Annotated in this window: 34 protein-coding genes (1 of these 34 cut by a window edge); 4 read left to right on the forward strand and 30 right to left on the reverse strand. The window is 45.1% G+C overall.

Features of this window, described 5'->3' with window-relative positions; translation table 11 throughout:
• The first annotated feature begins 76 nt into the window (after positions 1–76).
• Positions 77–1,507, forward strand: coding sequence for a PAS domain-containing sensor histidine kinase (locus tag GON05_RS08415; protein ID WP_181646221.1), 1,431 nt, complete (start codon positions 77–79; stop codon positions 1,505–1,507).
• Between the two features lie 64 nt (positions 1,508–1,571).
• On the opposite strand, the gene GON05_RS08420 is transcribed toward GON05_RS08415, so the two are convergent.
• The 3 genes from GON05_RS08420 to GON05_RS08430 are packed head-to-tail and all read right to left on the reverse strand — an operon-like array spanning position 1,572 to position 3,713.
• Positions 1,572–2,045 (reverse strand): hypothetical protein, encoded by a 474-nt coding sequence (locus GON05_RS08420; RefSeq protein WP_157318707.1) that lies wholly within the window; start codon positions 2,043–2,045, stop codon positions 1,572–1,574.
• Positions 2,046–2,068: 23 nt separating this feature from the next.
• A complete protein-coding gene (locus tag GON05_RS08425; protein ID WP_157318708.1) occupies positions 2,069–3,076 on the reverse strand; it encodes a DUF3231 family protein in 1,008 nt (335 codons plus the stop codon).
• 43 nt (positions 3,077–3,119) lie between these two features.
• The gene (locus GON05_RS08430) at positions 3,120–3,713 is read right to left on the reverse strand and encodes a CBO0543 family protein (protein WP_157318710.1); all 594 of its coding nucleotides are present in this window, start codon (positions 3,711–3,713) and stop codon (positions 3,120–3,122) included.
• Positions 3,714–3,779: 66 nt separating this feature from the next.
• Here GON05_RS08430 and GON05_RS08435 point away from each other — a divergent pair, with 66 nt between their 5' ends.
• Together GON05_RS08435 and GON05_RS08440 are read left to right on the forward strand one after the other, a co-directional pair.
• Positions 3,780–4,472: a hypothetical protein gene (locus tag GON05_RS08435; protein WP_157318711.1), complete on the forward strand. Its 693-nt coding sequence runs from the start codon at positions 3,780–3,782 to the stop codon at positions 4,470–4,472.
• On the forward strand, positions 4,469–5,014 hold the full coding sequence (locus GON05_RS08440; protein ID WP_157318713.1) for a hypothetical protein: 546 nt from the start codon (positions 4,469–4,471) through the stop codon (positions 5,012–5,014). Before GON05_RS08435 ends, GON05_RS08440 begins: the two co-directional genes overlap by 4 nt.
• Before the next feature lie 25 nt (positions 5,015–5,039).
• Here the strand turns inward: GON05_RS08440 and GON05_RS08445 are convergent, their stop codons facing one another.
• From GON05_RS08445 to GON05_RS08525, 17 genes are all read right to left on the reverse strand, one after another.
• Entirely contained in the window at positions 5,040–5,522 is a 483-nt protein-coding gene (locus GON05_RS08445) for a hypothetical protein (RefSeq protein WP_157318714.1), read from the reverse strand.
• Between the two features lie 89 nt (positions 5,523–5,611).
• The gene (locus tag GON05_RS08450) at positions 5,612–6,937 is read right to left on the reverse strand and encodes a Gfo/Idh/MocA family protein (protein ID WP_157318715.1); all 1,326 of its coding nucleotides are present in this window, start codon (positions 6,935–6,937) and stop codon (positions 5,612–5,614) included.
• 30 nt (positions 6,938–6,967) lie between these two features.
• Positions 6,968–8,524, reverse strand: a complete 1,557-nt coding sequence (locus tag GON05_RS08455; protein ID WP_157318716.1) for an extracellular solute-binding protein — start codon at positions 8,522–8,524, stop codon at positions 6,968–6,970.
• Between the two features lie 30 nt (positions 8,525–8,554).
• On the reverse strand, positions 8,555–9,379 hold the full coding sequence (locus GON05_RS08460) for a carbohydrate ABC transporter permease (RefSeq protein ID WP_246238929.1): 825 nt from the start codon (positions 9,377–9,379) through the stop codon (positions 8,555–8,557).
• A gap of 41 nt (positions 9,380–9,420) precedes the next feature.
• The gene (locus tag GON05_RS08465; RefSeq protein ID WP_246238930.1) at positions 9,421–10,374 is read right to left on the reverse strand and encodes an ABC transporter permease; all 954 of its coding nucleotides are present in this window, start codon (positions 10,372–10,374) and stop codon (positions 9,421–9,423) included.
• A 108-nt stretch (positions 10,375–10,482) separates the two neighbouring features.
• Positions 10,483–11,532: a response regulator transcription factor gene (locus GON05_RS08470; RefSeq protein ID WP_157318718.1), complete on the reverse strand. Its 1,050-nt coding sequence runs from the start codon at positions 11,530–11,532 to the stop codon at positions 10,483–10,485.
• Entirely contained in the window at positions 11,529–13,310 is a 1,782-nt protein-coding gene (locus GON05_RS08475) for a sensor histidine kinase (RefSeq protein WP_157318720.1), read from the reverse strand. Before GON05_RS08475 ends, GON05_RS08470 begins: the two co-directional genes overlap by 4 nt.
• 128 nt (positions 13,311–13,438) lie before the next feature.
• A complete protein-coding gene (locus tag GON05_RS08480; RefSeq protein WP_157318722.1) occupies positions 13,439–14,635 on the reverse strand; it encodes a GNAT family N-acetyltransferase in 1,197 nt (398 codons plus the stop codon).
• Between the two features lie 20 nt (positions 14,636–14,655).
• A complete protein-coding gene (locus tag GON05_RS08485; RefSeq protein ID WP_157318723.1) occupies positions 14,656–16,101 on the reverse strand; it encodes a sulfatase family protein in 1,446 nt (481 codons plus the stop codon).
• 45 nt (positions 16,102–16,146) lie between these two features.
• A complete protein-coding gene (locus GON05_RS08490; protein ID WP_157318725.1) occupies positions 16,147–17,412 on the reverse strand; it encodes a TolB family protein in 1,266 nt (421 codons plus the stop codon).
• Between the two features lie 13 nt (positions 17,413–17,425).
• On the reverse strand, positions 17,426–18,859 hold the full coding sequence (locus GON05_RS08495; RefSeq protein WP_157318726.1) for a sulfatase family protein: 1,434 nt from the start codon (positions 18,857–18,859) through the stop codon (positions 17,426–17,428).
• 5 nt (positions 18,860–18,864) lie between these two features.
• Entirely contained in the window at positions 18,865–20,391 is a 1,527-nt protein-coding gene (locus GON05_RS08500; RefSeq protein WP_157318727.1) for an extracellular solute-binding protein, read from the reverse strand.
• 37 nt (positions 20,392–20,428) lie between these two features.
• Positions 20,429–21,307, reverse strand: a complete 879-nt coding sequence (locus GON05_RS08505; RefSeq protein ID WP_157318729.1) for a carbohydrate ABC transporter permease — start codon at positions 21,305–21,307, stop codon at positions 20,429–20,431.
• A complete protein-coding gene (locus GON05_RS08510) occupies positions 21,307–22,224 on the reverse strand; it encodes an ABC transporter permease (RefSeq protein ID WP_246238931.1) in 918 nt (305 codons plus the stop codon). The genes GON05_RS08505 and GON05_RS08510 overlap by 1 nt, the downstream gene beginning before the upstream one ends.
• A 112-nt stretch (positions 22,225–22,336) precedes the next feature.
• Positions 22,337–23,854 carry a response regulator gene (locus GON05_RS08515; RefSeq protein ID WP_157318731.1) on the reverse strand — a complete coding sequence of 506 codons (1,518 nt, stop codon included), beginning with the start codon at positions 23,852–23,854 and terminating at the stop codon, positions 22,337–22,339.
• A gap of 17 nt (positions 23,855–23,871) precedes the next feature.
• Complete coding sequence (locus GON05_RS08520; protein ID WP_157318733.1) at positions 23,872–26,505, reverse strand: sensor histidine kinase; 2,634 nt, start codon at positions 26,503–26,505, stop codon at positions 23,872–23,874.
• Between the two features lie 20 nt (positions 26,506–26,525).
• A complete protein-coding gene (locus tag GON05_RS08525; RefSeq protein WP_157318735.1) occupies positions 26,526–27,686 on the reverse strand; it encodes a glycoside hydrolase family 88 protein in 1,161 nt (386 codons plus the stop codon).
• Positions 27,687–27,858: 172 nt separating this feature from the next.
• Between GON05_RS08525 and GON05_RS08530 the strand changes: the two genes are divergently transcribed.
• A complete protein-coding gene (locus GON05_RS08530) occupies positions 27,859–28,695 on the forward strand; it encodes an AraC family transcriptional regulator (RefSeq protein ID WP_181646222.1) in 837 nt (278 codons plus the stop codon).
• A gap of 66 nt (positions 28,696–28,761) precedes the next feature.
• Here GON05_RS08530 and GON05_RS08535 read toward each other — a convergent pair whose 3' ends face one another.
• From GON05_RS08535 to GON05_RS08580, 10 genes are all read right to left on the reverse strand, one after another.
• Positions 28,762–30,474 (reverse strand): S-layer homology domain-containing protein, encoded by a 1,713-nt coding sequence (locus GON05_RS08535; RefSeq protein WP_157318738.1) that lies wholly within the window; start codon positions 30,472–30,474, stop codon positions 28,762–28,764.
• Positions 30,461–35,296, reverse strand: coding sequence for a CBM96 family carbohydrate-binding protein (locus tag GON05_RS08540; RefSeq protein WP_181646224.1), 4,836 nt, complete (start codon positions 35,294–35,296; stop codon positions 30,461–30,463). Before GON05_RS08540 ends, GON05_RS08535 begins: the two co-directional genes overlap by 14 nt.
• A 262-nt stretch (positions 35,297–35,558) precedes the next feature.
• Complete coding sequence (locus GON05_RS08545) at positions 35,559–37,511, reverse strand: heparinase II/III family protein (protein ID WP_157318741.1); 1,953 nt, start codon at positions 37,509–37,511, stop codon at positions 35,559–35,561.
• A gap of 23 nt (positions 37,512–37,534) precedes the next feature.
• Entirely contained in the window at positions 37,535–38,413 is an 879-nt protein-coding gene (locus GON05_RS08550) for a carbohydrate ABC transporter permease (RefSeq protein ID WP_157318743.1), read from the reverse strand.
• A 15-nt stretch (positions 38,414–38,428) separates the two neighbouring features.
• Positions 38,429–39,343: an ABC transporter permease gene (locus GON05_RS08555; protein WP_157318745.1), complete on the reverse strand. Its 915-nt coding sequence runs from the start codon at positions 39,341–39,343 to the stop codon at positions 38,429–38,431.
• Between the two features lie 69 nt (positions 39,344–39,412).
• Positions 39,413–41,035 carry a type 2 periplasmic-binding domain-containing protein gene (locus GON05_RS08560; RefSeq protein WP_157318747.1) on the reverse strand — a complete coding sequence of 541 codons (1,623 nt, stop codon included), beginning with the start codon at positions 41,033–41,035 and terminating at the stop codon, positions 39,413–39,415.
• A gap of 413 nt (positions 41,036–41,448) precedes the next feature.
• The gene (locus GON05_RS39885) at positions 41,449–43,815 is read right to left on the reverse strand and encodes an AraC family transcriptional regulator (RefSeq protein WP_181646225.1); all 2,367 of its coding nucleotides are present in this window, start codon (positions 43,813–43,815) and stop codon (positions 41,449–41,451) included.
• 149 nt (positions 43,816–43,964) lie between these two features.
• Positions 43,965–50,366 carry an S-layer homology domain-containing protein gene (locus GON05_RS08570; RefSeq protein ID WP_157318750.1) on the reverse strand — a complete coding sequence of 2,134 codons (6,402 nt, stop codon included), beginning with the start codon at positions 50,364–50,366 and terminating at the stop codon, positions 43,965–43,967.
• An 11-nt stretch (positions 50,367–50,377) separates the two neighbouring features.
• Entirely contained in the window at positions 50,378–55,471 is a 5,094-nt protein-coding gene (locus GON05_RS08575; protein WP_157318752.1) for an immunoglobulin-like domain-containing protein, read from the reverse strand.
• Positions 55,472–55,674: 203 nt separating this feature from the next.
• Positions 55,675–57,671, reverse strand: the final stretch of a protein-coding gene (locus GON05_RS08580; protein ID WP_157318754.1) for an AAA family ATPase. Its footprint extends 2,446 nt past the window's final position; the window shows 1,997 of its 4,443 coding nt (coding positions 2,447–4,443); the start codon falls outside the window, past its right edge; its stop codon occupies positions 55,675–55,677.

Below are 57,671 nucleotides of genomic sequence, written 5' to 3' on the forward strand. Positions count from 1 at the left end.
CGCAATGAAAAAGGAAAAAGCTGCTCTTTGTCCAATTCTTTTAATATGCATCTTACGTGGTGGTTTAGGAGGGTATATGGCAAAGGATTTAGATATTTCTCAACCCGAACTGTTCGCTCAAGTATTTGAATATTCTCCAATTGGCATGGCCTTACTATCGACGCAAGGAAGATGGCTGCAAGTGAATGCTTCGTTATGTCGATTCACCGGTTACACGGAATCAGACTTCCTTGCCATGACGATTCAAGACATCATGCATACAGATGATTTAGAGAGGGATCCATTTCTAGATGGCAAAAAGGATAATTTCCAAATGGAGAAACGTTTTATCCACAAAAACGGATTCACCATATGGGTATTATTGGCGATTCATTGCATGAGGGACGAAAACGGGCAGCCCTTATATTTCATAGCCCAAACGAAGGACATTACAGAAAGAAAGTTAGCTGAAGAGGCTCTTAAAGCAAAAACCGAGCAATTGGAGTCGTTTATTGAAAATAATGCGGATGCCATTCTAATTTTTAATAACGAAGGTTTTGTTCAACGAGTAAATGAGGCATTTGTCCATATTTTCGGGTGGTCGAAGGAAGAAGTCATTGGCGTTGAATTACATCTCCTCCCCTTCATTCCTCCTGAATGTTCAGAGGAGTTCAAGCATAGCCGTGAGCAAGTACAGACCGGGCGGTCCGTCAATGGTGTCGAAACGAAACGGTTGCATAAAAATGGGAATCTGGTGAACGTGTTATTAACCGCTTCGCCTATTCTTGACGGGAAAGGGAAACAGATAGGTTGGTCCGTTATCTTCAGGGATATTACAGAGTGGAAAATTGCCCAAGAACACCTTCAAAATTCCGAGAAATTATCCGTAGCCGGACAGTTAGCCGCTGGTATCGCTCATGAAATCAGGAATCCCATTACCTCCATTAAAGGGTTCATTCAATTGATGAAATCAGGGTTTGGAGATAAACCCGTCTATTTCGATATCATGACGTCCGAAATCGAGCGGATTGAATTGATTCTTAGCGAACTGTTAATCCTGGCGAAGCCGCAAACGATTAAATTTGAGAGAAAAGATATTCGGGTGCTGCTGAGCCAGGTTATGACACTTTTGGATTCACAAGCGATCCTGAACAACGTTGAATTTCTGGCTGAATTCAAGCCGGGAGCGACGCATCTTTACTGCGATGAAAATCAGTTGAAGCAAGTTTTTATCAATTTTATCAAAAATTCCATTGAATCCATGCGTGATGGCGGTAAAATAACGCTTGAAGTCAGTAGTGAAAATGATCAAGAGATGATGATTCGTCTAGCTGACCAAGGCTGCGGAATTCCCAAAGAAGCTCTCTCCAAGCTAGGTCAACCTTTTTATACAACCAAAGAAAATGGAACCGGCCTGGGCTTTATGGTAAGCAAAAAAATCATAGAAAATCACGCCGGTAAAATCAAAGTCGATAGTGAAGTCAACAAAGGCACGCTTATTGAAATAATGCTGCCTTTCTCCAGTTAAATGAATCCAGGAAGCAAAAGACCGCCTCATACCCGTGAGCCGGTCTTTTTCAATGGACTATTCCTTATTTCTGATCTTCGGACCGTATAAATCGCTTCGTTACTTTCATCAACATGAACCCGACCCCTAAACCAATTGGCGCACAAATCATAGGAAGCCATATCGGGCCTAGCAGCACATTTTTTATACGGAATGTTGTGGAATACATCACACCGACCGTAACCAAGTAGGCAGAGAAAGCGAACGGTATATACATGAATGGCCTTTTTTCACCAATCGCATCGCGATAAGCGTCCCACATAGCAAAGAAATAGAGACAAGGATAAAACATTAGCCATTGATAATTGGTTAGCTGCGCTGCTTCCTCCATTTTCCCTTGAAAACTTAACATGATAGCTGTATTAAAATTGGATTGGACATTGATTAATATTTCTAATCCAATGAAAAGAACGCCTTTTGCAATCTTGCCATCCAAAAGTTGAGGGAATCCTGGCAGTGCAATGCTCCATAAAATTTTCTCAAGTTCATCTTTTGTCATAGGGGTCTCTTCTTTATTTGTTTTTACTGCCTGATCAGTTGTTTGCGGTCCTCCATTTGCGGCGGTTCCTCCAACCAACCATGTTTAATCATCAGCTTAATGCCATCGTGGGTATAGACATAGATATCCTTGGCGATTAATCCTGCCTTTAAATTCAAATCATTTCGCAGCGTAAAAATAGTGCCAAAACTGCTGCTGACCATGCCGAACGTATTGAGAAGGTGAATGCAAAACATCATCAGTTTCTCCGAAAATGGGGCCATCGTAGAAGTTGTAACGGTACTCCCGGAAGTAGCCGAGAACTGGATATTGCTTTGGAGGAGGATATCTTCAAAGATTGTAATTTGTTTCTTTGCAAGTTCCATGCCCTTCACAAAATATTCCTTTACCTCCGGTGTATTCGCACATTGGGCAAAGCCTGAAATGAGCTGCAACCCTACATTGTTTGTCTCAATCCCATGATGCAGAATGCCGACTTCGATAGTATTTAAAGCCCTTTTATCCCCAAAAAGATTGAATCCGCTTAAATAATCTTTGCTCTCAATAAACTCATTTGCGATAGGCATCGTCACTTTGGGCGGCGTGGTGAGAATCCCTTTTTTCAGCAAATATTCGGTCGATCTTTTGTAGATATTCTGAGTAATGACGGTTAACCCCTCATAAATATCCATCACCTCGCCTTGGTAGGACATATTTAAATTGAGGGTATACATGCCCATGCTTATTTCTTTCAAAATGCGAAGGAACATGATATCAAATCCATTGTCATACAGTTTCGGCGCCTCTAAATTGACATCCCCTTTGGTAAAACCAACAGGTACGACAATGCCTTGATTTTCAAACAATTTGGTAATTTTATTCACATAATGATCGAGATCCTGCCATAAGCCACCCATAATATTTCTTGCTTCATGATCTTCTGTTTTCGCTATGAAGTAATCCAACACTCGAAGAATGAGCGTCTTTTGCTGATAGGTAAGCCAAAGTGTCCCGAGCTCTGATGAGCTTATGGAGTCTGCTTGCTTTATCATAATGTCATCTCCAATTAAAGAGCAGTCCTGTGGAGCTCTCTATTCATCTTATTTTCTTTTTGTTCCTAGTATTAAAATTGATGACCAATTCCCGATCGACGTTAAAATGGAGCACGTTGCTCTGAGTCAGGTCAACGAATCCTTTTACCAGAATTGCAATGGGAACTAATACGATGAACGACTGCCAATAGGACCATCTCATAAGCTGATACATACCGAGGGACACGAAAATGGGCTCACCGATAAACGAAATGACTAGCGAAGCCACTACGCCAGCAATCATAAATGACTTCCAGCTGGAAAACCTCTGATACAAATAGGCAAAAATACAGGGTACCACAAAGAAGTCGACGGCATTTAAGTTCTCAGTAAATGGGATTAGCTGATGCGGGTAGCGCCACAAGTCGAAAAACTTGCCGATTTGGTCGACAGCCCCGACAATAATAAATGCCGTCATGAAGGCTAATACGGTGCTAAGTGTCCTTTTACGATCCATAGCGATCAGCAGCAGCACAAAAACTACCAGATTAACAATGACGATAACCCACCACTGGAATGAAAAAACGTCTTGTTGCAGCCAGTAATCGAACTCCATTCGGCTCTCTTTAACGTTTAATTCCTCTATTTCATTAGGCATATCTTTCTCCCTGTTCGCTACAAACTTAAATTCTTGTTCTTTATTATTAAACAGGAAGTCAAAAATATGTATCGTTGGGAAATGTTATTTTGGCCAAATAAAACTTTTCATGCTCTTATGCGCTTCATGTCTTGTCTAGGCGGAAAGCCAAACATGCGAGCATATTCGCGGCTGAATGTGTATGGTTCATGGCGTGCTATGGAGGAATTGTATCGCGAAGGAAAGGTGTTCCATTTACATAATTTCCCCAGTAATGATCCATGCTATGAACAATCAGATTACTGTGAGGACACTATGATCATTTCCCTGTATGTTTCCCTATGTTGGGTTCTTGTAGCAACTTCGATAGCTTTGAAAAGTAAATTCTCCAACCGGGAGTTTTCAATTATTTATTTACTCGTTGCTTTTATAGATACCAATTTATATTACTTGTTTGGTGAGACATTTCATGTTTTCGAAATTTCCAAAAACCCATGGAACTATGTTTCCTTTTCACTGATTCAAAGCATTATCATTCCGCTTTTTATAGCGATCATGATTAATCTTTGGCGATTGGCTAGCAGTGTCCCTGCTAAAGTTGGTGTACAGGTTGGTGCCATTATTTTTATTGTGGGGATGGAGACTCTCAGTTTTCTTTTGAAAATTGTTATTTACAGTGACCTAACCGTATTATGCTGGCTTATTGCGTACAGACTTGTTTTGTTCTACTTGCAATTCGTGACAATTCGTTTCTTCAGGAGGATGTGCAGTCATTCATGAAAGGTACTATTCCCTTTGTAGAAAAAGCCTTTGATCTTAATGATTGGTTCGTCATTGGCTGCATTGCCCTATCCTATCTGATCATCTATCTCCTGCCAAAACGTTTTACTGGATCTGTAACTTTGTTACTATTTCTATTTAGCTCAACAATGGCCTGTATGCTGGATAACTCGATTGGCGGTCACATTTTTGATTTGTATGACATCATGGATGGACCTGCCTACACGGTGATGGATTTTGCTGTTTATTTTCTTTACGCACCATTCGGGTATTTCTTTATCTATTTCTATGATCGTTTTCAATTTAAAGGGATTACAACTGTAGGTTATATTTTACTGTGTTCGTGTATGTCCATAGGTTTCGAGTGGTTATGCACGCTAGTCGGTGTGTTTCATTACAAGGATTCTTACGGAATTCATTATTCTTTCGTTATTTATTTGCTTTTTCAAAGCGCCACCCTGTCATTTTATCATTTTATTCGAAGGGAGACCCCTGACCCTGATCACGAAAATGATGAAAGGCCAAAAAGCCCGAGGAAATAAAACCCCAGGCTTTTGGCTGCCTATTTTAGATCGAAAAACCTTTCATTAACGGCATAATAAATGAAATGGCACCCATGCCAAGTTTCATAAAGCTGCCTATGTTGCTAAACAAACCGCCAGATCCGCCTGCGCCTTTGGCAGCACCTTGACCAAGCCCTCCCAGTAATCCGCCACCTGTGGAACCTCCTCCAAATAAACCGCCAAGTCCTCCGCCACCAAGAAGCCCTAGTATGTTGCCTAAACCGCCAAAACTGGATATATGTGCTTTAGTTCTAACTTTATTTCGTGGAATCTTCTTGTCGCCTTTAAATCCTTGAAGGATAACTTGACTAACCTGCACTTCTTTCAGAACGCCATAATAGACAGAACCATCTTTGAGTACTACGCATACCGGTGTTCCTAGACTGGCTGCTGCTTGCGCGGCGATCGTTGGCGAAGATGCCGTTCGTCCTTTCTGTCCAGCAATCACGCGGCCGTGCTTTCTTGTGGGGTGATAATGAGTTTTCATGCTGCTCGCACATCCTTTTCATGGTATCCCTATCTTGTCATCATATGTTGAGAAGACAAGATCCGAATGTGCGCTTCACAAAATAAATGTCAAACTCGCTTAATGGCAACGGTTCTTTGTTCCAGTCGGGATTGATCGGCTGCGAATCCGATGAAGTGCCCGTACAGCGACTTCTCCAGAGAGGTGGAGGAGATCGATGGCACGTCCCCCTTCAACACTTTGACGAAGTCGTCGACAAGCAGCAGGTCTCCTCCGCCGTGCATATCCTCTGACACGCCCACCTTGATCTGCTGCTCGGAGTAGATGTGGCCTTTGCGGGCATCGGGATGTCGGATGACATAGGAACCAGCCTCCATGTCCCCTTGAATTTCGCCTTTAGTCCCCACAATGTGGATGGAACGGCCTGGCTTGGAAGTTCCGCCGGTCATCACATGGGTTCCTGTACTGCCATCCTCGAACTCTACAATCACCGTCTGATGGTCGACCACATCGTTATCGCAGCGCCAGACGCAGCGGCCGTACGGGCTGTCTTTTCGCAGAGATTCCGCCAATTCCTCATCGCTCATTGTAACGCCTAAATGGGTATTATAGGTGACATAAGCCGTCCACAAACGCTGCTCAATGTAATGTTTCCGTGCAGAATAAGGACAAGATTCTTCAATAGAGCAATCGACCAGGCACCGCGTGCCCGCTCCTGAAGGCGCCTTCTCAGGCCGGAATTGCAGCAGACTCCCGAAGCTGCTTACTTTCACCGGCTCGACGTCTCCCTTCATCCAGGCCAAGACGTCCAGGTCGTGGCAGCTTTTGGCCATCAGCATGGAGGAACCGCCTTTATCGACACGCCCCCATTTTCCTCTGACATATGCCATGGCCATGTGGTGATAAGTGACGTTCTCGGTCGTCGCCAAACTGACAATATCACCGATTATGCCATCGGCTATCGTTTGACGAATCGATTCGTAGAAGGGTGCATAGCGCAGCACGTGACAAATCATGACTTTCCTGCCAAGGCGCTTTGCTTCTTCATACAGCTCCATAACTTCCTCCCTGCTGACGCCGATCGGCTTCTCCAGCATGATGTCATAACCAGCCCTTAACAACGGGATCGAAGAAGAGACATGCAGATGATCCATGGTTCCGTTAATTACGGCATCCGCTATCTTGGGTTTACCGACGAGCTCCGTTATATCGGCAAAACAGTTGTCCTCGGATAATCCGAAACGCTCCTTGGTTAAATGTCTGCGCTCGCTATCCGGCTCTACCACTCCGACAATTTTGAACCGTTTAGGATATACCTCTGCAAAAGAAGCGTAAATTAAGCTGCGGTGGCCTGCCCCTACGATAATGGCCGTAACAGGAAGCTCATGATGATGGTTATGCTGAAATTCAAAATCCACTGATAATTGGTTATTCATTCTACATTTCCCCCCAAGAATACGAAACGTTTATTTTTTATTTTTTTGATACCATTGGGTTGCCTCTTCAATTGCTTTGCTGCCGCCACGCGCTTGCCAGTCTGCAACGAATTTATCAAAGTAGTCGATACTTTCCTGGCCAACAATGATTTTCGCTGCCGTTTCCATAAACAATCCGTTTTTGGCGAGCTCAGGTTGCGATAACATAATGGAAGGAAGTGGCATATCAAGTCCTTCATTCACCCGGCCTTCACTGTTTGCAACTTTCGCAGCGTTCGTAATCAGATCTCCGTGTGGGCGGCCTTTCATGAAATCTTCGTTCGTGATATAAGGTTCGCCGGTAATTTGTAGAAACATTAAGTGCATATTTTCCTTGTTAATGCCATCCGCCGTTGTCTGATATTTATAGTCGATCTTCCCGTTGTTTACGGTATAGTCATCCCCCTCAATGCCATAAGTCAGGAATGTATTCGCTTCTTTCGAGTAGAACCAATTCAAAAATTTAATAACGTCCTCGGCTTTCTTACTGCTGGCAGGGATCGCATAAGCCGATCTGATCGGGGAAACAATGTCCGCTCCGCCTTTTCCGTCTGGGCCAATGGGCGATGGGATGTTGATAATTTCAGCGGTAGGCTCCCCTTTCTGTACTTCAGCCAACCACTTGTCGGGATAGCCCGGATCATGTATCCACATGCCCACACGTGCAGCACCTTTAATCTTCGCATCCCAATCCTTGCCTTCTTGCACAAACACTTCATTATCAAGAAGCTTTTCTTTGTACATGTATTGATAAATTTTCAAAGCATCTTTCATTTCCGGCAAAATAAATTTAGGAACCAGCTTGTTATCTTTGTACTTCCAAGTGCCCGCAGAGATTCCCTCGCCAGGATTGACATCATAGGCTCCAAAAAAAGCCTCGGCAACTCTTAAATTTTTGCGCCCCGAGAATGGAATTTCATCCTTTTTGCCGTTGCCATTCGGGTCCTTGTCACGAAATGCGGTCAATACATTGATGTATTCATCTATTGTTTTGGGTACCTGTAAGCCAAGTTTATCCAGCCAGTCTTTCCGCATAAAGACAACCTGATTACGCGTCGTGCCCGACATGGCCGGTATCGCATATATTTTTCCGTCCTTGCTTATTGTCGGGGAATCCCATACCTCTTTGGGAATTTTGCTTTTAAGGTTAGGACCAAACTTATCGATCAGCTCGTTCAGTTCCGTGAAAGCTCCGTTATTTACAGCAGGTGAGGACACTTTCGTATTAATGGCTGATATTTCAAGAAGGTCTGGCAGTTTTTCATTGGCAGCAAGTAGTAAATTCAGTTTTTGATCAAAATCCGTTGCAGGAATGATTTCGATATTGACATTTGTTTTGGATAGCTCCTCCAGCTTTTTAACATAGATGTCTTCATTAATATTAGGAGAAGCTTCAACATAAGGAAGTGATCTGGAGTTCATTGTAATCTTTATGGAGGGAGTCCCCTGTCCATCCGGCGAGCTTTTGCCATCCTCGGCATGATTACTACAAGCGGAAATCATGGCAGTAACCAAAAGTGTTCCAACTACTTTTTTGCTTGCTTTCATTCGGTCCCACTCCCTTAGTCACTTTATTTGTTAACCTTTGACAGAACCAATCATCGCACCCTGGATAAAATGCTTCTGGATCAGAGGATAAATCAATAATATTGGCACAGTAGCAACAATAATGGTTGCCATTCGTATTCCTTCAATGGACATCAGCATGCCGGAGCCCATACTGCCGGCATCGTTCTCTACAAGAAGTTGGCGTAATTTCACTTGTAACGTGTAAAGACCAGGATCTCTTAAGTACATAATCGCATTCATATATCCATTCCAATAACCAACGGCATAGAACAGACCAATCGTCGTTAAAGAAGGTAAAGAAAGCGGCATAATGATTCTTCCAAAAGTATGAAATTCATCACATCCATCAATGGTTGCCGCATCTGTAAGACCTTCCGGTATGCCTTTGAAAAAGGTTATCATGATGACCAGATTAAACGCGCTAATTAAGCCGGGAATAATGAGAGCGCTTAATGAATCCAATAGGCCGAATGACTTCACAACAAGGTAGGACGGAATCAGTGGAGCTGGAAAAATCATAGTAATAATAACCATAATCATGATGGAACGGCGGCCTTTTAAGTGGGACTTGGATAATCCATATCCCATCAGCGAAGTGAACAAAAGGCTTAAGCAGGTGCCGGCAACCGTTACCCATACGGTGACACCAAAGGCTTTCCAAATCGCCTTATTATTCAGCACAGCCAAGTAATGATCGAATGTAAAGTTGACAGGAAAGACGGAGACCTTACCTTGCAGAATAGCCTGCCCGCTGCTGAAAGAGCCTGCCAATATGTTGAGATAAGGAACAAGCATGAACAAGCTGATACCAGTCAGTAGGATTGCATTCATCATTGGGAATATAGATCGCCTTTTCCTCATCACTTCACCCCTGTTCAATATAAGGTTTCTCCGGTCGTTCTTTTACTTATCTGGTTAAAACTGAGGATAAGCATCAAACCGACTACGGATTTAAAAATTCCGATTGCCGTTGTATAACTGTATTGCCCGCCTAATAAACCAACGCTATAAATATACGTGTCGATAATCTGCCCTTTATCTGCAACGAGTGGATTGATCAGCATGTAAATTTGTTCGAATCCTAAATCCAGCAGATGTCCAATTCTTAACAGGAACAAAATCATAATCGTTGGCAATAACGATGGCAATGTAATACTTATCATCTTGCGGAATCTGCCGGCACCATCAACATCGGCCGCCTCATACATCTCGGTGTTGATGCTAGCCAGAGCGGCAAGATAAATGATGGCGTTCCAACCGACTTCCTTCCAAATACCTGAAGCCACGACGATAGATCGAAAAAATTCAGGTTGCTGCATAAAAAATGTTCGCTCCATCCCCAAAAATTCCAACATTCCATTGATAATTCCGTAATTTGGCGATAACACATTGATGACTAAGCCGCCTACAATCACCCAAGACAAAAAGTGCGGGAGATAAACAATGGTTTGTACAGAACGTTTGAACCACATTTTCCTGACTTCATTCAAAAGCAAAGCTAATATAATCGGAGCAGGAAAGCCAAACACAAGCTGATATATACTAATGAGCACGGTGTTTTTAAGAATTTTCGCAAATTCAGGATACGTGAACAGCGTTTCGAAGTGCTTTAATCCAACAAACGGGCTTCCCATGATCCCTTTGTAAACATTGTAATCCTGAAAGGCAATCACACTTCCCAGAATCGGGACATACTTAAAGAGAAGGAAAAACACGATCCCAGGCATGATCATGCCGTATAATTGCCAATGTTTTAAATAATAAAGCCTGCTCCTTTTTCTTCTTGTTTCCGTGTTAATCAAATGAATTGGGGGCGCTTTCGTATTCATGGGAACCTCCTGATGTCCTATTTGATAACTCCATACTAGAAGAAATCAGGAGGCACGTACATGGTATTCCTTCTGCTAGTTGTGTTTTTATAAGGTAATGTATGCGCTTTATTTTTGTGCCCGAAACTCACGTGGTGAAATACCGAAGTACTTTTTAAAGCTTTTCGTAAAATGGGGATAATCCGTATAGCCAATATGATCCGGGATTTCATAGGCCTTGCAATCAGGTTCGGATAATAGTTGCTTTGCCTTCTCCATACGCGTTTGAATGAGATATTGAGAAAAGGAGATGCCTGTATTCTGTTTAAATACCTGACTGAGGTAGGGGATGGATAATTTGACTTGGTCGGCGACCATCTGCAGGGAAAGTTCACTATTCTTATAATTATTTTCGATAAATGCGGTAACTTGTTTGATGCTCAGATGCGCGCCATAATTCCGGGTTTCACGCACCGCTTGAAGCCACGTGCTAATAATAAGCTTATTTAAAGCTTGTACTTCCTCTCTACCTTTTTCAAAAAGAATCGTTAGTTTATGATCATAATCAAATCTCTTGGCTCCGAAATCATTGCATAGACAGGAATAGATTCTGCTTAAAAGTTCAATGCTCCGCACTTTATACTGCGAATTCACTCCTTGGCGCTCTATCCATTTCTTATTAAAATTATCAATCGCCTTCATAGCCTCGGTTTCATTCACATTCCATATGAAGTGTGCCATATTCTTCGCTTCCTCCGTACAATAAAGCAGCCACTCGCTATACTCGTTCAAATCAATCTGATGCTTTTCCACTTCGACTTTGACTTTATGTAAGGTTTGCCTGAGTTGTTCCTGCCGTATCGGTTTAAGCAAATAATCGCTGACACCATAATGTATCGCTTCCTGAGCAAAACTAAAATCACTGTAACCGGACAATATGATAAACTCGCAGTGAATTCCTAGTGATTTAATGTTTTTAATTAAGTCTAATCCATTCATCTGCGGCATTTTTATATCTGTAATCAGTAAGTCGGGATGAGCACTTTTAACCAGGTCAAAGCCTTCAACACCATTAGCCCCCTCGCCTATAACGTCAAAGCCAAGAGAAGATTCCGAAACCAATTTACTTAAACTTTTCCGAATTAAAGCTTCGTCCTCAATAATGACAGTACGGATCATGCGGATTCATCCTTTCTTCCATGTTCTAGAGGTATAACAACTTCCACGATGGTTCCGGTAGGATTTGATTTCGCGATGTGTAGACCATACGGATAACCAAACGTCAATCGTAACCTGGAATGAACGTTCATCAAGCCGATATGATTATGTACCCCTTCATTCCTATTTTCATGATCATTGTATGGCTCTTTAAATGCCGAATTGAATCTGACCCGTACGTCATCCGGCATCCCTCCGCCGTGATCGGTAATCCTGATCACATATTTTCCATTCTGAATATCCCCTGTAATCCTAATAAAACCGGGTGGAAGCATTTGATTCTCATAAGCATGAATAAAACAATTCTCAATTAAGGGCTGTATCGAAAGCCGGCAAATGGAAATCGATGATGCAACGGTTATGTCAAAATGAAATTCACACGTTAATTCAGGAAATCTTTCCTTTTGAATTTCGAGATACGTACGAATATGTGCTAATTCCTCTGTCAAGTTGACGACTTGCATCGAATCTTTCATGCAATACCGAAACATATCAGCTAGTGCGGTAGCCATTCTGCTAACAGGCATTATGCCTTGGAGAAGAGCATGAGAATTAATAATCTCCAGCGTATTGTATAAAAAATGAGGATTGATCTGGGACTGAAGCGCTCGTAACACAGACTCTTTTTGCCGCAGCAGCAAATCTTTCTCTCGCAATTGTCCGGCATGCACTTCCAGGATAAGGCGCCGAAGCTCCCCGATCATTTTGTTAAAGCCTACGAACAAACTGCCTATTTCTTTTTCCCAGCGGTACGGAGCTGTAAGGAGCAGATCCCCATCCTGTGCTTTGCGCATAAGCCTTTCCAAGATGCTTAGTGAATTGGTGAGATAGAAAGCATATCCGCCAATAATGATACAGGCTACAAAAGTGATCATTAACAGAATCCATATCGAATGGTCCCTTAGAACAATTAATCCTTTACTAAACTCATGAATTGGGAATTCGGATACGATCGTCCAGCGAGTAGATTCAGAAGTATTGTAATTAACGATATTCGTTACCCCTTTTTCATCATGCAAAAATGGTTCATCCGGTTTCAAGGCTTGCATACCTTGGCTAAACCAATCCGGCATATTAGAGCCTAATTTGTCATAATGGCCGGAGTCGTAAATAACACGATGGTTGGCATCGAGGATCCACAACTTTCCTTTCATACCGGTTTGAATGTTATTCACTTTATTCCATATCTCATTAAGCCTTATATTAAACACTAAAACCCCACTGGTCTGATACAGTGTGGTATCCGTAAACTTCCTCGTAATGGTCAGTAACGGCGTGTTATTCATCCATCGAATCCCCATGACATTGTAATTTCCCAAGTTTGTATTTCTTAGGTAGCTTTCATAATCATCTTGACTTGGCAGCGCGACATGATTGGAGATTTGCAGACCATTAGCAGAGTAGATTGTTAAGGAATAAACTTCAGGTCGGCCAAATACAATTTGCTGGAGCAATTCATTTTGGATATCTCGCGTTAATATAAACTGCTTGTAAGCTTGATCCGGTTGAAGAAGCATAAATTCTTTCACCAGCGGGTGAGCAATTAAAGGCATTGTGGATCGCTCCAAATCTTGAAAATAATCATTGATTTGATTATTGAGCTGCCTGACAAGCTGCTCATTAAATACTTTGGACACGCCCACGATGGTATCGGATGTTCGATCAAACCAGATTTTTGAAAGTATCAGTGATGGCAGCAATAAAAATATAATAAATAAGGCAATCAATTTTTTCCTCACAAAAACTCACCGTCCACCGCCACATCATGGCTGAAATAGAAAGGAAAAATGACGACAATGACCCTTCCGCCTCAATAGTTTGGGCAGAAGGGTCGTCATTTGGTTGTCGCTGCTTCGATGATTAGCAATCAGAAATTGTCAGCGTTCCAAAACACTGATGAAATTTCCGGGAAAAGCACACTTAGATATGGCATGCCCTCGGTAGACTGGTCTTCTAAGGTGCTATATCCGTTCAAAAGCAGCATGATCCATTGAGCCTCGTTGAGCTGCAGCGAAATATTATACGCAGTAGACTCCGAAGCTCTTACAACCTCCACTTCCTCTTTCCGCATGCGAATGATCATTTCCTGATCCCCAAGCCCAACCAGAAGCGCTGCAGGCAAAACGAAGTTTTCTTTTCTCTGGCCTTGCAGCATTCGTCGAGAGAATTCAGGAGCGAGCTTGCTAAGTAAACAGCCAAAATCAACAATTTTCCACATGCTATTTGTTTCTATTTGTAGATTGCCGTGTTGGCGGAAACATGCCTCTAGCGCGTGGCGATCAGGCAAATAAGCGCTTATGCTCGAATCCTCCGGATGCTCTGCCACAGCTCGACATAGCAAAGAGCGCGCAGCCTCTTCATGTCCGGGCAAGCAGCAGCAATCCGCTAACTGCAGCTGATTTCCATTGCTCTTATATCGCAAAAAGGCTACTACAGTTCCCTCGGTTTCAGCCACCAGAAACTGATGGGGTTGGACCGTTTTCCATTGCTGCTGGCCGAGCCAATACGTTTTCGAGCGGATAACGCTTCCGTACACCTCTCTGTTCGCCTCTTCATACAGTACCGTGATCGATTCAAGATCGGTATCTTCATACCTTCTTATCGCGTATAAGGTCGAATGATCAAGCTGCATGATGGTTTCAGCCTTGGCGCTCCATACTTTTTTCGAATAAGGAAACCACCCCACCTGCTCGTAAAAGGATAGAATATTGGTATTCAGAAGTGATAAATCGTAACCATTTTGTTTCATATACTCCGATATCCTGCGTAGAATGCGCTGTGCCAGACCTCGCTTTCTGTATGCAGGCAATGTGGCCACGCTGCCTATGCCGCCAAGCTTTAATTCCAATGATCCGAAGCGTATGCGAAATGTGAACAACTGGATTGCCGCAGCTATTACGCCATCTACAATCGCAACCCACGTTGTATCTGTAGAGTAGGTGGTATCAAACTCCAATCGATCTTGAAAGAAGCTTTTTCCTCGCGGAAAAACCGTATCCCATATCTCGTAGATGTCTTCCAATTCCTTACGTGAATGGACAGTTCGAATATGGATCTGTTCCATATTTCAGTGCCTCCTTTCGTTTATGACATAACCTCCGTGTAGTCCTGTAGAAACCGGTCGTAGATTTGATTCGGCAATTCCAGCAGATCATTCGTAACCTGCATATGCTCACGCAAATGCTGCAGCATCTGTTCAATCCGCTCGCGATAAATTAGCTCCTGAAAGGCAAGATTCTCTCTCTCCTGTGGGTCCTTGGTTACGTTGTACAGCTCTATATAGGTTTCATTTTTAAACATATCAACGATCAGCTTGTAATCGCCTTCGACGATACAACGCCCAAAGTTGCCCCTTCCTCCATTACCATCGTATTGAATGAAAATTCTCTCTCGTCCTGTCATATTGCCAGCAATTAATGGCATGAGTGATTGACCGGACATAGGAGAACTCAGCTGTATTTGTGCATAATCACACAGGGTTGGCAACACATCGATACTGCTGACTAATGAGCGGCACGATGTTACAGCCGGTTTGAAATCGGCCGGAAATTTCATAAACAGCGGTGTACGAACGGATTCTTCATACATGCACATTTTTTGCCACAACCCGTGAGAGCCCAGCATTTCACCGTGGTCACTCGTAAAAATAATCAAACTTTGATCATAAAGATCTTCTCGCTTCAATTCCTCGATAATCTGGCCGACGCATTGATCCAGCAGCGAGACCAAACCCAGATAAACCTTCCATATTTGCTTCCAATCGTCCCTCGTGTATCGAGTTCCTATAGCGCCCGTCAAATTATATAGCTGAAGCGGTGACTGAGTCCGGCACCACTCCCCGACGTTCTCAGGCAGATCCACCGATTTGATCAGATCAAACCAAGGGGCGGGAATTTCTAAAGGAGGATGAGGAGCATGGAACATCGCATTGAGCAGAAACGGTTTGCTGCGATCTCGATTTCGAATCGCTTCCACAGAATCTCTGGCGATAAACTCGTCAATGAAGAACTCCTGGCCTTCTTCGTACAAGCCAACCGCAGGGATTGAATACGATTTTGGACGCGTTACCTTCCCATACACCATTTCCGGCACGATTCCCCGATAATCCGATCCACCAGGCACACGCTTATGATTTTCCTTCAAAAAAGCTTCGTACCTGCCCTCAAGTTTTCTCCAGTTCGTTTGGCTGTCAGGAGATTCATCCACACCAGGTTTCATCCGCAAATGCTGTTTCCCGGTGTGCCAGCTGTCCCACGTATGATCCATAAGGCTATATAGATGGTCGATGTCAGGCCTTACCAAGGCATGCATGTCCTCCCCCCGGTTAATTAAACAACCGTTTTCGTTCGGATACATGCCGGTAAAAAAGGCTCCGCGTGCAGGGACACAAATGGGAGAAGCGCAATACGCTCTTTCAAATACGATGCCGTCTTCCTTTAGCCGATTGATGTTTGGCGCATGGGCGCCGATGGCATCCAGTCTTAATTGATCCGCCATAATCAGGATGACATTCGGTTTTTCATTTCTCATCCGCGTAACCTCCATTTAAGCAAGTTTATGGATTCTATTTCCAACTTAGACCAAGCCCGACAAGTCAGCTATAAATACACGGCGGGTACCATCTACATATCCATTAAAAACAAGATGCTTATTGTCCGGCGCCCAAGCAGGGTGTGGATCAACGCGAAGCACGCCTGATACTTTCGTTCCCGGATTGCCAATAGGGATTCGTACGATTGTCGCTTCACTTTGTTCCTGAAGATCGATAAGGCGCAAAGGAACGGTACCGTCGCCGAAAGCCACTTTCTCGTGCTCATAGGAGTCGGTTACGATATGTCTTCCGTTAGGATGGACCGTCGGGTGCCCGGATCCTGGAATCGAATCGATGATTTTGCCAAGATTCGTGCCATCCTTATTCACTTGAACCAGATACAGTTGTTTGTCGCCATCGAGGCACAAATTCATCGAGAGCCGCTCGCCGTCAGGATACCAATTAATATGATGGCCTCCCTTATCCCATTGTTCCGGGCCTACTGCGACTCGGATATCACTGCCATCCGCCTTCATCGTGATAACCCAGTACTTCAACCCCTGAGTAATCATATTCCAAGGCTGCTCCTGTTCCGTATGAAACCATCTCATCGTAAACAGGATGCGATCGCCTTGCGGATTAAATTTGCAATGAAATCCATAACATTCGCCATGCTCATATAGAGCCTTATCAATAGACGGTTCGGCACGATCGAATACATCCTTTATCGAAACCAGCAGCTTCCTCTCCCCGGTTTCCGTATCGAGGGCATAGAGACCGTCGTCATCTCGAAAACCGTAGTTGCGCGGAACTTGCTCATCAGGAACGATAATGCCGTATCCTAATTGCGTTCGCCGCATCCTCTTCGGACAAGCGGAAATAATCGTTCGGCCATCCGGAGATATTCGGTATATACTTCCCGGCATGAGCCGCTTCTCTCCGGTATGTGGATTTAACCGAACACAAAGTGGCTCCCACGTTGCCGTATTCACATCGTTGTAAAAAAGGGAGTGATCATCCGCTCCCCAGTTGATGTTAGCTCCAAGCTGCGGCTCCCAGCCGCATGTTTGCGAAACAACCCGCTCTTCTGCCGTATGTAGATCGATGAGTACGATGTTGGCCGCTTCTCCTGGCTCAGGAAGACGATGCTCCTGCGGCATCTGCAGCAAGGCGACATAACGCCCGGATGGGCTTACCGGCGATGTATCAAAAAACCGGTGAAAGCAGCCCTCTGTTCGTGGCGTTATACATTTTACAGGGACAAGCGGACTAAACTCGGTGTATGCGGGAAAATGCTCAGAAATTTTCAAAAAAACCACTCCTTTAATTAGCGTTTCGCTTGGCTAAATCGACATCCAGTGCAAGATGATCACCTGTCCGTTCCATATGCTCCTTCAGCATGGCGACAAGCTCGTTCAATTCATGGGCATGCGCGCCGGAAACGGCCAAATTCGTGGTCTCCTGCGGATCGTTCACGACGTCGTATAGTTCCAGAAACGTTTCGTCCTTGAACAGATCGACGATCAGTTTATATCTCCCTTTGACGATACACCGTTGGAAATTTCCTAATGACCCGTTTCCGTCATATTGAATATAAATGGCTTCCCTGTCTTGTTGCCCGCCATGAATCAGCGGCATTAACGACTTGCCTGACAAAGCTTCAGGCTTATCCAAACCGAGAAATTCGCATAATGTCGGTAAAACATCCATCGAGCTGACTGTCTCATTCACTTCACGGACCGCAGGATCAAATGTTTTCGGAAATTTTATCAACAATGGTGTCCGCACCGATTCCTCATACATACAAAATTTTTGCCATAAACGATGCGATCCCAACATTTCCCCATGATCACTGGTGAAGATGATGAGCGAATTGTCGTAGAGGTTCTGCCTCTTCAATTCATTAATCACACGGCCGACGCCATCATCGAGCAAATTGACCAAACCGAGATATTTGGCCCAGATGGATCGCCATTCCTCACGGGAGTAACGGGTCCCCAACACGCCTGTCAAATTGTACATTTGCAAAGGCGATTGGTCCGGATACCAGACTCCGACATTGTCAGGCAGTTCGATTTCTTCCTCCCCGATCATGGAATACCATGGCTCTGGAAGGTGATACGGCGGGTGAGGAGCCAAATACATGGCGCTTAAAAACAATGGTTTCTCCGTGTTTCTAGAAGTAATAGCCTCTAATGAACGATTAGTAATGTATCCGTCAAAAAAATAGTCCAAGCCCTCCGTATAGCGGTCCATTGCGGGAATGGAGTAGCTTTTGACCGTGGTACGCTGACCGCTTACCATTTCAGGAACAAGCCCCTTGAACCTCGGACCTCCTGGAGCTTGTTTGCCATGCTCCCTCAAGTACTCCGTGTAATTGTCTTCGGTATCCCAATGGGTTAACGATTCAGCTTGCTGTTCGGGCTTAACCTGATAAAATAGATGCTGTTTCCCGGTATGCCAGCTGTCCCAATCTTGCTCCATCAGCTGATACAGATGGGGAGTCCCTTCCTTAACCATCCCGCTCATCTGATCCTGCTGCGCCCAAGGGTTAATCAAGCAACCGGTTTCATTGGGATACCTCCCCGTAAAGAATGCGCCCCGGGCGGGGACGCATATCGGAGAAGCGCAATAGGCTCTGTTAAAAACAACGGATTCCTTTTTTAATTCGTTTAAGTTAGGCGTATATGTTCCTATGGCATCATATCTCAATTGATCAGCCATAATGATAATCACGTTAGGCTTTTGCTGCGTCATGGGATCTATTTCCCCCATTTCTTCGTATTTTGTTCGACGGCTGCAGTCAGTTTGCTTAACCCGGCATCGTTCATCTCTTTCACATATTGATCCCAGTTTGCGTTAATATCCTTGGCTCCCGTCACAAAATTGATGATCCATTCATTGTATTTTTTATCAATGGACGGCACCAAATCTTTCGAGGTTCCGTAAGTCAATGCAGTAAACGGCGGTGCAATACCGGATTTCAAGGAGTATTCCACGTTTTCCTTCAATGCGCCTTCCACGTCTTGTGCTGCTAACGAATAATCTGAGGTCATAGCTGTTAAGTGCCCCAATGACGGAATGATATCCCGTTCGTAAAGAGCCGTTCTAACCATCTTGCCGTTTTCCATTTTATAATGGACCCCTTCTATTCCGTAGTTGAGTATCTTTATCCCTTCTTCAGAATGGGTATAGTCAATGATAGCGGCAACTCTTGCCAGAAAATCTTCATCTCTGTCTTTTTTAATGACAACAATAGGTTCCGTATTGCTCGCGTCTACTCTCCCCGTATCTCCTGCCGGCCCTTTAGGCATTGGAATGAGCAGCGACAGTTTGGCATTTTTATTGGATTCTGCCAAATCCTTTTCGATGGCCACGTATCTTTCCGTAGGAGCGACGATGACCCCGGCACTACCGGTGATAAATTTAGACTTGGCTTGAGCCTCATTCGAGGTAAATACTTCCCGATCGATTAAACCCTCCCCATACAATTCACGAGCAAATTGCAGGAATGATTTATACTGCGGCATTACGGTTTCATAGGACCATTTGCCGTCTACTTTTCCCCAGTTGTTAGCTCCGGTAAAGCCGGTCGATAGGCCCAGAAATGCCCCATATCCGAGTGCAAACGTTACGGGCACGGTATTGGCGCCACCCATTTTATTGTCTTTGAAAGCTTTCAGCACCGCTTTGAATTCATCCATCGTCGTCGGCTTCTTCAATCCAAGTTGATCCAACCAATCCTGACGAATCACCATGACATTGGGAACGACTGACGCTTTGCGAGACGGTAGTTGAAAGACCCCGTTCTCCTCACGGAATTCCTCCGTCCCGGGTCGGTCTATATAGGACTTCAATCCTTTTAAGTCATACTTATCGGCGTATTCTGTGAAATTCATCAAGAATCCGTCTTCCTTCAACTGGCTGTAAATGTGCGCTCCAGAGCTAAGGGAATATCGAAACACATCCGGCATATCACCTGCCGCAATTTTTAACTCCAGGTTTTTCTGGTATTCTTTGGCCAAAATCCTTTCTACTTTAATATTTACGTTAAATTTTTCGTTCAAATATTTGATAATGGCATCATCGGGTTGAATATCGCGTGGTCCCCATTGGAACCACTTGATGTCATACTTCTTCGCTAAACTTATTTTGCCGGTTCCTGCAGCGGAATCCGGGTTTTTGGTACCGGTAGAATCCAAGCTGCTCGCGGAGTTGTTCGAACACCCGAACAGAGAAATCGCCAGTACGGGGATTAGCGTTAAAGCGGTCATTTTTCTGACTATCATACATAAACACCCTTTCTTGTCTCTAAGTTTTGGTCAACTAACCTTTCAAAGAACCCATCATGATGCCATTCACGAAAAACTTTTGTAAAAAAGGATAGACCGTGATAATTGGCAACAAAACCATAACAATATTCGCAAAACGTATCGTCTCTGCACTAAAGCCTTCTTCTCCGGATTCAGCCAGCATAATAGATTCCAAATCCTGTGTACTGGTAATCATTTTTTGCAAATATTCCTGAACTGTTTTTAACTCCTTGTCGGTAATAAAAAAGACCGATTGCATGTAGGTGTTCCAGAAGGACACCATGAAAAACAATCCGATTGCCGCCAATATCGGCTTGGACAACGGTAAAACAATCGTAAAGAAGATACGGAAATCATTACAGCCGTCGATACGGGCTGCCTCCTCCAATTCTTTCGGGAACTCCATAAAAGTTGATCTCATAATAATTAAATAGAAAGTATTGATCATATAGGGGAGTATATATACGGCAAAATGATTGATTAGCCCGAGCTCCTTGTAGTTCATATAATCAGGAATTAACCCGGCATTCATGAACATCGTCATGACGATCAGAAACATAACCACTTTGGAACCTTTGAAAGGCTTGGATAATCCGTAAGCGGAATATGCGGTCATAAATAGCGCGACGACCGTACCTATTACCGTAATTAAGAACGTCACCCTGAGATGGATGAAGATTGTACCGTCTTGAAAAACCTGTTTATACGAAGCTAAAGTGGGCATAGTCACGATCATTTTGAAGCGCGAAGTTAAATACTCGGATTCCGACATGAAGGAAGCAACTACGGTCTGCCAGAATGGATAGAGCATGACGGCGCACAACAATAACATGATTATAATGTTCAATGTATCCCCTGTTGAATGTTTACGAACCAGGCTCGTATTAGCCATCAGATAATCCCCCTCTGCCCAATAACTTTGGCTAACCGATCCGCTGAATAAACGAGAATAGCTGCCACCAATGTTTTGAAAAGCCCGGCCGCAGTGGCTAAACTGTGCTTGCCTTCTTGAAGCCCTACCCGAAATACATAGGTATCGATAATATCTGCCACGCTAGTGACCATGGGATTACTCATCACCAGAATCTGCTCAAAACCTACATCAAGTAAATGACCGATATTGATGATGAACAGCACCACGATCGTTGTTGAGATGCCTGGTAGCGTAATATGCCACAGCTGCTGTGAACGAGAGGCGCCGTCAACACGGGCTGCTTCGTACAGCGATATATCGATGCGGGTCAAAGCAGCCAAATACAAGATGGTTCCCCAGCCCATCGTCTTCCATACCTCCGACGCAACCAGAATCGCGCGAAAATATTCCTTGCTTCCCATAAAGTAGATCGCCTCGTGGCCGAACCCTTTCACAATTTCATTGACTAGCCCATCATGGACAGATAATAAACTGTATATGATTCCTCCTAGGACTGACCAAGAAATAAAATGGGGAAGGTACAGGATAGACTGGCTGACTCTTTTGAAAATTGCATTTCTCAATCCGTTCAACATCAACGCTAAAATGATTGGCGCCGGAAAACCAAACAAGATCTTATAGAAACTGATAATCAAAGTGTTGGCCAGCGCTTGTTGAAAATCGGTCGAATGAAATAAGGTCATAAAATGGTCAAATCCGACCCATGGACTTTGCTCCAAAGGACGTGTAATTCGATAGTCCCTGAAGGCAATCTGGATAAAGTACAAAGGTTTGTACCTGAAAACAAGGTAGTACAGGATTGCCGGGATAATAAAAAGAAAGATTTGATACTTAGCATACAGCACCTGAATTTTATCCATTTTGTTTAGCTTCATCTTATCTCCCCTTTGGTTGTAACCGCATACATTTCATGATCCAAGTATACGTTTACCTACCAATGAAAAACAGAAGGTGAAAACCGGATAAAAGGTGGGTTATTTTACAATCCTATTCCCCTCCATTGAGTTTGTTATGCTTACGGTACTCCCTTGGCCCCGTATTTTTTATTTGTGTGAACAGCTTGCTGAAATGCTTCTCATCCGAATATCCTACTTCATTGGCAATCTCATAAACTTTCATTTCCGTTCCAACCAGCAGTGTACATGCTGTCTCGATCCGTTTGGTCATTATATATTTGGAGAATGTCATGCCGGTGTACTCCTTGAACTTCGAGGATAAGTAGCCGGTGCTGAAATAAAACTGCTTGGCGACGTCCTCCAGAATCAAGTTGGTCGTATACATCTCATCCACATATTCTTTTACAGCCGCTATGCTTTCGCTCTTCTGCAGCTGCATTCTGTGACTAGCCGTAACGCATCTCTCTTTTATAAAAAGGATCATGTAAGCTTCCAGCTCCATGAGCGAATCAAATTCATGCAAAGAATTAAATGCCATCTCATGATCTTTCGTCATTTTTTCAAATTGTGCGGCGATTTGGACACATAAGTACTTTATATCCGATAACCTTATTTGTTTGTTTACGCAGGCTTCGCCAAATACCGTCTTCATCCAGCAAATCAGATTGACATCGTCTCCGGAATAGACCCAGTTGACCCAATGCATATCGGGAATCCTGCTAAAATTGAGGCTGATATCCTGTCCACGCCAATCTTCGTAAAACAATAGAGATTGTTCCGAGTTTTCCGGATCTCCGTGTCTCAGATAATCGATCGTCTCCATCGCTTCTCTGTACAATTGAGGAATCTCCGCTACTTGAGGCTTGAAACTGCTAATTCCGACTTTGTAGGCGGTACCCGCATGATCATTCAAAAGCGTTTCTAGTATGCGGATCGATGTAACCAATTTCTCATGAAACAACTGTTTTTCGTCTTCGTCCTTATACAGAATCAGGTGAATATAATCGTTCGCCTGTTTCATCAAAAGCTTTAGTGGGAGCGAGATTCGGCTGATATGATCCGGGAGCACAGATGGAAGCGAAGGAAGCCAGACACTAGCTACACAATAATAAGATTGCTGCGCAGCTTGATTAAGTTCCATCGGTGTATTTCCCTTAATTAATTGCTGAAACAGATAGTCATTTTTAAGCAGCAGAAGCTGATTATATTTCCTCGTCTCCTCCAATCTGAGGGACAGAGCTTGATGCAGCTTCTTTAATGATTCCTCCAACTCCGGAAACATATAAAGTTTAATGATGTAGTCGAACGCGCCTTCCTGAATGCCTTTTTTGGCATAAGCGAATTCGTCGTAGCCGCTAAGAAGGATAACCTCTGTATCGGGATGCTCACACTTAAACTTCTCCAGCACTTCAAGTCCGGAAATGACAGGCATATGGATATCCATAATAACGGCTTGAGGCTTATGCGCTCGGAAAAGCTCGATGGCCTCTTCCCCGTCAGCAGCCGCCGCTACCACTTCGAATCCCAGTCCCTCCCAATTTATGGAGTTTTGCAACCCGTCTCTGATTATTTTCTCATCATCTACGATCATCAGTGTAAACTTGTCCATCGTTCCAGCCTCTCCATTTACAAAATGATTTTCATTCTAACTTGTGTGCCTGCCCCGTATACGCTCTTGATTTCTAATCCGCAGGTATCGCCAAATTCAAGGTTCAACCTTTCGTGGACATTGGATAAACCGCAATGAACGGATTGTTTGTTATTGTGCATCATCTGAATGGTGTTTGCCAGCTGATCCGGATCCATTCCTTTGCCGTCATCTTCGATCATGATCATCAAGTTCCCACTTTCCGTTTCGCTAGAAATCCTAATGGTTAATAATCGATTCTTCTCCATTGCATGATGAATAGCGTTTTCGACAATTGGCTGAAAAATAAACTTTGGAATTAAGACTTTATAGTAAGCTTTATCCACTTCAGCGTAAAAAAGCAGCTGCTGATCGAACCGAATGTTCTGGATTTGCACATAATGATGGACATGCTCGAGCTCCTCCTCCAGGGTTACCAAATCCCTCGAACCGGATAAGCCGGATTTCAAAAACTTGGCCGTTGCAACAAGCATGCTGCTCGCTTCCTCCAACTTCCCTGTTCTGAGCAGCAGCATGATGGATGTGAAAATATTTTGAAGAAAGTGCGGGTTGATTTGCGACTGCAACGCTTTAAACAAGAGCTTGTTGATTCTTTTCTCCATGGCCAGGTTTTCGTTTTCTTTCCTGACTAATTCCGTCGACAATCCTTCCAGCCTGCTTAACATCTTGTTGAACGTGACCGCCAGAACGGCGAATTCAAAATCATGTTCTGTTTCACGCAGCCGAATGGATTGATCATGCGGATAGGTCTCCATCAGATGAATGGCCCTGCGTATAGGCGCAGTCATTCGCTTTCCTGCTAACATCGAGGTGATAATAATGATGGCTAATACACAGCCAATCTCAAACGAGTATAACAGGATAAAAATATAATGCTGCTCTTCCCAGGACACCGGAACAAACAAACCCAAGTTCCATTCCTCCTTGTCGACAATAGGGATCGTAGAGAACAACGTTTTTATACCTTTTACTGTTATATATTTATAATCGATCGGATCGCCTATCATTTCCTTGGCGTGATTGCGAATATATTCCGTATAGGGGTGATCCATGGGTGAACTGATCATTTGGAGATTTTCGCTGCCAGTTTTACGGTTCATGAGAACGACGGCCGATGTACCGCTTGCATGCTGCTGGTTATCCAACACACTGTTAATTCCGAATTCAATATATCCCATATACTTGAACAGGTTCGACTTATCGACCTTACTGCCTAAGTATTTTATTTCCTTTTTCATCATGAATAAAGGTTGCGCAGGAGCGACCGACGGTGTATTTTTCGAATTCGAGAATACAAGCCGGTTATGGGCATCATAGATGGAAATGTAACTTAAGCTCTTATCGATGATACCTTTCCTGATTAAAATATCTGCAAATTCCTTAGTCCTTGGCAACGATTCTCCGTTTACTTTCACCATAAGCTCCTGTATCTCTCCGTTAAGAATTAAATACCTCATATAGGAATGATACGATTGCAGGTTATTCTCGATGTTTTTTGCGGTTTGCTTAAAAAGTTGCATGTGATCCTGCCGGGTGTTCGCTTCAATAATTTGCACAAAATAATGATAGGAAATCAGTATGGTGCAAAGGGTAGGAATCATAATCATCGAGAAAAACAGAAACAGCTTTGTATAGGCACTGGAATGTTTTTTATAGGTCGTAATATAGCGGTGAATCGATTCACGCTCTTCAAATCCTTTGACCTGCTTGAGTTTCGATATGAAATCATAAACAGGTCTCAGAATTACCCCCGAGTTGATATGGGAAATGACAGCAAATAGGATGAAAATCATCAAACCGTAACCGACCAGTCGCCCAATGATTTGATTGATGCTGCGGTCAACTTGACTGATCTCCCTCCATAAAATGTACCTGTCCCCCTGTTTATTCATGATCGAGACAATATGATTTTCATACCGCGATGTATGAATAGCCCCCGAATCCGGGAGCTCCATGAATGGATTGTCAGGAAGCCCTTCCAACTTCGCTTGATCCCCATAAATTACTTGATTTTTCGCGTTAATCTTGATTAATTTCAGATCGCTTTGCTCGAGCAGCTTCTGATAATCCAATATTGCAATGATATAGGCGCCATCTTGTATCGGCGCAATGAGTAAGTTTTCTTCATAAAAATCGCTTTGTCCATATTTCCCATCTTCTTTCAATTGCGTCCATATGTATTCATTGATTGATTGAGAAGCCGCTTTTTCATCCATGTTGTCTGTATAGGAAATCACTTCATCCGCCAAGGAAGTCCCTATCAATACTTGATTCTGGTACAAAAAGAGGCCTTTGAACTCTCTATTCGAATACAAAAACGTCCGCAGCTCGGAATTAAAGTCAAAGGCCTTTTTTATTAACATATTGTCGTCTGTGATAGCGTTATCATAATAAAAATGGAAATCATCCATAAATAATTGGAATTTTTCCTTACTTTTATAAATGGCATTGTCCATCGTTTCTAGATTAATAGACAGTTCGCTTTCGTTCGAAAGCATCATGTTGCTGATAATCAAATGTTTGGAAACCAGGTAACTAATAAAGGAGGAAATTGCCATGAAAGCAAGCATAAATCCTAAAAACAGCACATTTAACTTCTTTCTGAATGACATGAAATCCCTCCTTTACCTGACTACCACAAAAATAAATCATTTCCTTTTAATTTGAAAATAGCTTCCATGAAATAGTAATCTCCGTATATGATTGCCGTATGACGCTCAGGGTGGTGATAGGCGGCCGAGCCGTGAGTCAATATACAATCGGAATCCGTTGTCCAGTCGCAGCGCGAATGGTCCAGCGTTTTCAACAGCTTCAATGCGGCGTTCATATAAAAATCTTTTTCGTGCTGGCCGACGATCTTGGCAAGTTCAATCAATCCGCATGCGGCAATGGCTGCTGCCGTGGAATCTTCATACTCAGGTTCTTTCGGCTGTCTGAAATCAATCGGAATGATGCCATTCTCCGGAATGTTAGCCATAAAATAATGTGCGACGCGTTTGGCAGCATGCAAATATTCTTCCTTCTGCGTATGCATATAGCTCATGATGAAGCCATATAACGCCCATGTCTGTCCCCGCGTCCAAGAGGAACCCTCTTCGTATCCTTGTCCGCCGTAAGTTTTGACGACACCTCCATGAAAAGGGTCAAACTCAACGATATGATTAACCGAACCGTCAGGCCTGATAAATGCGTTCATACAGGTATCGGCGTGCTTCATGGCTATTTGTTTGAATCGCGGATCGCCGGTTTCTTCCGTGGCCCAGTACAAGAGAGGTAGATTCATCATACAATCTACAATCGCCCAGCCGCGGGTATCTCTGCCGCCAGATTCAGATTCATTCCATGCCCGGATGAACCCGCCGGCCAAATTAAAGCGTCCAGCAAGCAGATTGGCAGCATGCATCGCTCTCTTGCGAGATTCCTGATTCCCCGTTACCTTATAATTCGCTACGCTGGTAGGCAGCCACATAAATCCTACATCATGATGCAGCCCATAATATTGACGGAAACACTCGTCCAGCGCGTCTTCCGAGTAATTGGCGATTTCTTTATAGGTTTCATCGCCGGTTTGGTGATACATGAGCCACATCATACCACCCCAAAATCCATTCGTCCACCAGTTAATCCCATTCGAAACGATACCCAAAGGATTGTCCACAATACGATTGTCATGCGTGCCGTTCACCGTGGTATAGGGAATCTTATTTTTTGATTTTTCACTAACCCAGTCCATCTTCGTTGTCATTTTACTAATGACTTGTTCCAACCAAATCTGATCGCTTGTCTGCAGCATCCGATTTCCCTACTTTCTTTGAGTACTTTATTGGTTATTCAGCTTTTGCTATACCCAGTTTACTTTGGAATCGATGCAATTTGTTTGCGATTATTGGGTGATTTATTGCGATTATTGAATTATTAACTTATATTAAATGTATGGCAACTGTGTAACTGGAAAGGAAGCACCTATGACGACGAATTCAAAATATTACCAGTATTTAGAAGCCGATTTATTGGCGCATTACTCGAATTCTACCTACGTCCCCACGAAAGATTTTCATTTTCATGACAGTTACGAGATTTTTTTGTTTTTGAACGGTGAAATCAATTTGTTTATCGATCAATTTTGCTATCCGCTGCAAAGAGGCAATCTTATTGTCATTAATAATCATGAGCTTCATAAAGTTCATAATCTCACATCAAAACCTTATGAGCGCATGACGGTTCATTTTAAACCGCGAATTGTGCTGCCCTTTTGCTCATCCGAAACGAACTTGCTATCTTGCTTCCAGAATCGCCAACCTGGCCTCAACAATATCATCCAGCTAAACGAAACGCAGATCGAAGCGTACCTGTCCATTGCATCGCGTTTATCCGATGTGCTCCATCAAAAGGCATATGGTAGCGACGTGCTTTCCTTTGCTTATCTGACACAACTCCTCGTTTTTACAAACGATGCTTTCCGAAGAACGAACTTTGCTGAACCTGGCATCACCTCGACGTTGATTCAATCCGTCATGCATTATATCGACGATCATCTGCTTCATGAACTCACCTTGGATCAAATCGCCAAAGCATTATCCGTGGACAAATTTCATCTCAGCCGCACCTTCAAGCTTCAAACCGGCGGGACGATTTATCGTTATATTTTGTTAAAACGGGTGGCTCAGGCCAAACAACTGTTATCCACGGGGCATTCGGTCTCCGAAACATGCCATTTGTCTGGCTTTAATGACTATGCCAATTTTATACGTACGTTTAAAAATATTACTGGGATTTCTCCTGGTCACTATGGGAAGCAATAAGCAAAAAAGACGACTTCTATTCCTTTTGGAATACGAAATCGTCTTTTTTGATAGTCGAGTTAACGCCTATATTTGTTTGAACAGCCTGTAGACCATAACTGCAGCTTGCGCTCTGGTCGCATAGGCTTCCGGCGCAAACGTGCCGTCGTTGAAACCGTTGATCATGCCTGTCTGCTGCATCCTGGTAACGGCATCGGCCGCATAAGAGGCGATCGCCTCTTGATCTTTAAATGCAGCAACTGCTTCTTTGCTCGGCAAGACGATCGATCTGGCTTTCACGGCCCGATGCATCATGGCAGCCATTTCTTGTCTGCTGATAGGAGCATCGATGCCGAAGCTGCCGTCTTCCCTGCCGTTAACGATACCGAGGGATTGCGCCGTAGCGATTGCCTTGTAATACCAAGCGCCTGCGCTGACATCGGTGAAAATCGCAACAGCTTTGTCATCTTCGACATCCAAAGCCCCTGTCAGCATTTGAATAAACTGTGCCCGCGTCACTTGGCCGTTGGGGCTAAAGCGTCCTTCCCCGACCCCGTTCACCACTTCTCGGACAGCCAATCCCTCAATGCCAGACTTCGCCCAAGCTACGTCTGAGAGGTCTTGGAATGTGGCGGTTCCTAGGGCAGCCGCGTATTTGCTGAAATGCTTCGGATAAAAGTCAACTGTACCATTCGTCGGATAATATTTGCTGTTCTTAATCGCCTGCAACGTTCCTGAATCGTCCATGTAATAAATGATGACCTTCTCTGCATCTTGCCCCGGCTGCAATTGGTATGGCAAGGAAACCTTGATCGGACGTTCCCCGCTGAAGATACCGATCTTCTCCCCGTCGACATACAAGTTAAAATCATAAACCGGGTTGTCGCCAATTGTCTTCTTCATTTCCTCCGTCATTTCGGATGGATTGACCTCAGAAACGGAGAGATCAACGTGCGAAGCCGACGCGCCAATCTGGCTGATCAACAACTCGGTAGCAACCGAGATGGTTGCTGCTCCCATCTTCACTTCAATCTGCTTCACAGCTCTGGAATTGAATGCAAGAAGCTGCTGTGCCGGAAGGCTGACTGTTACCGCATGCGCTGATTCAGCTGACTTTACCTCGATGGTCAGCGTAGGATCTACCGCCTTCTTCATCGCTTCAACAAGCGCATCGGCATTGAGTTGGACGCTTGCCTTACCGTTAGCGTCAGTTGTTGCCTCTACAACAAGCTTATTGGCTTTTGCCACTGGCGCTGTGTTGGTGTTGGTGTTGCTATTGCTGTTGCTATTACTATTGCTATTGTTATTGCCATTGCCATTGCCATTGCCATTATTGTTGCCATTCCCACTGCTATTTCCATTATTATTGCCATTACCATTGTTATTGCCATTCCCATTATTGCCGTCTACGTCGCTAATCATTGTAAAGCTAGACTGAGCAGGCACAGCAACGCCATCGCCGCCGACTTTTACCACAAAAGTTCCTTTCGTGGTATCCAACGTTTTATACTGAAAACGGAAACTCCCGCTTGCCTCACTTTGTGTTTGATTCATCCAGTCCATGTTTCCTTCGGGATCCGTAACCGTAACGGTGACAAGCCTGCCCTCACCTGTACTAATTTGACCATTTATGGTGACCATCTGAGTCTCTTGATTGATCACAGCAGAAAGTTCGCTAATGCTCGCTTCGCCCGAAGCCGCATAACCTGGGCTCACACCAGATATGCTCAAGACAAACAGCGCTGCTGCTGCTAAAAATTTGTTATACACGGCTCTTCGCCCCTTTTTATTGAATTTCATAAACGTCGGACAACGGTTGCATAAGGCTATCGCTGAAAGACGTTCCATCCCATACAAATGTCCGAACTTTATATCCAGCAAGCTCAGAAGGAAGCTTGAAACCGGAATGAAGCATCTTCATCTCTCCCGGGTCGATCTTTTGCGAGGTAAAAGAAATGTCCTTCATGCTGCCATTCGAATCATACAAAGCCACAATCAGCATGACATCTTGCGATATCGCTAAATGGTTGGTGACACTCGAACTTGCATCGAGCCATTCGTTCGGACGCAAAGCCGTAGCGTTGGCGGTAGAACCGACCGTGAAGCTGGTGTTCACGCCAAACTGCGGCAGAACGGTAACAGTTGCTGTGGCCTGCAAATCCGTTCCCGCCACGGTGCCGTACACCTGGAACGTTCCTGCTATTGCATATTGGGATGCATCCGGACTGTTCCACACAACCGGAACCTGCGTCGTCGTTTGATCGCTATATACAGCGGTTACAACACTTGGCAGCACCGGGGAGACACCGGCAGTCGTTGTAATAGCAATAGGTTCAACACTCACCACTTCCTGTCCTGGAAGCGTGGGTACGATCATGTCGTCGTCCTTTTGATAGGTCTGTTCTGCCGTTTCGATCAACAATTGCGGTCCTAAGCTGCCTTTTTCCCTGGAATAATAATAGTGAGAGACGTTATTTGCAGTAAGCGATGAAATACCCAAACTGAGTTTCTTATCCCCGGCAAGCTCAGCCAATACCTGAGAAGTTACATCTATATCCACAAATTGTTGAGCAGGAGGCATCTCCCATGTACCCAGATCAGCACCTAGGGTTGGTCTGTTCGTATAATTCGTTGTTGCCTCTCCCCAAGTGTCATCGCCTACAAACTGAACTTTGTCTGTGAAAGTCCCACCAACAATGGAGGAGGTCAGGCGAAGCTTGGCCGATGTTACATGGTTGGGTACGCCCGATAAATTGAAGCGAACAAACGTCTGGCGTGGAACAAATTCCGAATTCCTCACCTCCAGATTGGTATTTTTACCATAGTTCGCCGTTGGTACGCTTGCACTCACCATCGTATCTGCCTCTGCGCCAATGGTTCTACCCGCAGCCTTTTTCGTATAAACCACAATCTTCGGTTTACCGCCACCGTTCTCCTTCGAATAATAATAGTGAGAAACGTTGTTGGTCGTTTGTGACGTGATAACCAGACTTAACTGCTTATCACCGGCAAGTTCGGTGTTATAGGCAGAGCTGATATCTACATCCACCGAATTTTCTGCCGATGGCATACTCCATGTTCCTAGTACGGCCCCTCCCGCAGGCTTGTTTGTATAGATGAGAGACGTTTCACCCCAAGAATCATCCTGGACAAACTGCGCTTGATCGGTAAAAGTTCCCGCTGAAGCTGATGTCAGCTCCAGTTTCGCCGCAAAGGCATTTGAATCTGCCGGCACATTGCCTAAATCAAATCGTAAGTACGAATGGCGGTAAACACTTGAACTCGTTGAGTTCCTTACCTCCAATTTTTTACCTGTTCCATAGTTTGTCGTTGGATTCCCTGCCCACACATATGCATCTGAGCTGACATCTAATTCAAAGAAATCAGGACGTCCTAACGTATGGTTGTTAATCCGATACTGATCGTTAATCGGACTATTCATCACTAATTTTCCAATATCCGATAAGCCAGGAGCTCCCGTTTGAAACGCAAAATGGTCCGCAATCTGAACTTCCGGTTTGCCCCGGGGAGCGATATACACGTTATAGGTTTTCGTGTCCAAATCGGCAAGTAATGTGACATGATAAAGCTCATTAGCTTGATAGTTCAGCCTGACATTTTGCCCATATGCATTGCCATTACGGACATCAAAGTAACCATCGGCATTCAATCGGAGAATCATTGGCAAACCAGACTCGCTGTTCACGACGGATGATTGTCCTGTATAGCCGATTATGCCCCCAATTTGGTTAGCTGTCGGAAGCAGATCGAATTCAATGGATTGAACCCCGGAATGTCCTGCTCCCAAATCGATGCTATTCGAATAACCGGTTGAAGATGACCATGACGGTACGCCGACCACATAAATATACCCACCGGAAGCAATAAAGTTCGAAATCGGACTGCCATTCAAATTAACCGACGTAATGCCGGAAGCACGTATCGCAATGGCCGAAGCGGCATTAGGATCATTGGCGGCGACCAGATTCGATCCGCTAATTTCCAGGGTCGTGCCTTTCCAATCAACGGCAATATCGGTTACCGGCATTTTGGATGCAATCACATTTGCCCCATTTTGCGCCAGCGTCGATCCCGATTTCATGATGGCTGATTGGACCTTACCACTACCCGTCTTTTCGATATAGGCCACTTTCCCGTCAAATGAAAAGGCATCAAAGTTACGTCTGAACTGCGGATTTTCTTCATGAGACACATAATAATAACCCGATGTTCCAGCCTCTCCAATGTTGTCAATCTTCAGCGAGCTGGCTACCGTAGTAGGCACAGACAGGGCAATGCGATTGACTTTGATGTCGCGATTTTCTCCGCTGGCGGTCGGATACAAAACCGTGTCAAAAGTCGTGTCCCCGGACACGTTTTTCGTATACGAAGCATAGGTAGCGTCGGACACGGAATAAAAAGCGTTCGAATAATAACCATGATCAAGCGTAGCCGTAACTTGCTCAGGATCGGCAGGTACGACTTGGATATCTCCGTAAGTGTCGTTAAAGACGGTGCTTACTTTTTTCGTTGAGGCATCTAACTTCGGACTCGCTGCAGGCAAAAAGTGCCAAGTTTGCTGGTATTTATTCGTTCCGGCAGGCGCTTGCACAACATCGGAAACAATCGAAAAGGATGATTTCAGAAATAGCGTGTCACGTGAATACTTGAAGCCAGGCACATTTTGGGTAACACCCGTAACAAAGTTGAACTTGCTATTATCCGTCCAGTCTTGAAACCAGCCTTCCGACAAATTTTGCGGCATATCGTTGATTTCAATCGTATTGTGCGACTCCGTCGAGAATCGCAGCCAGTTGGAAATCGGATCATCACTGTAGGAATACGCACCTGGATCGACCAATAAAGGTCTGCCATACGCATAATAAGAGATCGCGTTATCATCGGGATGCCTGTGTGGCGCTGCCTGTTTCACGTTCGTAAACAAGAAGCGGTCATTTGGCGACCAACCACTGCGCATTGCAGCAATTTTACTGTCCGGATACAGAATGGACGTGTAGGAAGGCATGGTTCCTTCCGCTCCCGCAGTTCCTACATAACGTAAGGCGTCATCGTTAGTAAGCTCACCTATTTGCTTAATCGTACCTTTGAGATCAGTGTACTGACTGTCACCAAGGCTGACGGAATAGCCGCCCGGATACGAAATATCGGCCAAGTATTTGCCTAAATGGTTCAAATTGCTATCAAATGCTCCTTGGAAAGGCACATTATTCATCATTCCGAGTTGTTTGATGGCAATCATAGGAGCAGTTGTTACTGTCGTATAGGTATCACTGGACTCCATGTACGAGCCATCTTTATAAATCAGTGTCGTCATTAAAAAGTCATATCGCGAATAGGCCGTGGGCAGCCAGGTAGCAGAATCGGTAAACTCAGGGAAGTAGATACCAAGGGTGTATAACCCCTCTGTTTCAACTGTTCCATGGTTGCCATCCGGACTAAACCCGCCAGGCGTATTTAAGTAATCTCCTATTTTCCAGAACGTTTTCAATAAATCTGTATTGGCCTCAGCACTCATGGAAGAACTCTCTCTTAACACATGGTAAGCTTTCACCCAAGTGGAGGCCCGAATGCCCGTATCAAAATTTCTTGGAAATGACCCTGCGCCAGACACACTCGTAGAAGCGTCGCCATCAACGATGAAATCGATCAAGTAGTCGATATATTTCGCCGCATACGTTTCATTCCCCGTATTCATGTATTCTGCTAATAGAGGACTAAGCCAATAGAATCGGGTAATCTGGTAATGGTATTCGATGTCTGCAATGGTTGGCGCAGGACCCGCCCAGTCCGTACCCGAAGGCGACCCTTGCCATGAAAATGTTTTACCATTATGGTTGGCATAAGTGAGCGTATTCTCATCCCATGCGGTATCGCCCGATTTATAAATCATCACATCAACATTTTCATTTAACTCTGATTTCCCTGATAATTTAAGTGTTGCCGCCGTAACCGTTCCTTTAATCGACGATAAATCAAAATTCAGATAAGCTTTACGTGTATTCGAGTCATAAGGAGCACCGGATTCCTGAACCTGAAGCAATGGCTCGCCGGCATGAATAACCGTATCATTCCCCCGAATGTAGGTATCCTTCGTAGACGTCAGGTTTGTTATATGATCACCCGTTGCATCCGAATATTGAATCTCTAGTGTAGGACGACATTGTGTGAGCGATGTTTGCGAGCAATCTTGCTCACGACTGTAAATGTTCGCTCGGTTCGTTCCCTTGTAGCGTCCCATCAGCATGAAGCTGAGATTAGATCCGATCGCGCCTTGTACCGTTGAACGCATATCCAAATTGTACGTTTTGAATGCAGGCTCAATTGTAAACGTATTCAAATAAAATTCTTTTAAAGGCGTTGCAATTTGGTCCATCAAGAGAGGCACCATGGTTGGATTTGGAGTAAAGTCAGTCGGAATCGTTCGGGTTGTTCGATTTTTATAATAGTCCAGCAAATCTGTTTTCGCCTGTTCGTAATTGCCAATCCTTACATCGGATTGCACAGCACTCAGCCCTGGAAAACCGTCGTAGTTCAGTTTGCTTGGCGTCGTCCATCGCTGCCCTGCTTGATCCCAAACCCCAAAGAAGGATGCGTCTGACATATTGCTCGCCCCAGAGGAAGCGCTTACAGATATTGGATGAATAAATAACGTTAAAAGTACTTGAGCAAAAACGAATAGAGCAACAAGTAAACATGAACCCTTTTTTTTCTGTGTTGTCCATAAATTTCTCATCATGTTACCTCCCTGTCATACGGATATATACCATTCTTTCACTACCTGCGCTGGATGGGTTATTGCAATAATAACGCCATCCAACGAGGTTATAAACTTCTTTTGTTTTACCATTACATGCCTTATTTGATCAAGTGGAGCTAATTACCATATCTTTATCCTTGATGGCAACCTGATAACGCTCTCCATAACCGAATTCGTAAACGCCATCCATCACCTCCTTTATTTGCACATCAGGCGCCGTCTCCCCTTTATAAGGAACAAGTACCGTCAAGAAAGTCTTCGATCCGTTATAGCTGCCCTCAAATTTAACTCTAGTAGAAGGCCTAGCAACATCATTCACGTCCGATAGTCTACCTGGTAGAAATGCCAGCTCCCCTTGCTCACTAGTAAATATAGCCAGATTAGCAATCTCGTTAGTTGCTACTACGCCGCCTGCCGCTTCCTTCACATCCGTGAAATCGAGATGAAAATAGCGCTGCACCTTATGCTGCTCCAACCCCTCTACCCGATCAGCAATGACTACAAACTTGTCATGTACGAGAGAAATATGGCGATGATGGACAATCGGCACATAATTTAGATGGTAAGCGCTTGCGAGCTGATAAAAGCCTCTATTTTCCACATTGTATATCTCTCCTTTTTCCTGCGGACCATAGTCCCAGGAGCCTCTATAGGCAAAGTGATCACGGTCGTCGATGAGCAGCGTGGAATGATAGTTCGAGCTTTTGAACTGCTTGCGGTCTTCATCCTCCCTGAAGCAAAAAAGACCAGGGTCGCAAACCATCTCTTTGCCTATCGCAGTAAAATCAAAGCTCATAAGATCGATATGGGCATGGAAGTTTTGAATCGGGCTGCGGCAAGTAAACAAAAAGCTGAGCGCCTCGCGATCCCAACCGCTGCGGATAATCGCTTGATGAAGGGTGCGATTCCAGAAGGTGGTTTGCTTATCGCATACATATTGCTTTCCTTTTAGGGCATGCAAATCGCTGACGAAGCGCTGCACATCTAAGGCACGCCATACATGCCTGCTGGCCTCCTGCATAATCTCGTCCGAACTCATCAAGTTGGCAGCAAGCCCCAACCAAGTCATGTCGTCTAAAGCAAAATAGCCATATACGCCGCCCATAATCGCAAGATTATTCGCATGCGAGTCACCCACAGGCACGCATTTTCCTGTCGGCCTTAGTGAATAAATCGAGTAATCCAGATTTTTCTTATAGCGCTCCATATAGGATTCCGAGAATTGGAAACCAAAGCGCTTGGCCAGCACAACGGCAAGGCCAAACCAGAACATGCAACCATTATGATAGGATGGACAACCTTCTATCTGTCCGCCATCCTCCGTCAGTTGGGCGAAGCAGCACTTCTCGATAGCATCAATCGCGAATTCACGCCATTCGTCCGCTTCCTTCAGCTCGGGAAAATAAAGCGCCGTGGTCAAAATCCCCAAACATTCCATCAAATAATGGTTATGATCCGCTTTGGGCCATAGCTGTGGCGATACATGACGCAAGATTTTGATCTGCTTATAGACGGCAGTTACATACTGCTCCAACACTTCTTCCGTAAACAGCTCGGAATGTCCCAGATGCTCCAATACAAGCGGCCAGGTCTTATAGCTGCGAATGCCAAGCTCCAGCGCGCGAAGAGGATGGCATTCCGAGTAATAGCTGAGCGGCAAATCGATCATGTCCTCGGTAATTTTGACAGTGTCGATCCAGTTCAGCATCTCTTCAATCACTTTGCGGCCGTACTTCTCGTTTTTCGTTAAAGAATAAGCTTCCAATAAGTCCTGCCAATCCGTCATGCGGTTCAGCTGCCACAAATATTCGTTATCATTATGTCTGCGTTCCAGCCATTGAGGCGGATTGCCCACAAATTCCCTTACGCCGCCAGTACCGGGAAGCATCAGCATGCCCTGATAAGCAAAGTCCGCCTTAGCTATCGTCTGCTGCACAGACTCAGGCATATGACTGGAAATATAGGCGCTCTTTACGTCCATTCTCTCTAAACGGGCACGTACATTTCCTAATAGCTCCGTTGTCGAAATCGGCTCTTTCAGCCATTTTTGTATGCTCATTACTTCATCTCCATCTCCCTTTATCAGCCTTTCAAAGCTCCGACCATGACTCCCTTAACGAAATATTTGGAAACGATCGGATAAAAGAACAGGATGGGCAAAGTTGCAACCATAATCGTTGCATACTTGATCGTTTCAGCAATTTGGAAGCCCTGATCCGAACCGGATCCAGCTGTCATGCTTTCCGTCGAATTGGCAAGCAAGATTTCTCGCAATATGAGCTGCAGTGGGAATAAATCCCTGTCCTTCAAGAAAATCGAGGCATAAAACCATCCATTCCATTTTTCAACGGCATAAAACATGATCATAACCGCAATGACCGGCATGGATAATGGGACGATAATCCGAAACAAGATGATAAAATGATTGGCTCCATCTATTTTCGCCGACTCTTCCAAACTATCCGGGATAGCCATGAAAGAAGTTCTCATGATAATCAAATTAAAGGTGCTGATTGCAAATGGGAGTACAAGCGCCAATAAAGAATTGTAGAGTCCGACTCCTTTAACGATCAAATACAGAGGAATTAAGCCGCCTTGAAAAAACATCGTTAACAAAATAATGAATATGAACGCACGATTCCATAATACGTTTTTTCGTGATAATACATAAGCACCAAGAGAAGTTAGGAGCAGATTGATAAATACCCCCAAAACAATAATGATGAACGTGTTGCTGTAACCCGTTAAAATGCTGGCATTGGTTAATACTCGCTTGTAAGCCTCGAAATTAATGCCATATGGCTTCAGAAGCAAGCCTTTATGCGCCATCAGGGAGCTCGCATCGCTAATTGAGGCCAACGCTACATAAACCAAGGGATATAAGGTAACTAGAACTAGCCCAATCATGATCACCACTATAAACGCATCAAATACCTTTTCAGACTGACTCACCTTGTTCATTTCGTCCCTCTCTCCTTACCACAATCCGTTTTTACTGATTTTACGGCTAAGCTGATTAGCTGCTACTAATAAAATCAAGTTAATGACGGAATTGAATAGTCCAACGGAAGCACTGAATCCCCAGTTAAATTCCAATAAACCTTTGCGATAGACGTAGGATGAAATCACATCGGCCGTGCTGTATGTAACCGGATTATAAAGCAAAATAATTTTCTCAAAACCAACATTCAGCAAATGCCCCATTCTCAAAATGAACATAATGGCAATTGTCGGCGCAATCCCTGGCAACGTAATATATAGAATCTGCTTCCAACGACTTGCCCCGTCGATTTTGGCGGCTTCGTACTGCTCTTGATCGATTCCCATTAAAGCAGCCATGTAAATAATCGATTCCCAGCCAACTTTTTGCCAAATCTCAGAGAGTACATAAATCGAGCGGAAATACTCCGGCTTTTGCAGTAAAGCCTGCCCGTCACCGCCAAAGCTAGCCATAAGTGAGTTAATTACACCACCACTGTTGGTAAAATCCGTAATGATTCCACAAATGACGACCATCGAAATAAAATGCGGCATGTAGGAAACCGACTGTACAAACCTGCTGAAAATCTTATTTTTCAACTCATTCATTAACAAAGCTAACAAGATTGGGGCAGGGAATTCAAAAAGAATGGAATACAGACTAAGGACGAGGGTATTCTTAAGAATTCGCCAGAAATAAAAACTGTTGATAAAATCCTTGAAGTTCTGCAAGCCAACCCAATCGCTCGCCAAAATTCCTTTCATAGGAGAGAAATCCTTAAAAGCAATAATGGCTCCATACATGGGCGCATAATGAAAGACAGCGTAGTAGATAAGCACGGGAAGCATCATCAGATATAAGGACTTATTCAGAAGAAAATCCTTCACGAATAGATCTTTTTTAGAAGTCATAAGGTTTCCTTCTTTCAAATCGTTTATAGAAAGGGAAGGACTAAGCCTTCCCATCTTATCAATCATCAATTATCGCTTGTTGTAGCGATCCAAAGCCGCCTTTTGAATCTCGATCGCTCTGTTAATATTTAACGTTTGCAGCTTGGATAAGTACTTGTCGAATTCTTCAAGTGGTGCAGCTCCAAGAATAATTTTAAGCGATGTTTCATCCACCAAAGCATTCACTTCGTTCATAATTTTAGCTAACTCCGTGCTTTCTTGCGGTGAAGCCGTGATCGGAGGAAGCATATACTTCACTGCATCTGTTTGCTGCCATGCAACGATCGCGTCTTTTTGCTGCTTCATCGTATAGTACTGCTCGAGATATCGTGGATCCTGAACGAAAGGTCCGCTTGTATTTCCTCTGATGTAGAGGCCCATCGCTTGCGCAAGGGATAACTTCTCAGGGTTGTTCATCAGCAGATCCGTATATTTCGGATACCCGTTATCCATTTTGTAGCTGACACCCTCCGTGCCGAAGTTAAAGAAGTTATGTCCTTCTTCACTATAGCCGTAGTCGAGGAATTTGGCTGCAAGCTCCACATTTTTGCTCGTTCCTGTAATCGCAATCATGCCACTAGGCTCCGAGCCGAATGCAAAGCTTTTTTGACCGAATTTTGGTTTATCGCCTTTGTTCAAAACTGGATATGGAGCTGCAACGAGATTATATTTCGGATCTTTGCCTTGGACTGCGCCTAACCATTTCCCCATACCGCTTCCAGCAGCACCAATCGAGGCACCGGATTTCCCGGATGTCATATTAGCATCCTGCGCTTTAATATCTACAGTTGCGATGTTTTTATCAAGCAGGCCTTCCGCATACCATTTACGCATCGTAGCAAGGAAATCCTTATATGAAGGCTGGGCCGGTCCATACTTCACTTGGCCGTTATCCACATAGAAGGAACGATTAATTCCGTAAGCTCCTATGAATGCTCCATTGTTTAGATCGTTCAGCCCCCGGAATGTGAGAGGAGCCTCCATTCCTTTTTTCTCTTTGAATGCTTTTAATACCGTATACCATTCATCCATTGTAGTTGGAACTTGAAGGCCCAGCTCGGTTAAATAGTCTTGTCTCAGCATAGGCCCTTGGAAGACCATCAGAGACTCATCCCCACGAACGAACGGGAAGGCATAGTAACTTCCGTTGTCTGTTTTCACCATTTTGTCGACTTCAGGATGCTCTTTTAAATATTTCTTTAAGTTAGGAGCGTACTTATCAATGACATCATTGAGTTTCATAATAACGCCATCTTTGATGGCTTTTTCAGGACCGCCAGGAAAGTTTGTCTTCCAATTATATTCAATCATGTCCGGCAAATCGCCCGAAGACAGCATGACGTTCAATTGCTCTTTTTCTTGACCCGCAACCGGATTTTGAAAATTGACGCCAACTCCCGTTTTCTTCTGCCACTCCTGATAAAAAGGAATATCATTCACGTTAGGCTTAATCTGTAAGATCGGCGTATAATCCGCTGTCCATAACGAGAGCTTCGTGTCGCTTTTCAGAGGATACGATATGGCGGTTTGTTCAACTGGAGCGCTCGATGATGGAGCCGATTGTTTATCCGTTTTGTCACTGCATGCAATTGCAAGTGAACTTAGCATAATGATGGATAAGGTGCTTGATATCAGTTTCACTTTCTTCTTCATCTGTGTTTACCTCCCTATAATGTGTACGCTGTCGGGCTGCTTGCCTTTCGCCTCTTTATTATGCTTTTGTTAACCCGATTTGAATATCTTAAAATCCTCCAAAGTCATCAAAAAAAACATAAAATCGATCTGAAATTTGTACAATCGCATATTAAATTTGTGATTTTCCCGGCTAAAAAGGAAAAAAAGACCGCTTTGCAGCAGCCTTTTGCTTCGACTTCGAGCTTGGGGAACTACAGGGCGTTATTTCTGTAAAATGAGCCCCTTTACGTACGGAAGGGGAACTATGGTCCTTTATTTCACCGGATTGGGTTGAAAGTCCGCCCAAAACGTTGAAATAGAGCCCTGTAGTTCCCCAAGCTGTTGAAAATGTACCTATAGCGCAGAAATAGAGCCCTCAGGTTCCACCTCAATTATTTCAAATACATCTCTTTATATTTGCCCGGCGTAACGCCCTCATACTTTTTAAATATCCGGATCAATGCGTTGACATCGCTGAAGCCGACAAGACTTGCTATTTCATTCAAGGTAATGTTCTGATTCTCGATCAGTTCCTTGGCTTTCACAATACGAACTTTATTGATGTAATCGAGAAGCCCTTCTCCTGTTTGCTCTCTGAATAATTTGGATAAATAGGTTGATTTCATATCAAACCGCAAACCGATCAGCGAGATATTCATATCCGCATCGTGATAATTTTCTTGAATAAAACTGACAATGTTTTGTGCTAATGTCTCCAAATCGTGATGCCTGATCTGAATCAACGTTGATTTTCTTTTGGCCAAATTGTTACTGCATACTTCTTTCAGCATCTCTGTGAGCTGTTCATGCATATCCTGCATGGTTTCGCATGCGGTCAGCTTCTCGATCTCTTTCAGACTGCCGCCAGACGATTCTTCCTGGGTATCACCGATTTCATGAAGCGCCTTCACCATCGTGCTTACCAAATCAAACATCAGACAGCGGGCCAGTGGTAATGAAATCTGATTGATTTTCAAATTCCTGTCCACGATGGTATCCAACGTTTCCTTTGCCCGGTCATATTCGCCAATTTTCAAAAAGTTAATGAGCTGCTGTTCCACCTGCAACGGGTAATAATACCCTTGAGGAATTTCATTCAATGCCTCATTTTGAATTTCATGAAAAGAAATAATTTCTTTTCGGCCCATAATGAGCTTATATTCCATCGCATCAACAGACTCTTTGTAGGCAATCGAGAGATCGACAATGGATGGGTGAATATTACTGATTGACACCGTAAGCTCGATTTGAAATTTCATTTTCAAAAATTGCTGCGCTTCTTCGGTCATCTGACGTAGTTCGGCCAAACGGCCTGCCTGTCCCGAGTCACGGAAATTGATCATACATGCGAGCATGTCATCGATCTCGGTCATATAAGCAATATGCTTCGTGTTCATGATATCCTCAACAACATTTGAAACGATAAACTGAAGCAGTTTGGCCTTTTCATGATCATTTTTTCCACTAATACTCGAAAAAAACAGCTCATTTGCCTCTACATAAAACAAAAGAACGGCAAATTCATCACTGTCAAAGTGCATCTCGAAAGCAGGTAACGCATCCTCAATCGGGATTTGGTTGTCGACCCTGCCTTTTAACAGCCTGTTCATAAAATTAGATCGCAGCAAATGATTTTGCTGTTTGAGACGAATGTTGGCTTGCTCTTTTTCATTTACCGTATTAGAAATCATGTGTTGGATAAATTGAAATTCGTTACTCCCATCATTCAATTGTTCATTCGATTCACCTTTGAAAGTAAGAATTAATTGCCTGATCGGGTTGTAATTTTTTTTCAAAAAGAAGAAAGTTAACAAACTTCCCCCGAGTATACTCAGAACGATGCTAATATAAGTAATCCATCTTACATTATTCGCTTTTTGCCACACTAGAGCGCTAGGCATGATGGTTACAAATTTGAGATTCGTTTTCTTGGAGGAAATATAATAAAACACGGAGTCTTGTCCATTGTAAGTTTCATGGAAGAAGCCTTGTTCATCAGAAGCAAACTGATTCGTCAATACCGGTTGCTGATTGGTTTCCAAAGAAGAGAGCAGAATCTGGTTCTCTTTATTCAAAACCAACACTTCGCCTCCATTGAACAATTGAACGTTCTGAAGCGCCGTTAATAACTTGGATTCGTCTACAAGAATCACAACCGCTCCCTCTGGTTTCGTGTCCGTGTTCGACGCAAAATAACTAATATGCGCTATGGACTGATGCATGCTGCCGCTCAAGCTTCTGTAAACCATTGGAACAAAAGATGGCTCTTTTCTCGAAGTCAACATAGATAACCAGTCCTGATAGCTGAAATTAGGGCTGTTATGGACTTGCTCGTACACATCTTTGCCGCTTCGTACTAACCCCGGCATGAGGCCGGTATCTCCCATCGAGTAATACACATAGAAATCAGTAATTTGAGGATAAAACGTTTTATACAGCTTAAAATCCATCGCAACTTGATATAGGGAATACTGGTAGTCATCCCGCTTCAGTTTGTTCGTATACATGAGATCTTGAATCTTGGTGTTCCAGGTAATTTCGGTATTCAGTCGTAAAACGCTCTCAAATTCATTATCCATAATCTCCCGAACTTGCTTCAATAGCGCATCATTAGCCCTATGAATTTCATCTTCCAAAGCCGCGTTCGATTCACGATATACAAACACACCAATTAGAATCGGCAGGAGTAAAATGGCAACGTAAGAAAATAGCCAGGTTAAGATAACGCTTCGTCTTTTCATCCAAATACTGTTTAGCACGATGTTAGCCCCCATCTATACTTCCAAACAAGAAAAATGTGTAGTTCCATGGTACACTACCTCATCTTAGTTTGAATAGAGCCAATATTTTTTTCTTCGCCATCCATTCAAAGAAAAAGACAACCACAAGGGTTGTCTTTTCTAAGTATTTATTTGCTTACCTTGGCATCCAGCATTTTGCTAATCATAGCGGCTGCCTCTTCTCTAGTAATCTGTGCCTCCGGATGAAGCGAGCCATCCGGGTATCCGCTGATGACGCCTAGCTTCACAAGCATGGACACATACGGCTTTGCCCAGCCGGGGATAGCTTCAGCATCGGTGAAGGAATCCTCTGCACCACCCGCCGCAGCTGTATCCACCTTCATCATGCGGCCGATGATCGCGATGGCCTCCGCTCTGGATATCGGTACCGTAGGGTCCAGATATCGTTTTCCATCTCTCGTCGTACCTCCGAGCCATCCTTGTTCAATGGCCGCTGTGACATATGGCTTTGCCCACGTAGCGACAAGCTCTTGATCCACGAACGCAGGTGAGATCTCGTGTGAGGTGGAGACGGACGTTGTGCCCTCGGCACCAACGGCGATTTTGGCAAACTCTTGCCGCGTAATGGAACGCTCTGGTTCAAAGGCTAAACCATTGCTGGAAGGAACGCCATTCACTACTCCCATTGAAGCTAATCTGTACACCATATCATGGGACCAATGCGCTTCAGGCATATCCTCGAACACCGGCAAATCACCGTTATACATCAAGGCATATTTGCTAAAATGCGGCAACGCAGCGGTTATCGTGCCTGCTGCCGGGTCTACGCGACCACCGACATATTCCCACTTATGCGTCTGTTCATTATACCAGTATATCGCCGCTCGACTTGGATCCTGAAGTTCTTCCAGACTATAGCGAACAGTCAGTTCCGCCGGCTTTTGAAGCACCGTAGGTTTATCGAACTTAAACTCATAAATGTCGCCAATCACTTTCAGACGACCCGCCTCATATTTCTTTGGATCCCGCACGGCGCCAATGCCCAGTCCAACGCTTTCCTGAAGCGGTTGAGCCGGTATGCGAATGACGGCACGATTGCGAATTTTAACCACACTTTCCTGATTGCTGGTAAGAATGGCAGAAGTAATGTAATCAACACCCTGCTCCTGCTCTATCAACCTTTGTAGAATTCTTTGCAGCGTATCTTTTACAGGTGAATCTGTGGACTCACTGCTACTGCCACCGCCATGCTCGGACTCACTGGACGTTGGCGGCACGTACCAATCATCGTATTGAATAGGAGGAGTCTCCGGCGCTCCACGCGGTTTGGTTACTTTTACAGCTATCGTATCCTCAAAAGCAAAATCTCCCGCCACCGAATAGGAAGCTTTGATGACCATATCGCCTTCATACTCAGCTTGTAGGCGTCCCTGCTCTGAAATGTCCCCGTTCGTATCCCCCAAGAGGACGCTCCACTTCACACTGTTAGGATCAATGCTGAATGATTTGCCTTCTTTGTCTGTCCCTATGAGTTCCAACGACTGTTCGCTGCCCGCTTCTAGCTGCAGCACACCGTCATTCATCAGTCCCTCTTTCGCACGCAGCTCCACTTTGGTTAGTGAGCTCAGTTGACTATTGACAACTTCGGCATTCAGCATGTTTTCATTCCCTGCGATATCTTTCGCCGTAACAACGACAGGCTTGGACAAGTAGCCCTCCATAGGTATCGATTTCTCAAAGGCGCCACTCGTCTGAACGTCAATTGGCTCCTCATTTATCGTTACCGTACTACCTGGCTCCGCCATCCCTTTCACGATGACCGTTTGCTGGTCAGACGTGGTGCGTGCACTTTCCACTTTTAAATCAGGGACAGTCGTATCCGAAATCACACGAACGCTGGAAGCTGAGATATCGCCTTGCGCATTCGTCGAGAATAATTGGATGACGTTCTCCCCTTCATTTAACGAAATGGATCGTTCCCAATCGGCCCCAGATTGCGGTTCTTGCTTCACGTTATTTACAATGACGTCGGATGATACGGCTTGATCCGCCTGCATATGCAAGAGCGTACTATTTTCATTCGTGATATAGGTTGTCGTTCCATCCTGTGAATACGTATTGGTAATGGGCTCATGATTGGCATGAAGCACCGACAATTGTATATGGGCAGGCTGTGGTTCCGGTAAAAGGACCGCATCCGTAACCGCAGGCTCGCTGTAGACTTTGACGCCGTCAACTAATTTGTAAGCGCCGACGGACACTTTGTAAGAGGTGCCTGGCAGCATACCGACTTTTTCACCGGCTTCGTTACGCAATGTCCCGCCGATATTCGCCTGGTGAACATCGCCAGCCAGTTCAATGACACCCAAGCTAGGAATGGCCTTCCCATTCTCATCCAACACTTGTACCGTGTATCCATCTACCGCTTGCTCATTCCAGGAAAGCTCGAACAGTCCATTGCCTGCCGGGCGCAAGTGAACCTGACTTGGAGAAGCCGGTTGATGCGGATTCACCATGTGCAGCGGTTGGCTGCTGTATTTGCTGGTTACATTCGTCTCACCCTGTGACAAAACTGCCTTCACATAATACGTACCGCTAGGCGTCGAGTTCGGCAAAACGATTTGCGCAGAACCTGCGGAAACGTCAAGGTCTTGAACAAGCAGACTGCCAGGGTCGTTCTCATTGTTGGTGCTAAGGAATAAGGAAACTTTTTCATTCGTCGTATGATCACTTTGCCAATTCACCGTTATCTGTTGCGGATTCGTGGCATCCGGTTGTTGAACATCGACATTGGTGAATGTTGGAGGTACGGTAACATTTTCAAGTGTCCACTCCAACTCACGATCTGTCGTTACACGCCAGGTGCCGGCCATGGGATGCTTCATCGAGATCAGAACGCTTTGCTCACGCTCTCCGGAAGCAGATTCTTCAGCCGGAACTTCCTGAATGTCGTAATTTTCACCGGAGACAAGCGGGTACGGATTGCCGGCTGGATCCGTGACTTGAAGCTCAGCGGGATCCCCTGAGTACGTAATGTCCAGTAAGGCCATCTCCTGCTCCGAAGAAACCGGAATGGAGTATACATTCGGATTGGCAGCTTTCAACAGTCTTCTCGTTGGCTGCTGCTGCACATTACTTCTTGGCCCCGAACTGGCAACAGGCTTCATGTTCGTTCCGAAGCTCATCGTTCCGGAAACACTCCCTGACTCATCATAATACGTCTGTTCGATGAGGCTTTTAGCTGGCTGCTCAGGGGCCGCTGCTTCGTTGCTTGGTGACTCCACTCCAGCCATTAGGCTTCTGCTGCTCATTAAGTTACGCTTGCCCAACGTGATGGACGGCTTTTTGTCGCCCCATTCATACTCAAAGCCCCAAGGAATGCCAATAAACTCTACGTTTCCTGCCACTTTCTCCGAGCTAATTTCGCCTTCGGCCGCTGCTAGCACCAAACCTCTCGGAAGCTTCACCTGCAAATTGCCGCCGCCTGCCAAGTAAACAGGTCCGAGCTTGCCATGCTGCTCCGGATCGTACCGGAAGACAACGTAGACTTCACCGGTGAGCAAATTTTTAATATTAATTTTGGCTCCGGCCTTGAGTTCAATGCCAAACTGCGAGAAGGAATCCTTGAGCAGTACGCTTCCGTATACTTCTTCCAGAAGCTGTATCCCGAGCACCTCGAATGCGCCGGAGAATTCAACACCTCGCATCGATAGCCCTACCGTGGCATCATCCGCTTTAAACACTTTGGCGATGCTCAAGCCGCCAGTCATTTCTAATTTAAGCGGAGTCAGAAATTGATAATTGCCCATTAACGTATCGTAAATGTTATAAATTCCGCCTCCACCCTTCGTAATATAGGCAACCGGAGCGATTGGAATCAGCGGAATACCCGGTTCCCCGCCGACAACGAAGCGGAAATTATCGATAATCGGGAAATTCGTATCGGTTAATCGTATGGTCAGCATTCCGTTCAACTCGACTACTTTAAATTGAACATTGGCTTCAATTTCATATTTCTTCTCGAACGTGTCTACCCGAACAACACCGTCTACCCCCAGATCAAGTCCTGGGACCAGATTTTTCGGCAGCCCCGCTTCCCCTTCGGCTCGCAATCCCAGAAACCCGAATTTACCCGCGGGCCCAAAGGCATTGTCCAATTGCCGAACACCGAACTTGGCCTCATCCAAATCAACGGAGACCAACACTGAGCCTGCCCCATCGTCTTCGCCGTCTACATTCTCCGTCACATCTGTCGGCGGATTCGATGGCGGATTCGATGGTGGATTCGACGGATTGCCTGAGTCCCCGTCTTTCCCTGTGTCCTTCTTAGGGCCTGGCTCGAAGTCCAAGGCAAGCCGTCCACCGAAGGACACGCTTTCTGTACCAATGACAGCGTTTTTGATATTGAGTTGAAACCAAGCAAGTCGTTGAATAATCGATAACCCTTTTAATACGTCCCACTTGATTTCAATCTTCTGTTCCTGCTCATCTTCCTTGGCTTCCAGCGCGTATTTTTTACCGTCCTCCAACTCAACGCTGAAAGGCCCATAGGCAAATTTGAAGTTCGGGATGGAAAGTGCCCCATTCCCTTTCAAATTGATATAGTCCTGAGCGTGCGTGCTGTCCTTGCCGCTCTTCTGAATGGTTATCTTTTGCGAAGCTTCTCCGAAGATAGCGGTTAACATCTCGGTTGTATCGTGATGAATGACAGAGTTGATCGTCGAACCTTTATCAATTTCATAGACAACTTTCCCGCCATCGCCGTTTTTCGCCAGGATGGAACCTCGAATTTCCAGCAGCGAAACTTGGCGACCGCCTGAGCGTTCGAACTCCATTTTATAATTCGCAAGCTCGGTTTCACTCTTAACAGGCAGCAAACTGTAGGTTTGCCCCGTCTCTTGCGTCATGTTATCGCCAACGACGAGCAGAATACCGTAATCTCTCGATTTAAAGCTTTTATCCAGCGTAAACTCGATTTTTTTCTCAAATACTTTGCTGCCTGCCGTCAACCTCACCGTATAGGAGCCCACTTCAAGCTTATGCTGCTTCCACAGGTCGCTGGTTAAATTCAACTTGGCCGTAATTTGCTTATCATCTTGAATGGATACGTCCGAAGCAGGAATCGCTACACTTGCTCCATCGCGATCTCGAATAAGATCTAGATTCCAACCTGATGACCCTTTCAAAATCTCAAACCCTGCTCCTTGCAGCGTTAGCGCAGGTTTCTCATCAAGCGTGTACAGTTTTCTCGGGAAAACCTCCATCAGCTGCATGCTGGGAATTTCCCCCGTTAAGGCAGGGAGAACTACATAAGAAGCCTGAATGCTCTCCTCTCCGCCTGCCGCTTGGGCGATGACTTGAAATTGCGCTGCTTTATACGCCAGCTGCATTTTAGGTTTTACGCGCCATGTAACGGATTGAGTCTCGCCGACCTTCATACGGCCTACTACTTTCGTTATTCCCTGTCCGGGTGTGAGCTCCAGCTCATCAGGCAAGCCAAGAGTGACCTGTACGCCCTCCATATTTACCGAACGGTCAATGGCATTATCAATATCAACGCGTATCTCAAACTCATTTTCGTTGTAGCCGTTACGATTATCGTTAAGCGTCAACTGCTTGGGCGCACCAATTTGCAACCGGTACGTGGCTTCTTTCTTTGATGTGAAAAAACTGCCTAGACCGTAGTACGTCTCGAATACAGCCTCACCACCCGGAGCAATGTTAGCCGGGTCCCAATAAAGAGCAACTGCACTATCGGCAGAACCGTAAGCGTTCTGCTTATTCGTAAAATCGAGTAAAGGATTTACAGTGTAATCCCATTTAGTTTGGGAAATGCCATTCCAATGGGCAATAATCATCTGATTGGGGGCTTTATTTCCCCAGCCTTGCATAAAGCCGTATGACATCACCTTTGGATTGATGGGATTATCCGTCGCACTCCAATAATAAGGGAGCTGCCCTGTGATAACCTTCTCATTGGAAATGTACGTATTCCCGCCGGCCACCGAAATGGGGGAAGCGTCTTGCGGTCCGAGCATCGTATCCAGCAAAATCCTGGAGCCCACACTCTGATTCTGGCTGGTTTTATTTTTCACTTGATACGAAACTTTCATATTGCCTGCGTTAGGATTCGTCGGATCGTCGACGAGTGATAGCGTCTGCGTTATATCCATACCTTCGATATTCCATACCGACTTATTCGTCAACCCCTGATTTGCCGGGGAGGAGGTAAAGCTTCCGTTCGATCCCAGGAAGCCATACCCGTTGCCGAAAATATAATCTTTCCCGTTGATGCGAAACGTCGTGAAAGAAGTCTCCGGCAGCTTTTCCTTGAAAAGCAGCGCCTTGTTATCGTCGCCGCTCTTTAATGGGGAGCCTTGCTTGGTATTGACACTGAACCTTCCGGTCTCTTTATTCACGCTTACTTCCATGAATGTATTGGAAACTGTAAGTGGTGTCAGCTCATCTTCAGCGGCCAACGCCAACCCGCTTCCGATCGGAAAGAGCAGGACAAACGCGGCTCCAATGAGCGCTATTTTTTTGCCTATCTGAAATCGATCCTTGATCATTGCTCACACTCCTAAGAAGCTTGTCTTGGTAAAATATACACACGAATGAGCTTCAACTGACGTTCTTGATTTTGAATGAGTAACGTGTAATATCCATAGTCCGTTATAGGTAAAATTCCATTGGTTAGCAGATTGGCATTTGCCTTGAAATCTCCGATGCTCTTCGGTCCTTTCGCCCATTTCACGGAGCTCGCTCCTTGAATGCCGAACAACGAAAGTTGGATCGCATCGCCGTACACAACCACATCGGTATCCTGCACTTTCACAGAATTGACGTAAACGGTGAACTCCGTCGGTGCGATGACAATCGCCTTCCGAGTCACTACCGCTTCATTGCCTGCACGATCCTTCACTTTATACACGACCTCATATTCACCAGGTACTTGGGTATTAATCGTATTTTGAGTTACGCTGATCTTTGCTGTCATATCGCCGTCTACATTATCTGTCGCTGTGACATCTGCCAGTGGTTTCACCACGGCTCCCACTTCAAGCAGCAAGGGCTCGCCGCCGATAAAGGTAAACTTCGGTGCTTCGCGATCAATATTGCTTACATCGATACGTAACGCATATTTATTTCCCAGCGTATCTACAGCGTCAATCCAACGTGTGCCGTTGCTCGTAAAAGTGACTACATTTCCACTCATACCTGTGAAAGTAAGTGCTTGATCGGAAGTAATGGTTACATTCACATTATTTTTGGTTGGTGCTGTTTCACTATAGGTATAGGTCACTTTTGCCTTTGTTTTATTAATGTTATTTACCGTAGCTTGCATCTCCGTCAAATTTCCTACAACGTCCTGCAAATAGAAGGTGAACGTGCCGTTATCCTTAAACACAACCTGCTTCGCACGGTTATTGTTCAATACATAGAACGGCTCATCCGCATCTACCGTGACGATGACATCATCCTTTGTAGCTGCTGTCGTACTGTAAGATAATCGCGGTGTAGGTGGTGTTCGATCGATATAATTGACCGTCGCCTGAACAAAACCTTGATTCCCGGCCCGATCTACTACGACGAATGAATACGTTCCATTGCTTGTAAAATCATAAGCCGTGTTGCCATTATTGCCGATCACGGTGATGGGCTCATTCGCTAGAACGGTTGCCCGCACATCCGATCGCGTTTTTGTCGTTTCCGAATATTGAATGGAAGCAACAGGCGGCGTCTTGTCGATCCGATCAACGGTGGCGACCAGCTCACGCTGATTTCCAGCAACGTCTTGGAACACAAAAGTAAAGGAGCCATTTTGCGTAAACGTATGCGTGTTGCTCCCCGTACTAAGAATCTGTACAGGTACGCCCGAGTTATCTGTAGCGGTCAACGTTGCCACGACATCCTGATTCGTCCATCCTATATGGCTGTAGGTAACAATGGCCTCGGGAGCTTCTCGATCGATATAGGTAACAGAAGCGACTGTCTGCCCTTCATTGCCTGCAGCATCGCGATACTCAAACACGAACGTACCATTGTCTGTAAACGTGTACCGCTTGCTGCCCCCATTGTTCGTTACCGTCACTGGAGATTGATCCGTGAAGGAAATTTCTACGTCGACATTATCCTTGGTCCAAGTAGACTTGCTGAAACTGAGCTCTGCCTGAGGCGCCTCTTTATCTATCCAGCTCACCACTGCTGTCCGATGGCCCATGTTGCCTGCCTCATCTTCGTAATCAAATGTGAATTGCCCGTTCTCTGTAAAGGTATACCACGGGCTTCCGCCATTATTGAGAATCGTAACTGTCCCGTTATTGTCATCATAGGTCATCAACGTAACGGTAACATCCTGATTCGTCGGCCTTTCCGTGCTGTAGACCAACTCGCCCGTTGGCGGCTGTTGATCGATTTTGTCAACGATGACCTCATCATTGCTTACGATGCCTGTGCTCACATTACGTACTTTATAGTGGAGAGATCCGTTCGTCGTAAATTCATAAACAACCTTCGTCACCGTCTGGCTGATCACTTGCGCTTCACCTGTGAACGTCAAGTCCAGTAATTCACGCTCAGGACTTCCTGCCGCATCGATCGTGACGCGAACAGGTCCGTTCGTCCAGCCGTTCGGAGTGAGCGTGACATCGGAGGATGGCAAGCTGCGATCAATCCACCCAACCTCAGCCATAGCGACCCCAATATTCCCCGCTGCATCCTTAAATTCAAACTGAAACTGGCCGTTATCTGTAAATACATGCTCTTTTTTCCCAAGCTCCGTATTCGTTACGACGACAGGTTCGTTGGTGGTGAGTGTCGCCGTCACATTATTGGCGGTCAAGCCAGCAGGCTTGTAGGATATCGTACCGATCGGACTTGTGTTATCGAGCAGAAACGGATTGCTGCAGAATGTCGTCACATTCCCCGCTTTATCGGTTACTTTCACCCATAAATACCAAGTGCCGGTCACTTCACTTTTATCCGCTTTGTGATCTGCGCCGAGTGGCGTCCACGTTGTTGGCTCCGTCGTATTGGACGTCGACCAGGCATGCGCATACGTCAGTTCACTCTGTGGAGCCCCCGAATCCGTCGCATAAACAATCGTGCTCACAGATTTCTGCTGGGATGATCCATTGGTGCTCAACGTGATGACCGGCTTGGTCTTATCGATCCAGGTTACGGTTGCTACAGCCGTATTCACGTTGCCAGCCTTATCTCGGAAATTGAACGTATAGGTGCCATTGGTCTGAAAAACATAGGTCAACCCTGTAAGCCCATCTACCGTTATGTCCGCAGATGGCGTCACATTATCTGTGGCTGACAATGTCGCAGAAACAGGCTGATTCGTCCATGCGGTTGAGCTATAAGCAATATTCGTCAATACAGGTTTTGTAGTATCAAAAGTTACCGTATCCGAATATGTCGTTGAGATGTTGCCCGCCGAATCCATAAACTGAGCCGCTATCGTTCGCGTGCCTTGTGTGGCAGGAATCGTGATCGTTTTATCAGTCGTAAACGTCTCCCAACTCCCCCATACTCCGCTATCCACGGCGAATCTCATCTTATCCACCGTACCTTGCAAATCCGTGGCACTCAGCTGGATAGGCACTGTCGTAACGTTCGTGAACTTTTTCGGGATGCTTACAGCACCTGTTGGCATTTCATTATCCAGCTTATAGGGCCCGCCGGTTGCCAACGTCCAGTTGCCGGCTTCGTCATAAACCTTGGTATGAATATAAAAAGTGCCGGTTTGATTCGTTATCGAAAGGGTTCTAATCGTAGACGTCGCCCATGTCGAATCGTTCCCATCCGTCGTTGCTTGCGTTGTTACCGCATATTTAATCACAAAATTCGCCAGGTTTGTTGTTATGTTATCGGTCACATTCAAATCCGTTGACAGTGTCTTACTGTAGGCTGCTGTGCTAGGAAGCGTAAACGTTACTGTAGGTTTCGTATTGTCGAGAACAAAGCCCTGCGTTGTTTTCGCATATCCAATGTTGCCTGCACTGTCGATTGTCTTGATATGCAGATATTGCGTACCGTTAGCGCCTACGGGCGAAGAGAGCGTTGTTGTTAACGTTGTTTTGCTGCCGGTTCCATCAAAAAACATCTGCCAACCGGAATCATTCGCTGCAGGTGTCGTTACACTGGTTCCCCATAAGTAGAATGCTTGCCCTAAGGTGCCTTGCGAATCCAGCAACGTAACACCTACTTGGCGGGCAGTTCCTGGAGCACTATTACCTTGCGCCGTAAAGGAAACGCTCGGTGCTGTCTTGTCAATGATAAAATTGGAGCTTTCCAAGGTGCCAACGTTATTCAAATTGTCCGTAGCCGTTAGCTTCAGCTTGTAGCTTCCTTCCACACTGTTCGGTACATTGAGCGTACCACCGCTGATGCTCCCCGTCCCGGTTGAGTAAGAAACCCCATCTTTGAACCATTCGTAATTGACTTGTTTCACACCGGAATGCGGATCTGTAACGGTGTAGGTTAATGTATGGCTCGTCTTGGCTGTTCCCGATGTCGGATTCATGCTCATGGTTGGCGCTTGATTATCATAATTAAAAGGCCCCGCTGTTTTTATAACTGTATTCGCTGCAAGGTCTACCGCTTTTGCATGCAAGTAATAAGCGCCTGTCCCTGTAGGATCAATGGGGGCGGCCCCGTTAATAAGGCTTCCGGAAATCCCTGATGCCGCTGGTGGCGTTGCGCTCTGTGACCACACGTAGTAAAGACTCGTGTTTGCTGTTGCCGGTGTATCGGAGGTCGTAACTGTCACACCATGGCTCTTTTTATATGTGGCATCCGATTGTTTGCCGAACGTGAGCGTTGGAACGGTGTTATCCAAATAAAAAGGCCCTTTGGTTTGAATCACTTCATGACCTACAACGTCCACCGCTTTGGCGTGCAGAAAGTAAATGCCAGGTATTGTAGGATCAACGGCTGCAGCACCGCTCGTGATAACCGTATTAATATCTGCCGCAGCGGGTGCTGTCTGGCTTTGCGTCCACGTATACGTAAGCTTAACGTTTTCGTTCAAAGGCAAGTCACTGGCGGTTACGGTTATTCCTAACGCTTTCTTATAGTTCGTATCTGCCGGCAGATTGCCGAACGTGATGGTAGGCAGCGCGTTGTCGATATAGATGGGCGTCTGAATCAAGCTTTTGAAATAAGCCACATTATTCATGGACGTGCCATCGGTAAAATAAGTAGTCCCATTCGAGTTTGCGTTCCACATATTCGTAGGCATGTTCACACCATCCGAAGGACCGCAGCCATCCGGGCCTCTTTGAATATCTACAAGCCCCGAAGGCATATCCGCGGTAATCCCTATGGCATAGACCGGAGAGGAGTAGCCCTCAAACACGGCATTATACAATCGGATCCAGTCTTGCGTACCGTTCATGGAAATGGGAATCGTTGATTCCATATCGCATTTCACAGAGGGGTTCGACGATTCGAAGGGAACACTGATCTTGATCGTCTGTCCTGCTGTAAAAAAATATTTGCCGTTTACCGGAGAAACCGTGGCTCCGATTGAACTGATCGTGGCAGCTGTAGGCTGCTTGACAGCCCCAGCAGGCGCTAAGGTTGCCGCCTTTACTGTTATCGGATAGGGTAAGACGACACCTGCCAATAGCATCATGCTTGTGAAGAGCCCCCAAATTTTTCTCATAAAGCCTCCTTTTAATCGAACCTGCTTACTTGGAACCCCCACATTCTACGCGAATTTCGACAAATATCGATAGTACCAAAGGTCATTTTCCCGAAATAAAAGATGAAAAAAGTCCTAATGCACATTGGAATTCCCTGGAAAACAAAAAAAGAACTAAGCAGATAAAAATCTGCCTAGCTCTTTTATAAGTTACCGCTATCTTGTTACTCCCAAATATTCCAATCCTTCGCCTTGGCAACCGCCTGTGTGCGGCGATTCACTTGCAGTTTGCCATAGATGGACAGCGTGATATTTTTGACTGTGCCTACGGCCAGTTCAAGTCTCTGCGCAATTTCTGGATTCGACAAGCCTTTTACCATCAGCTGCATGACATCCTTCTCACGTTCGGTCAGCGATTGGGTGAGCAGACTGGTATCCAGCTTCGGCTTTCCTGTATCCATGACAAGCGGCTCCGTTTTCACAACGGTACCCTCACTCGCAAAGCGATTTAGTACGGCCAGCTGGGCAGACATCATCTGCATCAGCTCCAAACGTTGGCTGGCTTGCGCCCCGGTCACCGCTTCATTTTCCAAATAGACGATTCCGGCTAGTCGGTCCAGCTGCTGAACGGGCAAGCAAATCATCGATCGCGGGCGAACACTGCGAATATACGGATCCCAAGCGAATAAGTCGTCCAGATGCGCATCCTCCAGGACAAGCGGCTGCTTGGTTCTGGCTACGAAACGGATCACGGAAATCGGTAAATCAAAGCAGCTTTCCAACGAAGCGGAGTGGCCGCTCTTGGAAATGTTGCGATTAATGTCATGCTCGGCTTCAATCCACAAATCGCCGGCTTTATTCACAATCCAAAACCCTTTGGCTGCTCCGGCATTTTCCATGAGCGTCACTAAATAGTGGCCGAGCAGCTGTTCGAAACCGTATGCTTGCGTTAGACGGGCTGCTGCTTTCTTGAACATATCCCGCTCCACTTCCACGGAAGGCTCCTCACTTCCATCCTTGTAGTCCGTTTGCGCGGACTCGCGTGTGAGCTTCAAATCTTGCTCCCATACGCGGCCATCCTCACTCGACCGTTCAAATAAATCGGAAAACTGCTCGCGAAGCTGCAAACACTTTTCGTTAGCCCCCCACACTTTAAAACCATGATACGCATCCAATAGGTACGTTTTGGCAAACTTCTTTTTACCGATGGCTAAAAGCAATTTACCTGCAAGCTCGCAAGATATGGCCTCCAGATGGGTATATCCATTTTCACGCGCCGCATCTATCGCCTCATCGTAACAGGTTAAAGCTTGCTCCCATCTCCCTTTCAGACGGGCAGCTTCCCCCTTCATCAGTAACAACTTAGGCATGAAGTGGCTGGGCCCTAACTCGGACCACTTTCGCATTTGCCCCAGCATACTTCGCATCTTTCCGTCCGCCAACTCCTGCTGATTCGTCGATTGCTCATGATAAACCGCGGACAGGGCTAAAAAGCCGTACAACATACCCTCAGGCAAATGCGAATGATACTTGTAGTATCGCTCGCTGTGCTCCGTCCGTTCCCAAAGCTCCGCAGCTTCTTGATAGCTTCCGAAAATGTACAGCAGTTGAATTTTGCAAATGTAATATTCAAATACAAGTCCAATACGGGTCTCTGCAGGACTCATCGATTGAAGAAAAGAATCCTCATCGAATGCATCATCATTCAGCGTAAGACGATCTGCCGTCTCTCCCTTTAGGCATTTGGCAAACTGCTGATATAACGTGAACGATTTCATGAGGAAAGGATCTTTTTTATAAAAAGCCCCGCCTTGGACCTGGCAAAATTCGTACAGTTCTTCCAGATGTCCACCGAAAAACAAGCTGAACTTCATGCCGCGAAGCGAAAAACCGGCATAATACATATCGCCACTTGCTAGACTAAGTCGATGAGCTTCTTTAAATAACGGCCACGTTTCCTGAGCGCTCATGCGCCAGAAGTGGGATAACGCATAAATAAACGCAAGTTTCGCCTTCACGGGCGAATAAGTGGCTTCCCCCAGATCCCGTGCCGCTTCCGAAAGCTCGCATCCTTCCTTGTGTCTTCCTTCCTCACTGGAAATATACGAGGCAAAAATCGCAATGATTTCCGGAAATCGGTTCGCCGCGTGGTGTTCAAGCATCAAACGTATACTTCGGCAAATGATCACGACAAATAGATTCATATCCACAAAAGAGGAAG

The sequence above is a fragment of the Paenibacillus anseongensis genome (assembly GCF_009757995.1).
Lineage (GTDB): Bacteria > Bacillota > Bacilli > Paenibacillales > NBRC-103111 > Paenibacillus_E > Paenibacillus_E chondroitinus.

Coding starts and splice junctions, on each gene's coding strand:
- GON05_RS08470 (WP_157318718.1), bottom strand. CDS start 11,532: ATGATCCGTACTGTCATTATTGAGGACGAAGCTTTAATTCGGAAAAGT.
- GON05_RS08435 (WP_157318711.1), top strand. CDS start 3,780: ATGTATCGTTGGGAAATGTTATTTTGGCCAAATAAAACTTTTCATGCT.
- GON05_RS08515 (WP_157318731.1), bottom strand. CDS start 23,854: ATGGACAAGTTTACACTGATGATCGTAGATGATGAGAAAATAATCAGA.
- GON05_RS08450 (WP_157318715.1), bottom strand. CDS start 6,937: ATGAATAACCAATTATCAGTGGATTTTGAATTTCAGCATAACCATCAT.
- GON05_RS08465 (WP_246238930.1), bottom strand. CDS start 10,374: ATGAATACGAAAGCGCCCCCAATTCATTTGATTAACACGGAAACAAGA.
- GON05_RS08555 (WP_157318745.1), bottom strand. CDS start 39,343: ATGACTTCTAAAAAAGATCTATTCGTGAAGGATTTTCTTCTGAATAAG.
- GON05_RS08545 (WP_157318741.1), bottom strand. CDS start 37,511: ATGAGCATACAAAAATGGCTGAAAGAGCCGATTTCGACAACGGAGCTA.
- GON05_RS08485 (WP_157318723.1), bottom strand. CDS start 16,101: ATGAGAAATGAAAAACCGAATGTCATCCTGATTATGGCGGATCAATTA.
- GON05_RS08455 (WP_157318716.1), bottom strand. CDS start 8,524: ATGAAAGCAAGCAAAAAAGTAGTTGGAACACTTTTGGTTACTGCCATG.
- GON05_RS08500 (WP_157318727.1), bottom strand. CDS start 20,391: ATGATAGTCAGAAAAATGACCGCTTTAACGCTAATCCCCGTACTGGCG.
- GON05_RS08570 (WP_157318750.1), bottom strand. CDS start 50,366: ATGATCAAGGATCGATTTCAGATAGGCAAAAAAATAGCGCTCATTGGA.
- GON05_RS08510 (WP_246238931.1), bottom strand. CDS start 22,224: ATGAAGCTAAACAAAATGGATAAAATTCAGGTGCTGTATGCTAAGTAT.
- GON05_RS08425 (WP_157318708.1), bottom strand. CDS start 3,076: ATGATAAAGCAAGCAGACTCCATAAGCTCATCAGAGCTCGGGACACTT.
- GON05_RS08525 (WP_157318735.1), bottom strand. CDS start 27,686: ATGCTGCAGACAAGCGATCAGATTTGGTTGGAACAAGTCATTAGTAAA.
- GON05_RS08440 (WP_157318713.1), top strand. CDS start 4,469: ATGAAAGGTACTATTCCCTTTGTAGAAAAAGCCTTTGATCTTAATGAT.
- GON05_RS08550 (WP_157318743.1), bottom strand. CDS start 38,413: ATGAACAAGGTGAGTCAGTCTGAAAAGGTATTTGATGCGTTTATAGTG.
- GON05_RS08520 (WP_157318733.1), bottom strand. CDS start 26,505: ATGTCATTCAGAAAGAAGTTAAATGTGCTGTTTTTAGGATTTATGCTT.
- GON05_RS08530 (WP_181646222.1), top strand. CDS start 27,859: ATGACGACGAATTCAAAATATTACCAGTATTTAGAAGCCGATTTATTG.
- GON05_RS08505 (WP_157318729.1), bottom strand. CDS start 21,307: ATGGCTAATACGAGCCTGGTTCGTAAACATTCAACAGGGGATACATTG.
- GON05_RS08540 (WP_181646224.1), bottom strand. CDS start 35,296: ATGTCAGACGCATCCTTCTTTGGGGTTTGGGATCAAGCAGGGCAGCGA.
- GON05_RS08535 (WP_157318738.1), bottom strand. CDS start 30,474: ATGAAATTCAATAAAAAGGGGCGAAGAGCCGTGTATAACAAATTTTTA.
- GON05_RS08460 (WP_246238929.1), bottom strand. CDS start 9,379: ATGATGAATGCAATCCTACTGACTGGTATCAGCTTGTTCATGCTTGTT.
- GON05_RS08415 (WP_181646221.1), top strand. CDS start 77: ATGGCAAAGGATTTAGATATTTCTCAACCCGAACTGTTCGCTCAAGTA.
- GON05_RS08495 (WP_157318726.1), bottom strand. CDS start 18,859: ATGACGCAGCAAAAGCCTAACGTGATTATCATTATGGCTGATCAATTG.
- GON05_RS08480 (WP_157318722.1), bottom strand. CDS start 14,635: ATGGAACAGATCCATATTCGAACTGTCCATTCACGTAAGGAATTGGAA.
- GON05_RS08575 (WP_157318752.1), bottom strand. CDS start 55,471: ATGAGAAAAATTTGGGGGCTCTTCACAAGCATGATGCTATTGGCAGGT.
- GON05_RS08420 (WP_157318707.1), bottom strand. CDS start 2,045: ATGACAAAAGATGAACTTGAGAAAATTTTATGGAGCATTGCACTGCCA.
- GON05_RS08445 (WP_157318714.1), bottom strand. CDS start 5,522: ATGAAAACTCATTATCACCCCACAAGAAAGCACGGCCGCGTGATTGCT.
- GON05_RS08560 (WP_157318747.1), bottom strand. CDS start 41,035: ATGAAGAAGAAAGTGAAACTGATATCAAGCACCTTATCCATCATTATG.
- GON05_RS08430 (WP_157318710.1), bottom strand. CDS start 3,713: ATGCCTAATGAAATAGAGGAATTAAACGTTAAAGAGAGCCGAATGGAG.